At 60.2% G+C, this 56019-nt stretch carries 53 protein-coding genes, 2 tRNA genes and 1 pseudogene (2 of these 56 only partly in view); 19 read left to right on the forward strand and 37 right to left on the reverse strand.

The window, feature by feature from the left end:
- From tolQ to HBH25_RS04880, 10 genes are all read right to left on the reverse strand, one after another.
- Nucleotides 1–123, reverse strand: partial view of a protein TolQ gene (gene tolQ, locus HBH25_RS04835; RefSeq protein ID WP_168082076.1) — the 5' portion only. The gene continues 573 nt to the left of window position 1, outside the view; 123 of the gene's 696 nt are visible here — the first part of the coding sequence; its start codon is at nucleotides 121–123; its stop codon lies beyond the left edge, outside the window.
- Nucleotides 113–577, reverse strand: a complete 465-nt coding sequence (gene ybgC / locus HBH25_RS04840; protein ID WP_168082078.1) for a tol-pal system-associated acyl-CoA thioesterase — start codon at nucleotides 575–577, stop codon at nucleotides 113–115. Before ybgC ends, tolQ begins: the two co-directional genes overlap by 11 nt.
- 140 nt (nucleotides 578–717) lie before the next feature.
- Nucleotides 718–1755: a Holliday junction branch migration DNA helicase RuvB gene (ruvB, locus tag HBH25_RS04845; RefSeq protein ID WP_168082080.1), complete on the reverse strand. Its 1038-nt coding sequence runs from the start codon at nucleotides 1753–1755 to the stop codon at nucleotides 718–720.
- 1 nt (nucleotide 1756) lies between these two features.
- Nucleotides 1757–2368 carry a Holliday junction branch migration protein RuvA gene (gene ruvA, locus HBH25_RS04850; RefSeq protein ID WP_168082082.1) on the reverse strand — a complete coding sequence of 204 codons (612 nt, stop codon included), beginning with the start codon at nucleotides 2366–2368 and terminating at the stop codon, nucleotides 1757–1759.
- Between the two features lie 116 nt (nucleotides 2369–2484).
- On the reverse strand, nucleotides 2485–3015 hold the full coding sequence (ruvC, locus tag HBH25_RS04855) for a crossover junction endodeoxyribonuclease RuvC (RefSeq protein WP_168082084.1): 531 nt from the start codon (nucleotides 3013–3015) through the stop codon (nucleotides 2485–2487).
- Nucleotides 3012–3758, reverse strand: coding sequence for a YebC/PmpR family DNA-binding transcriptional regulator (locus HBH25_RS04860; protein WP_168082086.1), 747 nt, complete (start codon nucleotides 3756–3758; stop codon nucleotides 3012–3014). The genes ruvC and HBH25_RS04860 overlap by 4 nt, the downstream gene beginning before the upstream one ends.
- 94 nt (nucleotides 3759–3852) lie before the next feature.
- Nucleotides 3853–5628 (reverse strand): aspartate--tRNA ligase, encoded by a 1776-nt coding sequence (gene aspS / locus HBH25_RS04865; RefSeq protein WP_168082088.1) that lies wholly within the window; start codon nucleotides 5626–5628, stop codon nucleotides 3853–3855.
- Nucleotides 5629–5712: 84 nt separating this feature from the next.
- Nucleotides 5713–5934: an FmdB family zinc ribbon protein gene (locus tag HBH25_RS04870; RefSeq protein ID WP_168082090.1), complete on the reverse strand. Its 222-nt coding sequence runs from the start codon at nucleotides 5932–5934 to the stop codon at nucleotides 5713–5715.
- Nucleotides 5935–6060: 126 nt separating this feature from the next.
- Nucleotides 6061–6402: a ribbon-helix-helix domain-containing protein gene (locus HBH25_RS04875; RefSeq protein WP_168082092.1), complete on the reverse strand. Its 342-nt coding sequence runs from the start codon at nucleotides 6400–6402 to the stop codon at nucleotides 6061–6063.
- Between the two features lie 208 nt (nucleotides 6403–6610).
- Nucleotides 6611–7084, reverse strand: coding sequence for a Dps family protein (locus HBH25_RS04880; protein ID WP_168082094.1), 474 nt, complete (start codon nucleotides 7082–7084; stop codon nucleotides 6611–6613).
- A gap of 369 nt (nucleotides 7085–7453) precedes the next feature.
- On the opposite strand from HBH25_RS04880, the pseudogene HBH25_RS23500 reads away from it, so the two are divergent.
- Nucleotides 7454–7774, forward strand: a pseudogene (locus HBH25_RS23500) (cold shock domain-containing protein membrane protein); the annotation flags it as partial.
- 84 nt (nucleotides 7775–7858) lie between these two features.
- Nucleotides 7859–8056: a cold shock domain-containing protein gene (locus HBH25_RS23235; protein ID WP_225776263.1), complete on the forward strand. Its 198-nt coding sequence runs from the start codon at nucleotides 7859–7861 to the stop codon at nucleotides 8054–8056.
- 8 nt (nucleotides 8057–8064) lie between these two features.
- On the opposite strand, the gene HBH25_RS04890 is transcribed toward HBH25_RS23235, so the two are convergent.
- Nucleotides 8065–8274 carry a SlyX family protein gene (locus HBH25_RS04890; RefSeq protein WP_168082098.1) on the reverse strand — a complete coding sequence of 70 codons (210 nt, stop codon included), beginning with the start codon at nucleotides 8272–8274 and terminating at the stop codon, nucleotides 8065–8067.
- On the reverse strand, nucleotides 8264–8698 hold the full coding sequence (locus HBH25_RS04895) for an HIT domain-containing protein (RefSeq protein ID WP_168082100.1): 435 nt from the start codon (nucleotides 8696–8698) through the stop codon (nucleotides 8264–8266). Before HBH25_RS04895 ends, HBH25_RS04890 begins: the two co-directional genes overlap by 11 nt.
- A gap of 759 nt (nucleotides 8699–9457) precedes the next feature.
- Between HBH25_RS04895 and HBH25_RS04900 the strand changes: the two genes are divergently transcribed.
- The 3 genes from HBH25_RS04900 to HBH25_RS04910 all read left to right on the forward strand — a co-directional run bounded on the left by HBH25_RS04900 (nucleotide 9458) and on the right by HBH25_RS04910 (nucleotide 13558).
- Entirely contained in the window at nucleotides 9458–10765 is a 1308-nt protein-coding gene (locus tag HBH25_RS04900; RefSeq protein ID WP_168082102.1) for an OprD family porin, read from the forward strand.
- Nucleotides 10766–10885: 120 nt separating this feature from the next.
- Nucleotides 10886–12601: a proline--tRNA ligase gene (locus tag HBH25_RS04905; RefSeq protein ID WP_168082104.1), complete on the forward strand. Its 1716-nt coding sequence runs from the start codon at nucleotides 10886–10888 to the stop codon at nucleotides 12599–12601.
- 18 nt (nucleotides 12602–12619) lie between these two features.
- On the forward strand, nucleotides 12620–13558 hold the full coding sequence (locus HBH25_RS04910; RefSeq protein WP_168082106.1) for a hypothetical protein: 939 nt from the start codon (nucleotides 12620–12622) through the stop codon (nucleotides 13556–13558).
- A 24-nt stretch (nucleotides 13559–13582) separates the two neighbouring features.
- On the opposite strand, the gene dinB is transcribed toward HBH25_RS04910, so the two are convergent.
- Nucleotides 13583–14662, reverse strand: coding sequence for a DNA polymerase IV (gene dinB / locus HBH25_RS04915; protein ID WP_168082108.1), 1080 nt, complete (start codon nucleotides 14660–14662; stop codon nucleotides 13583–13585).
- A 173-nt stretch (nucleotides 14663–14835) separates the two neighbouring features.
- Between dinB and HBH25_RS04920 the strand changes: the two genes are divergently transcribed.
- The 4 genes from HBH25_RS04920 to HBH25_RS04935 all read left to right on the forward strand — a co-directional run bounded on the left by HBH25_RS04920 (nucleotide 14836) and on the right by HBH25_RS04935 (nucleotide 19293).
- Nucleotides 14836–14912 (forward strand) — tRNA-Met (locus HBH25_RS04920).
- Between the two features lie 168 nt (nucleotides 14913–15080).
- Nucleotides 15081–15157 (forward strand) — tRNA-Met (locus tag HBH25_RS04925).
- Between the two features lie 219 nt (nucleotides 15158–15376).
- Nucleotides 15377–18019 carry a bifunctional lysylphosphatidylglycerol flippase/synthetase MprF gene (gene mprF, locus HBH25_RS04930; RefSeq protein ID WP_168082110.1) on the forward strand — a complete coding sequence of 881 codons (2643 nt, stop codon included), beginning with the start codon at nucleotides 15377–15379 and terminating at the stop codon, nucleotides 18017–18019.
- A complete protein-coding gene (locus HBH25_RS04935) occupies nucleotides 18019–19293 on the forward strand; it encodes a virulence factor family protein (RefSeq protein WP_168082112.1) in 1275 nt (424 codons plus the stop codon). The genes mprF and HBH25_RS04935 overlap by 1 nt, the downstream gene beginning before the upstream one ends.
- Before the next feature lie 1060 nt (nucleotides 19294–20353).
- On the opposite strand, the gene HBH25_RS04940 is transcribed toward HBH25_RS04935, so the two are convergent.
- Nucleotides 20354–22252, reverse strand: coding sequence for a potassium transporter Kup (locus tag HBH25_RS04940; protein ID WP_168082114.1), 1899 nt, complete (start codon nucleotides 22250–22252; stop codon nucleotides 20354–20356).
- Between the two features lie 227 nt (nucleotides 22253–22479).
- Here HBH25_RS04940 and rimO point away from each other — a divergent pair, with 227 nt between their 5' ends.
- From rimO to tsaA, 3 genes are all read left to right on the forward strand, one after another.
- Nucleotides 22480–23817: a 30S ribosomal protein S12 methylthiotransferase RimO gene (gene rimO / locus HBH25_RS04945; protein WP_168082116.1), complete on the forward strand. Its 1338-nt coding sequence runs from the start codon at nucleotides 22480–22482 to the stop codon at nucleotides 23815–23817.
- Between the two features lie 86 nt (nucleotides 23818–23903).
- Nucleotides 23904–24365 carry a YehS family protein gene (locus tag HBH25_RS04950; protein WP_168082118.1) on the forward strand — a complete coding sequence of 154 codons (462 nt, stop codon included), beginning with the start codon at nucleotides 23904–23906 and terminating at the stop codon, nucleotides 24363–24365.
- Nucleotide 24366: 1 nt separating this feature from the next.
- On the forward strand, nucleotides 24367–25062 hold the full coding sequence (tsaA, locus tag HBH25_RS04955; RefSeq protein ID WP_168082120.1) for a tRNA (N6-threonylcarbamoyladenosine(37)-N6)-methyltransferase TrmO: 696 nt from the start codon (nucleotides 24367–24369) through the stop codon (nucleotides 25060–25062).
- 51 nt (nucleotides 25063–25113) lie between these two features.
- On the opposite strand, the gene HBH25_RS04960 is transcribed toward tsaA, so the two are convergent.
- On the reverse strand, nucleotides 25114–25893 hold the full coding sequence (locus HBH25_RS04960) for a ferredoxin--NADP reductase (RefSeq protein ID WP_168082122.1): 780 nt from the start codon (nucleotides 25891–25893) through the stop codon (nucleotides 25114–25116).
- 135 nt (nucleotides 25894–26028) lie between these two features.
- Between HBH25_RS04960 and HBH25_RS04965 the strand changes: the two genes are divergently transcribed.
- Nucleotides 26029–26955 carry a LysR family transcriptional regulator gene (locus tag HBH25_RS04965; protein ID WP_168082124.1) on the forward strand — a complete coding sequence of 309 codons (927 nt, stop codon included), beginning with the start codon at nucleotides 26029–26031 and terminating at the stop codon, nucleotides 26953–26955.
- A 139-nt stretch (nucleotides 26956–27094) separates the two neighbouring features.
- Here HBH25_RS04965 and HBH25_RS04970 read toward each other — a convergent pair whose 3' ends face one another.
- Together HBH25_RS04970 and erdR are read right to left on the reverse strand one after the other, a co-directional pair.
- A complete protein-coding gene (locus HBH25_RS04970) occupies nucleotides 27095–27463 on the reverse strand; it encodes a diacylglycerol kinase (RefSeq protein ID WP_195755873.1) in 369 nt (122 codons plus the stop codon).
- Nucleotides 27464–27516: 53 nt separating this feature from the next.
- Nucleotides 27517–28167, reverse strand: coding sequence for a response regulator transcription factor ErdR (erdR, locus tag HBH25_RS04975; RefSeq protein ID WP_168082674.1), 651 nt, complete (start codon nucleotides 28165–28167; stop codon nucleotides 27517–27519).
- Between the two features lie 167 nt (nucleotides 28168–28334).
- Between erdR and HBH25_RS04980 the strand changes: the two genes are divergently transcribed.
- A complete protein-coding gene (locus HBH25_RS04980; RefSeq protein WP_168082128.1) occupies nucleotides 28335–29219 on the forward strand; it encodes a DMT family transporter in 885 nt (294 codons plus the stop codon).
- Here the strand turns inward: HBH25_RS04980 and HBH25_RS04985 are convergent.
- Nucleotides 29180–29905, reverse strand: a complete 726-nt coding sequence (locus HBH25_RS04985; RefSeq protein WP_168082130.1) for a tRNA-uridine aminocarboxypropyltransferase — start codon at nucleotides 29903–29905, stop codon at nucleotides 29180–29182. The two genes, HBH25_RS04980 and HBH25_RS04985, sit on opposite strands and share 40 nt — an antisense overlap.
- A gap of 167 nt (nucleotides 29906–30072) precedes the next feature.
- On the opposite strand from HBH25_RS04985, the gene HBH25_RS04990 reads away from it, so the two are divergent.
- Nucleotides 30073–30483 (forward strand): quorum-sensing-regulated virulence factor family protein, encoded by a 411-nt coding sequence (locus tag HBH25_RS04990; protein WP_168082132.1) that lies wholly within the window; start codon nucleotides 30073–30075, stop codon nucleotides 30481–30483.
- Between the two features lie 61 nt (nucleotides 30484–30544).
- Complete coding sequence (locus HBH25_RS04995; protein ID WP_168082134.1) at nucleotides 30545–31621, forward strand: LOG family protein; 1077 nt, start codon at nucleotides 30545–30547, stop codon at nucleotides 31619–31621.
- Nucleotides 31622–31625: 4 nt separating this feature from the next.
- On the opposite strand, the gene recX is transcribed toward HBH25_RS04995, so the two are convergent.
- The 3 genes from recX to HBH25_RS05010 all read right to left on the reverse strand — a co-directional run bounded on the left by recX (nucleotide 31626) and on the right by HBH25_RS05010 (nucleotide 33838).
- Nucleotides 31626–32087 (reverse strand): recombination regulator RecX, encoded by a 462-nt coding sequence (gene recX, locus HBH25_RS05000; RefSeq protein WP_168082136.1) that lies wholly within the window; start codon nucleotides 32085–32087, stop codon nucleotides 31626–31628.
- Between the two features lie 37 nt (nucleotides 32088–32124).
- A complete protein-coding gene (gene recA, locus HBH25_RS05005; protein ID WP_168082138.1) occupies nucleotides 32125–33231 on the reverse strand; it encodes a recombinase RecA in 1107 nt (368 codons plus the stop codon).
- A gap of 106 nt (nucleotides 33232–33337) precedes the next feature.
- Nucleotides 33338–33838: a CinA family protein gene (locus HBH25_RS05010; protein WP_168082140.1), complete on the reverse strand. Its 501-nt coding sequence runs from the start codon at nucleotides 33836–33838 to the stop codon at nucleotides 33338–33340.
- 246 nt (nucleotides 33839–34084) lie between these two features.
- Here HBH25_RS05010 and mutS point away from each other — a divergent pair, with 246 nt between their 5' ends.
- Complete coding sequence (gene mutS / locus HBH25_RS05015; protein WP_168082142.1) at nucleotides 34085–36652, forward strand: DNA mismatch repair protein MutS; 2568 nt, start codon at nucleotides 34085–34087, stop codon at nucleotides 36650–36652.
- Between the two features lie 171 nt (nucleotides 36653–36823).
- Nucleotides 36824–37147 (forward strand): ferredoxin FdxA, encoded by a 324-nt coding sequence (fdxA, locus tag HBH25_RS05020; protein ID WP_168082144.1) that lies wholly within the window; start codon nucleotides 36824–36826, stop codon nucleotides 37145–37147.
- 425 nt (nucleotides 37148–37572) lie between these two features.
- Here the strand turns inward: fdxA and rpoS are convergent, their stop codons facing one another.
- The 8 genes from rpoS to HBH25_RS05060 all read right to left on the reverse strand — a co-directional run bounded on the left by rpoS (nucleotide 37573) and on the right by HBH25_RS05060 (nucleotide 44715).
- Nucleotides 37573–38577 (reverse strand): RNA polymerase sigma factor RpoS, encoded by a 1005-nt coding sequence (gene rpoS / locus HBH25_RS05025; RefSeq protein WP_168082146.1) that lies wholly within the window; start codon nucleotides 38575–38577, stop codon nucleotides 37573–37575.
- Between the two features lie 108 nt (nucleotides 38578–38685).
- Complete coding sequence (locus tag HBH25_RS05030) at nucleotides 38686–39567, reverse strand: peptidoglycan DD-metalloendopeptidase family protein (RefSeq protein WP_420708427.1); 882 nt, start codon at nucleotides 39565–39567, stop codon at nucleotides 38686–38688.
- Nucleotides 39568–39729: 162 nt separating this feature from the next.
- Nucleotides 39730–40365, reverse strand: coding sequence for a protein-L-isoaspartate(D-aspartate) O-methyltransferase (locus tag HBH25_RS05035; protein WP_168082678.1), 636 nt, complete (start codon nucleotides 40363–40365; stop codon nucleotides 39730–39732).
- Between the two features lie 38 nt (nucleotides 40366–40403).
- Nucleotides 40404–41153 carry a 5'/3'-nucleotidase SurE gene (surE, locus tag HBH25_RS05040; RefSeq protein WP_168082148.1) on the reverse strand — a complete coding sequence of 250 codons (750 nt, stop codon included), beginning with the start codon at nucleotides 41151–41153 and terminating at the stop codon, nucleotides 40404–40406.
- An 11-nt stretch (nucleotides 41154–41164) separates the two neighbouring features.
- Entirely contained in the window at nucleotides 41165–42199 is a 1035-nt protein-coding gene (gene truD / locus HBH25_RS05045; protein WP_168082150.1) for a tRNA pseudouridine(13) synthase TruD, read from the reverse strand.
- Nucleotides 42196–42669, reverse strand: a complete 474-nt coding sequence (gene ispF / locus HBH25_RS05050; protein WP_168082152.1) for a 2-C-methyl-D-erythritol 2,4-cyclodiphosphate synthase — start codon at nucleotides 42667–42669, stop codon at nucleotides 42196–42198. Before ispF ends, truD begins: the two co-directional genes overlap by 4 nt.
- A 74-nt stretch (nucleotides 42670–42743) precedes the next feature.
- Nucleotides 42744–43592 (reverse strand): S-formylglutathione hydrolase, encoded by an 849-nt coding sequence (fghA, locus tag HBH25_RS05055; RefSeq protein ID WP_168082154.1) that lies wholly within the window; start codon nucleotides 43590–43592, stop codon nucleotides 42744–42746.
- A gap of 10 nt (nucleotides 43593–43602) precedes the next feature.
- Entirely contained in the window at nucleotides 43603–44715 is a 1113-nt protein-coding gene (locus HBH25_RS05060) for an S-(hydroxymethyl)glutathione dehydrogenase/class III alcohol dehydrogenase (protein WP_168082156.1), read from the reverse strand.
- 99 nt (nucleotides 44716–44814) lie between these two features.
- Here HBH25_RS05060 and HBH25_RS05065 point away from each other — a divergent pair, with 99 nt between their 5' ends.
- On the forward strand, nucleotides 44815–45699 hold the full coding sequence (locus HBH25_RS05065) for a LysR substrate-binding domain-containing protein (RefSeq protein ID WP_168082158.1): 885 nt from the start codon (nucleotides 44815–44817) through the stop codon (nucleotides 45697–45699).
- Nucleotides 45700–45903: 204 nt separating this feature from the next.
- Here the strand turns inward: HBH25_RS05065 and ispD are convergent, their stop codons facing one another.
- The 8 genes from ispD to dnaE form a co-directional block, all read right to left on the reverse strand.
- Nucleotides 45904–46590, reverse strand: coding sequence for a 2-C-methyl-D-erythritol 4-phosphate cytidylyltransferase (gene ispD / locus HBH25_RS05070; RefSeq protein WP_168082160.1), 687 nt, complete (start codon nucleotides 46588–46590; stop codon nucleotides 45904–45906).
- Nucleotides 46587–46865: a septum formation initiator family protein gene (locus HBH25_RS05075; protein WP_168082162.1), complete on the reverse strand. Its 279-nt coding sequence runs from the start codon at nucleotides 46863–46865 to the stop codon at nucleotides 46587–46589. Before HBH25_RS05075 ends, ispD begins: the two co-directional genes overlap by 4 nt.
- 148 nt (nucleotides 46866–47013) lie before the next feature.
- Entirely contained in the window at nucleotides 47014–48303 is a 1290-nt protein-coding gene (gene eno / locus HBH25_RS05080; protein ID WP_168082164.1) for a phosphopyruvate hydratase, read from the reverse strand.
- A gap of 110 nt (nucleotides 48304–48413) precedes the next feature.
- A complete protein-coding gene (kdsA, locus tag HBH25_RS05085; RefSeq protein ID WP_168082166.1) occupies nucleotides 48414–49259 on the reverse strand; it encodes a 3-deoxy-8-phosphooctulonate synthase in 846 nt (281 codons plus the stop codon).
- A 3-nt stretch (nucleotides 49260–49262) separates the two neighbouring features.
- Complete coding sequence (gene pyrG, locus HBH25_RS05090) at nucleotides 49263–50891, reverse strand: CTP synthase (protein WP_168082168.1); 1629 nt, start codon at nucleotides 50889–50891, stop codon at nucleotides 49263–49265.
- Between the two features lie 273 nt (nucleotides 50892–51164).
- Nucleotides 51165–52484, reverse strand: a complete 1320-nt coding sequence (gene tilS / locus HBH25_RS05095) for a tRNA lysidine(34) synthetase TilS (RefSeq protein ID WP_168082170.1) — start codon at nucleotides 52482–52484, stop codon at nucleotides 51165–51167.
- 51 nt (nucleotides 52485–52535) lie between these two features.
- Nucleotides 52536–53483 (reverse strand): acetyl-CoA carboxylase carboxyltransferase subunit alpha, encoded by a 948-nt coding sequence (locus tag HBH25_RS05100; protein WP_168082172.1) that lies wholly within the window; start codon nucleotides 53481–53483, stop codon nucleotides 52536–52538.
- A gap of 152 nt (nucleotides 53484–53635) precedes the next feature.
- On the reverse strand, nucleotides 53636–56019 hold the 3' portion of the coding sequence (gene dnaE / locus HBH25_RS05105) for a DNA polymerase III subunit alpha (RefSeq protein ID WP_168082174.1). It continues 1138 nt past the right edge of the window; only the last 2384 of its 3522 coding nucleotides appear in the window; the start codon falls outside the window, past its right edge — the gene reads right to left on this strand; its stop codon occupies nucleotides 53636–53638.

Here is a 56019-nt window from a genome sequence, read left to right on the forward strand (position 1 = left end):
AAAAATGATGACCCATGAAGTGACCGAGGCGGCCACCAGGATCAGCATCACCAGCTGCACTACGATACTGGCGTTACTGACCAGGCTCCACATGGAGGTATGGTCGACGGCGTTAGCTTCCACGCTGGTTCTCCTGCTTGTTGGTTGTACCCAAGCCATCATCGGCGAAGGCCGCATGCATGGCGGGGGGAATGGCTCGGGGTTTGAAGGTGTCGGCACGTACGCAAGCCACCAGGAACTGGCCCTCGCATATCAGCCGTTGGTCCGACGCACGCCGTATGTGCTGCGAAAACCGCAGGCTTGCCCGGTTCAGTTCGGTGACTTGAGCGCTCACCAGCAGTTCATCGTCCAACCGCGCCGGTGCGTGGTAACGCGCCTCGCTGGAATGCACGACGAACAGCAGGTTTTCCTCGGCCAGCACGGACTGGACATAGCCCAGCTCGCGCAAACGCTCGGTGCGTGCCCGCTCCATGAACTTGAGGTAGTTAACGTAGTAGACGACGCCGCCAGCATCCGTGTCTTCGTAATAAACGCGACAGTGATGAACGAACGGCGCAAGCCTGTTTTGCGCGCCCATACTCTAGTGCGAACTCCGTGGGTTGCCAATCCGGCCAGGTAATTGTTTTTTCAATGACTTGGAGGCTTCTGGGAACGCAACCGTCACATCAGCCCCTATGACCATCAAAACGCGGATTTGATCGGCCAGCCTGAGGCAGATCATGGCAACTCCTCCGACGCACCTGGCTCGAAACGCTCTGGCCGATTGAGCCCGAAATGCAGGTAGGCATGGCGGGTGACCACCCTCCCCCGAGGCGTACGCATGATGTACCCCTGCTGGATCAGGTAAGGCTCCAGCACATCCTCGATGGTGTGGCGCTCTTCGCTGATGGCTGCGGCCAGGTTGTCCACACCTACCGGCCCACCATCGAACTTCTCGATCATGGTCAGCAGCAGGCGACGGTCCTGGTGGTCGAAGCCGCGCTCGTCCACGTCCAGCATGTTCAAGGCCAGGTCGGCCACAGCCTTGGTGATTTCGCCCTTGCCGCGCACCTGGGCATAGTCACGCACTCGTCGCAGCAAGCGGTTGGCGATACGAGGAGTACCGCGAGCACGGCGAGCGATTTCGTAGGCGCCTTCAGGGTCCACGTGCAGGTTCAGGATTCGCGCCGAGCGCGCCACGATGGTGGCCAGGTCTGCATCACTGTAGAACTCCAGCCGCTGCACGATACCGAAGCGGTCACGCAACGGATTGGTAAGCATCCCGGCACGGGTGGTAGCGCCTACCAGAGTGAACGGGGGCAGGTCGAGTTTAATGGAGCGGGCAGCAGGCCCCTCACCGATCATGATGTCCAGCTGGAAGTCTTCCATGGCTGGGTACAACACCTCTTCCACAATGGGCGAAAGGCGATGGATTTCGTCAATGAACAGCACGTCATGGGGTTCAAGGTTGGTCAGCATGGCTGCCAGGTCCCCTGGCCGCTCCAGCACCGGCCCGGAAGTACTCTTGATGGACACACCCATTTCCTGGGCAATGATATTGGCCAGGGTTGTCTTTCCCAGCCCTGGTGGGCCGAAAATGAGCGTGTGGTCCAGGGACTCGGCCCTGCCGCGCGCAGCCTGGATGAACAGCTCCATCTGCTCGCGCACCACAGGCTGGCCAATGTATTCGGCCAGGCTCAACGGACGAATGGCCCTGTCCTGCTGTTCCTCGCGGTCCTTGCCAGTGGCCGAGATCAGGCGGTCGGCTTCGATCACGTCAGTTCATCCCCTTCAATGCACGGCGGATGAGGTCTTCGCTGGACAAGCCTTTTTCGTTGACCGCCGAGACGGCCTTGCTGGCCTCCTGTGGCTTGTAGCCAAGGGAAACCAGTGCGCTGACGGCATCGGTTTCTGCCGTTGGCTGGGGCGCCCGAGGCGCAGCGCCGTTGTCTGGCACCAGTTCGAACATGGCGGGTACGGTTTCCCAAGCCTTGAAGCGGTCCTTCAATTCGACCAGCAAACGCTCGGCTGTTTTCTTGCCCACGCCCGGTACCTTCACAAGCGCACTGGTGTCCTGTGCCTGGACACAGCGCACCAGCTCGTCCACCTCCAGGCTGGACATGAGCGCCAATGCCAGTTTAGGCCCTACGCCATTGAGGCGGATAAGCTCGCGGAACAGCTCGCGCTCACGGCGCTCGTAGAAGCCGTACAGCAACTGTGCATCCTCACGCACCACCAAATGCGTATGGAGCGTAAGCGCCTGGCCGACCGGCGGCAGGCGATACAGTGTGGTCATGGGCACTTCCAGCTCATAGCCAAGCCCATTCACGTCAAGAATCAGGTGGGGCGGTTGTTTCTCCGCCAGGGTGCCGCGCAAGCGTCCGATCACGTAGAAGTCCTGTAATGCCGACGCCCATGGGAACCGGGCGCCGTTCACAAACCAGTGCGCATGATCGCAGCCTGGTGTGAATCGGCAAATAGAAAAGTTTTAGGGAATGATGCTATTTACAAGCGCAGCCGGCCGCCACGGCTACGGGCAGTGCTCAAGCCATGTGGCACCAGGCTGGAGCGGGTATGAGCATGACACAGGGCAATGGCCAGGGCGTCGGAGGCATCGATCTGGGGTTTGACCGTGAGCTTGAGCAGGTGCATGACCATCAGCTGGACCTGTTCCTTGCTGGCACCCCCTGTTCCCGTGATCGCCTGCTTGACCTGGGTAGCCGAATATTCCGCAATCTCCAGCCCCTCTTCGGCACCTGCCACGATGGCCGCTCCACGCGCCTGCCCCAATTTGAGGGCAGAGTCGGCGTTGCGCGCCATGAACACCCGTTCGATACCCATGGTGACGGGCCCATGGGCCTGGATGACTTCACGCACGCTGCGATACACCACCTGCAGGCGCTCATGTAACTCGCCAGTACCTGTGCGAATGCACCCTGAAGCCACGTATTCGCAACCGCGGCCCAGCCCGCGGTCGAGCACCACGCCGTAGCCTGTGATGCGCGAGCCGGGGTCAATCCCGAGTACAAGGGTCAACCTAGCTGTTCCATTACGTCATCGGCAATGGCCGCGTTGGAATACACGTTCTGCACGTCATCCAGGTCTTCGAGCATGTCGATCAACTTGAGCACTTTTTCCGCCCCCTCGCGGTCCAGGTCCACCTGGGTACTAGGTTCGAGAATGATTTCCGCATCGGCCGCCTTGAAACCCTGTGCCTCCAATGCCGTACGTACACCATAGAAGCTGGCGAATGAAGTGAACACGTCAACGCTGCCGTCTTCATGGCTGACCACATCGTCCGCTTCAGCCTCGATGGCCGCTTCGGTAAGTGCTTCTTCGTCTACGCCCGCTGCAAAACTGAGCTGCCCCTTGCGTTCGAACAGGTAGGCGACCGAACCATCCGTACCCAGGTTGCCACCGCACTTGCTGAAGGCATGGCGAACTGCTGCAGCCGTGCGGTTGCGGTTGTCGGTCATGGCCTCCACCATCACGGCCACACCGCCGGGGCCGTAGCCCTCGTAACCCAGTTCCTCGACGTTCTCGCCCTCGGTGGAACCGGCGCCGCGCGCGATGGCACGATCAATAATGTCACGGCTCATGTTGGCGCCCAGGGCCTTGTCCAGCGCCAGACGCAGGCGCGGGTTGGAACCCGGATCACCGCCACCCTGCTTGGCCGCAACCGTCAGCTCGCGAATCCACTTGGTGAAAATCTTGCCTCTCTTGGCATCTTGGCGTTCTTTGCGGTGCTTGATATTCGCCCACTTGGAATGACCGGCCATACAGACTCCGAACTCGTTCATGAAAAAACCGCCCCCGAACGCGAAACGCGGCGGGGGCAGCGGGGGTTACCAGGCCACGCGTACGCGCACCGGCTTACTCGGCCTTGGGTTGCTCGCGCAGGCGAATGTGCAGCTCGCGCAAAGCCTTGGCATCCACAACGCCCGGCGCCTGGGTCATCACGTCTGCCGCGCTCTGGGTTTTCGGGAAGGCGATCACTTCGCGAATCGATTGAGCGCCGGTCATCAGCATGACCAGGCGGTCCAGGCCGAAGGCCAAGCCACCGTGAGGCGGGGCACCGAATTTGAGCGCATCCAGCAGGAAGCCGAACTTCTCTTCCTGTTCCGCAGCCTCGATACCCAGCAGGCGGAATACCGACTGCTGCATTTCCTTGCGGTGAATACGGATGGAACCGCCACCCAGCTCGGTGCCGTTGAGCACCATGTCGTACGCGCGGGACAGCGCACCTGCAGGGTTGGCCTCCAGCTCTGCCGGGGTGCATTTGGGTGCGGTGAACGGATGGTGCAGCGCGCTGAAGCTGCCATCGTCGTTTTCTTCGAACATAGGGAAGTCAACGACCCACATTGGCGCCCATTCGCACGTGAGCAGGCTCAGGTCATGGCCGAGCTTGATACGCAGCGCACCCAGGGCCTCGCTCACGATCTTGGCCTTGTCTGCGCCGAAGAACACGATATCGCCGTCTACTGCACCCACGCGATCCAGGATCACGTTCAGGTTGGCCTCAGGAATGTTCTTGACGATCGGGGACTGCAGGCCATCGACGCCTTTGGCGCGCTCATTGACCTTGATGTAGGCCAGGCCCTTGGCGCCATAGATGCCTACGAACTTGGTGTAGTCGTCGATCTGCTTGCGCGGCATGCTCGCACCGCCAGGCACCCGCAAAGCGGCCACGCGGCACTTGGGATCGTTCGCCGGGCCACTGAAGACCTTGAATTCCACTTCCCGAAGCTGATCGGCCACATCTACCAGTTCCAGCGGGTTGCGCAGGTCTGGCTTGTCGGAGCCGTAGCGGCGCATGGCCTCTTCGAACGTCATGTGCGGGAAGTCACCGAACTCCAGGTCCAGCACTTCCTTGAACAGTTTACGGATCATGCCTTCGGTCAGGCCCATGATCTCGCTTTCGTCCAGGAAGCTGGTTTCAATGTCGATCTGGGTGAATTCAGGTTGGCGATCGGCACGCAGGTCTTCGTCGCGGAAGCACTTGGCGATCTGGTAGTAACGGTCGAAACCCGCCACCATCAGCAGTTGCTTGAACAACTGGGGCGACTGGGGCAAGGCAAAGAAGCTGCCGGGGTGGGTGCGGCTCGGCACCAGGTAGTCGCGTGCGCCTTCCGGCGTGGCCCGGGTGAGGATAGGGGTTTCCACATCCAGAAAGCCGTTTTCATCCAGGTAGCGGCGAATGCTGCTGGTAATACGCGAACGCAGGCGCAGCTTGTCGGCCATTTCCGGGCGGCGCAGGTCGATGAAACGGTAGCGCAGGCGCGTTTCCTCGCCTACGTCGGAGTATTCGTTGAGCGGGAACGGCGGGGTTTCGGCCTCGTTGAGCACTTCAAGCTCATAACCCAATACTTCGATGGCTCCGGATGCCATGTTGGGGTTCACCGCGCCAGCAGGGCGCAGGCGCACCTTGCCGGAAATGCGTACCACGTACTCGCTGCGCACCCGATCGGCTGCAGCGAAGGAGCCGGCACGATCCGGATCGAAGACCACTTGGGCCATGCCTTCACGGTCGCGGATATCCAGGAAGATGACCCCGCCATGGTCGCGGCGGCGGTGTACCCAGCCGCAAAGGGTGATTTCCTGGCCGTCCAGGCTCTCGTTCAATTGGCCGCAATAGTGGCTGCGCATCATGATGGTCGGTTCACTTATTAGTCAGTCGTGTTCGGCCAGGGCCGCATTACAGGAAGTGTGCAGCACCCAGCGAAGGGGTTCAACTCAGTCGGCCTTATCGCCGCCTGCCAGGTTTTTCTTGGCACCGGTCTTGAAATCGGTTTCGTACCAGCCGGTTCCACTAAGGCGGAAGCCTGCACGGGACACCGTCTTCTTCAATTCGGGCGCCGCACAGGCCGGGCAGTCGACCAGAGGCGCTTCACTGATTTTCTGGATAGCTTCCAACTGGTGATCACAGCGTTCGCATTGGTAATTATACAAAGGCATCTTACAGGTGCTCGGCTACAAACAGGGCGCAAAGGGCGCGGGTGGTCTCAAGCGCGGAATTATATCTGGTTAACCGCGCCCACCTGCAAGCGCCCCGCAGCCATGTTTATCGCCTCCTGCACTTATTCAGGCGTCTGCAGGCATGCCTGCATTGTGTTCTGACAGGGCATAAGCGACGCAAACGACCCTGACCAGCCCGCTGAAATTCTTCACCCCCCCATAACGCAGATGTACCTCACGGTCCAGATAGGACAACAACTGACTGACCGTACAACCGTTTCGATCGGCAAGGGACTGCAAGATATTCCAGTAGACCTGTTCCAGGCGCAGGCACGTTGCAAAGCCGTTGAGCCGCACAGACCGTGCGGTTGGCCGCGCCAGTGCCATGTTGAAATCCTTCTGGAACGGATCAAGCAACAGTTTAGCGGCGCTGCAACCGCGATCAAAACGCGAACACTCCATAGACATATCCACACCTTCCTTGGCTCTATTCCCATGCATGGGTGCATGGCAGAAGCTATGAAAGCTTTGGCGACGTGGTAAAGGTAGGGAGCGAAGCGATGGGGGCCGTAGGAAAAGGCGGCCTGAGATGCAAGCGGCAAGCGGAACGGCGTGGCCCGGGACCAGCCGTGAGACCAGACCCAGGCACATAAACTTGCCGCTTGAAGCTTGAAGCTTATTTCTCTTCCAGCATGGCCCGCAGCATCCAGGCGGTTTTTTCGTGAGTTTGCATACGCTGGGTCAGCAGGTCTGCAGTTGGCTCGTCGCTGACTTTATCCAGCAGCGGGAACAGGCTGCGGGCGGTGCGCACGACGGCTTCCTGGCCCGTGACCAACTGCTTGATCATGTCTTCAGCGGCAGGAACGCCCTCTTCTACCGTAATCGAGGACAAGCGTGCGTACGTGGCATAGGTGCCAGGGGCAGGAAAGCCCAAGGCGCGGATGCGTTCGGCGATAGAGTCCACGGCCAGGGCCAGTTCGTTGTATTGCTCCTCGAACATCAGGTGCAAGGTACGGAACATGGGGCCGCTGACGTTCCAATGGAAATTATGGGTCTGCAGGTACAGCACGTAGGTGTCCGCAAGCAGGCGGGACAAGCCTTCTACAATGGATTTGCGGTCTTCTTCACTGATACCGATATCGATTGCCATGGATATTCCCTTGTTGAGTGAAACGTTTCAAAAGATGCACACGCTACTGTAGCAAGACCGCCGTTTGGCTGCAGCGGTCACGGCAGAGCCGCTGGCGCCGCGTGTCTGCAAAAAGTCATTAGTCTGTGCGATCCGCGAGATGCAATTGAGCTAACGGGGCTATTTCCTGTTAAATAGCCAGGTGCCGAAGGCGCGTTGCCAATCCCTTTCGAGTCGCCGCTTCCTTTCTTGTTCCATGCGGTTGCCGTGCGGGGTTGGCACGCAGGTGCATAGGCCAATCCCTCCAGCTGTTTTTCGTTCAACATTGTTTACGTGCACTGCGAGGGATCAGCGCTTTATTGATCCTCTGGAAAAATGTGAGTCATACCCATGTTGAAAACCGTTCATCTGATGACAGGCGCAGGCGCATTGCTGCTGGCCGCCTTGCCTGGCTTGATGCCAGGCGCCATGCCTTACCTCTCGCAAACCGATGCCTTTCACCTGGCCTTCATCGGCCTGGGCAACCTGCTGTTCGCCCCCTTGATTCCGCAATGGAAACAAAACCCTCGGCAAACCTTGCAAACCTTTGTAAGCGCCCTACTGGTACTCGCCGCTGTGCTACAGGCGCTGGTGCTGTACGCACCTCTGCCACTGGTGGCAGGGGAACCTGCAGTATGGCTGGGCCTGCTGTCGATGCTGGCGGCCGTCGTGCTTCAACTGGCCGCCAGCCGGCCCAAGCAGTACGTAGCGCCCGCACCGGCGAACTTCAATGCGGCCAACCGTGATACCGGTACAGTGAAGTGGTTCAACACCTCCAAGGGTTTCGGGTTCATTTCTCGTGACTCAGGGGATGACATTTTCGTGCATTTCCGCGCCATCCGCGGCGAAGGTCATCGCGTGCTCGTGGAGGGCCAGCGTGTGGAATTCTCTGTCATGAACCGTGACAAAGGCCTCCAAGCCGAGGATGTGGTAGCAGCAGCCCCAGGGCGCTAACGCTACATCTAGTAGTGGGGGGGCGGCGCTTCATCACCACCCTCCCCATACTGCCCCCCTGCTATTTCCCTGTACCGTTCTATCAACTGGCCAAGTTGCGCCGCCATCAAGGTGAGCTGCCGCTGCTGCTCTACCAGCACCTCGTTCAGCTCATGAATCGTGTCGTCCTGGAAAGCCAGGCGTGTTTCCAGCTCTGTGACGCGGTCTTCAACGTTCATCCGTATCAGCCCATGCAAAGTCGCCTGTCAGGCTATGGCGTAGTTGTGCCTTGAACTGCTCAAGGCGCTCATGTTCATAACTGGCCGCAGCCACCCTTCCCCACACTGGCGCAGGCCAGGCCGCATCGCGGGTATAGCGAGCAATGACGTGTATGTGCAACTGGGCGACTACGTTACCCAGGGCAGCCACATTTATCTTGTCCGCCTCTACCGCCGCTTTTAACTGCTGCGCCACCAACGCCGTTTCACGGGCAAGCTGCGCCTGGTCAGCACTTTCCAGCTCGAACGCCTCGGTGATGCCTGACCGGCGTGGCACGAGAATCAGCCAAGGGTAATTGGCGTCCTTGCTCAGCAATAACCTGCACAGCGGGAAATCCCCTAGCACCCACGTATCCGCCTGCAAGCGGGGATCAAGCTCGAACATTGCTGTTTCCTCTATAGGGCAACCGCCTGGACTGGCGAAGGCCACAAGCATACCTGCCAAGGTGCTGATTGGGATGGATAGCCTGCGCCAAATCGGCCTGGCCTGTGTAAGCCCGCGCACCTTATCGGGGCACATAATAGGATGAGCATTGGGATAGAACCCATACCACCTAGGCGCTTCGTTAGGTGCTTAAGCCAAACGGTGCTAAGCGGAGGCTTGCTAAGCACGAACTTTAGGCTAGCCTGTGCTGCGCCAGTGCTACTTTTCGCACCATAACGGTTCAGGATGAGCCCATTAGGTGCGCGCTAGCCGTTATTCATCAATAAGTAACGGAGCATTGGTAACACTTTACTGAGGATTGACCGAGCACCATATTAAAGCGCAATGCCTGTCAAGGCTTGGTGGAAGCGCCCTAACCCCAATGACAGCAGGGTTTTACGCTGCCTGGGTAAAAAAAGTGAAAATTTTGTGAGCTACCCGCTGGATTGAGCACAGTTGTTGCAAATACTTCAGCAAGCCGGTCACAGCAGGGCAGTCGGCCCCGGCAAGGAGCCTTGGTAGGCACGAGGCAGCGGACACGACGCAAAGGATAAAACGTGGCACCCGAGATTTTACCTTCCTGCCCGGAAGGCCATCAGTGGTGCTGCAGAACAACCGTGAGCATGACACTGGTCATGCCACACCTGATAAAGAAAGAGCTGGCCAGATAAAAAACAGGCGGCTGGCGGCACTTCCTAAAAACCAAAGGAGCAAGTCACGATGAAAGTGATGAAGTGGAGCGCGATTGCACTGGCAGTAACTGCAGCGGCAGGCTCGCAATTGGTCATGGCCGAGGCATTCGTCAGCGACCAGGCAGACGCCAAGGGCTTCGTTGAAGACAGCACCCTGAACGTGTTGCTTCGCAGCTACTATTGGAACCAGGACAACAAGGACCGCAGTGACGACGGCAAAGGCTGGTATGGCGGTGTTCACGGCGTGTACAGCTCCGGCTTCACCACCGGCACCGTTGGGGTAGGTGTCGATGCATTCGGCTATTTCGCCGCCAAACTCGATGACAACAGCCATGGCACAGGCAACCTTCCTGTGGGTTCCGATGGCCGTACGGATGATACGTTTGGCAAGGCGGGTGCTGCCGCCAAGTTCCGTATCTCCAAAACCATGCTCAAAATCGGCGACATGCAGCCCTCCACCTCTCCAGTCTTTGCAGTGGGCGGCTCACGCATCACGCCTCAGACCGCTAGCGGCATCAGCCTGATGACCAGCGAGATCAAAGGCCTGGACCTGGAAGCAGGCCATTTCTACTCCTCCAGCTCTGCCTCCAACAGTAACCGCGACGGCGAACTGTGGGCTACCTATGGCAGCGTTACTGCAAGCTCTGTAGATTTTGGCGGTGGCCGCTATCAGATCAATGACAACTTGAGCGTGGGTGCTTATGCATCCGAGTTCAAAGATGTGTGGAACCAGTACTACGGTAACGTGAACTACGTGTTGCCATTGGCCGACAGTCAATCCCTGACTTTCGACGCCAACTATTACAACACTCAGGATCAAGGTAGCGCCAAGGCCGGTGATATCAACAACAATACGTACTCGCTCTCCGCGGCGTATTCGTTCCTGACTGCTCACACCGTTACCTTAGCCTTCCAGAAAGTGAACGGCAGCACGGCGTTCGATTACCTGGGCGTAGGCCGTAACGGTTCAGGGGAAGGCGGCGATTCTATCTTCCTCGCCAACTCCATCCAGATCTCGGACTTCAACGGCGCTGGCGAAAAATCCTGGAAGCTGCAATACGAACTCAACATGGCTTCCTACGGCGTGCCTGGCCTTACCTTCATGGGCCGCTATGTCAAGGGTGATGACATCAAGGGCTATTACGGTAGCCGCTTCGCCAGCGATGCTGACCACCATGAGACCAACGTTGAAGCCAAATACGTCGTTCAGGAAGGCCCGGCCAAAAACCTGTCCTTCCGTACGCGCCTTGCCTGGCACCGCGCCAGTACCGAGCAGATCGACGGCAACTCCAACAACTTCCGCTTGATCGTGGACTACCCGATCTCGATTCTGTAACCGAATCGCGGCGAGCCAGCTCCACCGAACAGCCCGGCCTAGCGCCGGGCTTTTCATTGGCGCTGCTTGCTCCGTACAATGACCCGCTAAATCCGAATTCAGCAACCGACACGGCCTACCATGCGCACTAGTCAATTCCTGCTCGCCACACTCAAAGAAACCCCGTCCGACGCGGTGGTTATCAGCCATCAGCTGATGCTCCGTGCGGGGATGATCCGCAAGCTCGCTTCCGGCCTGTACACCTGGCTGCCGATGGGCTTGCGAGTGATGCGCAAGGTTGAAGCCATTGTGCGTGAAGAAATGAACGCCGCCGGCGCCCTGGAAGTGCTGATGCCTGGCATCCAGCCTGCCGAGCTGTGGCAGGAGTCTGGCCGCTGGGAACAATATGGGCCTGAGCTGCTGCGCCTGAAGGACCGCCATGCGCGGGAATTCTGCGCAGGCCCTACCCATGAAGAAGTGATCACGGACATTGCACGCAACGAGCTGAATAGCTACAAGCAGTTGCCGATCAACCTGTACCAGATCCAGACCAAATTCCGTGACGAAATCCGCCCACGCTTTGGCTTGATGCGTGGCCGCGAGTTCATCATGAAGGACGCCTACTCCTTCCATGCCGACCAGGCTTCCCTGCAGGCAACCTACGACCGCATGCACCAGGCGTACTGCAATATCTTCACCCGCCTGGGCCTGAACTTCCGCCCTGTGGAAGCCGACAACGGCTCCATCGGTGGTGCCGGCTCCCACGAATTCCACGTGCTGGCCTCTTCGGGCGAAGACGACATCGTATTCAGCAATGGCTCCGATTACGCCGCCAACATTGAAAAGGCCGAGGCCCTGCCACGCGAGACCGCTCGCGGCGCTGCAACCGAAGCCCTGCGCCTGGTAAACACACCGGATACCAAGACCATTGCCGCGTTGGTAGAAGGCTTCAACCTGCCCATCGAAAAAACCGTGAAGACGCTGGTGGTGCACGCCGCTGAAGAAGGCAAGCTGATCGCCCTGGTGATCCGCGGGGATCACGAGCTGAATGAAATCAAGGCCGGTAACCACCCTTTGGTGGCGAGCCCCCTGGTCATGGCAGGCGAAGCCGAACTGCGCGAGGCTATCGGCGCAGGTGCCGGGTCCCTGGGCCCGCTGAATCTGCCCCTGCCCTGCATCATCGACCGCTCGGTGGCCTTGATGAGCGATTTTGCCGTCGGTGCCAACATCGACGATAAGCACTACTTTGGCGTGAACTGGGAGCGTGACCTGCCGGTGCCGGAAGTAGCAGACCTGCGCAACGTGGTGGAAGGCGACCCAAGCCCTTGTGGCAATGGCACCCTGGAAATCAAGCGCGGTATCGAAGTGGGCCATATCTTCCAGCTGGGCACCAAGTACAGCGAAGCCATGAAAGCACAGGTGCTGGGCGAGAACGGCAAGCCTGTGACCATGACCATGGGTTGCTACGGCATTGGTGTTTCCCGCGTAGTGGCCGCAGCCATTGAGCAGAATCACGACGCCAACGGCATTATCTGGAGCGACACCCTGGCACCGTTCCAGGTGGCGCTGGTGCCATTGCGCTACGAAACCGAACAGGTGCGTGAAGCCACGGATACCCTGTACTGCGAATTGACCGCAGCAGGTATCGATGTGCTGCTGGATGACCGCGACAAGAAAACCAGCCCTGGCATCAAGTTCGCCGACATGGAGCTGATTGGTATTCCGCACCGGATCGTCATCAGCGACCGGTCCCTGGCCGAAGGCAAGCTGGAATACAAGCAGCGCACGCAAAGCGATGCACAGAGCATGGATGTGGCGGACGTTCTGCCCTTCCTGCGCGCACGCCTGGGCCGCTGATCAATACATAGGGCGTTCATGTTTACCACACGTTTTTCGCTGTCTGGAACGGCCGCCATGTGCGGCCTGTGCCTGCTGGCCGGCTGCGCCAACCACATGTCTCAACGAAGCGAGCAGGAGGCACGCACCGAGCGCAAACCCGTTGAGCATCACTTGTCGCTGGAGGTGGGGGACCCTTTGATGGAACAGCCACAGCGACGGGTGCGTGTTACAGAGCAGTCCACGTTCGAGGTGACAGACTTCGAAGTGACCCGCCGCTATGACCGCTACACGCCTTACCAACCCTGGCGCGAGTTCTACGAAGTCCCCTTGGGGGCCGTGGCCGTGGTAGCGGGTGTGGCCGCCAACGCGTTGAATGTTGTGCTGTTAGGGCGCCTGCCGGAAAACGTGACACATGGGTGGATCAATTACGGCTTTGCCGGGGTGAATCCTTTCATGAACACCCAATCCAACGGCCGTGCGGAACAGAACCTGGCAGGCATTGAAGAGGTACAGCGCGACAAGCGCCAGGAGGTGCTTGCCGAGCCGTGGGTAGAAAAGCCCGTAGAGGTGACAGCGGGTTCTGAGGTGTATGCGCTCAATACCGACAGCAAGGGCTACCTGCGCTTGAACCTGCTGGATGCGCCTTTTGCCGACCAGGACCTGCGCCGTGTGAACCGCCTTGTGTTGATGGCAAAGGATGATGACGGTACGTCCCGCGCCGACGCAACGCTGCAGCTTGCTGCCACCCTGCGAACACGCGTAGCCGAAGCCCGTGGGCTGATCTATGACGACTTGGAGGACGACGAGGTGAGCCAGTGGGTATACCGAGTCAAACGCCTGTCACAGCTAGGGTTTGAAGACGAAGCCAATGGGCTGCAGCAAAGCCTGCTGGAGCTGACCCGCAATGATCCGGAACTTCACCAGGACTTTATCAAGGCACTGGCACGGGATGCAGGGCGCGTTGTGGATCAGTAATACGTGTGGGGCCTGTGCCTGGGCCTAGGCCCTGTCGCTGGCCGCTTCCCCAAACAGCTCCAACTGGGTAAGCGCACCTTTCATGTCATGTAACCGCACACCTATCCCAAGCAACCGTACAGGCTTGTTCCCTCGGGCATAAGCCTGGCCGAGCAGCGTTCGGTAGCTCTGCAAGTCTCTGGAAGCATTGGCCTGCTCCAGCGTGGTTTGTGTGAAGTCATGAAACTTGACCTTTACGAACGGCTTGCCAAGGCGATAACTGTCATCCAGCCGGGCCAGCCGCCCCGCCAGTGTCTCTATCAGATCGGGCAGCTTGGCCAGGCAGGCGTCAAGGTCTGGCAAATCCTGGTCGTAGGTATTTTCCACACTGGCAGATTGCCGCCGACTGTCCACGTGTACCGGCCGATCATCAATACCTCGGGCGAGCTGGTACAACCGCTCACCAAACCCCCCGAACTCTCGAATAAGGTTCAGCCGTGGCCACTCCAGGAGGTCGGCACAGTGCTCGATGCCTAGGCGTATTAATTTATCGGCTGTGACCTTGCCTACACCGTGCAGCTTGGCCACCGGCAGTGCCGCCACAAAGGCTTCCACCTCGGCTGGGGTGATCACGAACAGCCCGTTGGGCTTGCGCCAGTCGCTGGCAATTTTGGCCAGGAACTTGTTCGGTGCCACGCCAGCAGACACTGTAATGTGCAATCGCCTTGAAACATCCTGGCGAATGGCTTCTGCAATGCGGGTTGCACTGCCATGAAAATGGGGAGATTGCGTCACATCCAGGTACGCCTCGTCCAGAGACAGCGGCTCGATCAGGTCCGTGTATTGCTGGAAGACAAGATGGATTTCGCGGGAGGCTTCCTTATAGGCATCGAACCGGGGGCGAACGATGGTCAGGTCCGGGCACAGCTTCAAGGCATGACGCGATGACATGGCCGAGCGCACACCATAGGCGCGCGCCTCGTAGTTGCAGGTGGCTATAACGCCCCGCCGCTCCGCCGAGCCGCCTACCGCCAGCGGTTTACCCGCCAGCCTCGGGTCGTCACGCATTTCGATGGCCGCATAGAAGCAGTCGCAATCGATATGAAGGATTTTTCGCTGCACCATCGCTGAACGACACCTGTTGATACAGGTGAATGAATATACAGTACTTGAAGCCAAATCGCTCAAGTCACGGCGTTAGAGCCTTTTGCCCCAGTGCTAAATGTATGACTGGAAAGCATTTTTTCCGTCGTAAAGGTTGACAAGCCCAGCGATGCGCGTAGAATCCGCCCCACAGACGCGGGATGGAGCAGTCTGGTAGCTCGTCGGGCTCATAACCCGAAGGTCGTCGGTTCAAATCCGGCTCCCGCAACCAAACAGAGAAAGGCCACTTGAAAAAGTGGCCTTTTTTTTGTCACTGCTTTTTCATCGCTGTTTTTGATAGCTGCCATGAACTGAGCGTGACCTGCTACAGCACCGGAATAAATAAATACGGCTTAGTGTTGACACGGCACAAAACTTCCCTATAATGCGCAACCACAGACGCGGGATGGAGCAGTCTGGTAGCTCGTCGGGCTCATAACCCGAAGGTCGTCGGTTCAAATCCGGCTCCCGCAACCAAACAAAGAAAGGCCACTTGAAAAAGTGGCCTTTTTTTTTGCCTGTGCCAATCTTGAGCTTGTATGGCAGCATTGGCGCCAGTACGAAACTTCCCCTCGGGCAGAGGGGTCTGGTCGAAGAGCGCGCAGGAATCCCAGTTTCGCAAAAATTTCATTTTCCAGGGATTGGTAAGTTGCCCAGATACCGCCATCCTGTCGCGCTCAATAGGCGAGGTCATTGATGCGCCCCGAAATGTCTGAAGTAAACGACACTGCAACCCCTCCTGAACCTCTACCCTCCCGCCGCCTGCGCTGGCTGGAGCTGCTAAGCCGGTACCGTCAGCCATTGGGTATCGGGCTAACCTTGGTGATGTTTGCCATTGCCCTTATTGCCTGCCGCCGCATGCTCAGGGATCTGGACCTCTACGCGCTGCACGATTCGGTCGCGGCCACGCCCTCCTCCGCGTTGCTGGCAGCGCTGGGCTTTACCGTTGCAGGTTTTGCAGTGCTACTGGGCTATGAATGGTCAGCAGCACGCTATGCCAACGCTCCGTTGCCCCCGCGCACCCTTGCGTTGGGTGGGTTCACCGCCTTTGCTATCGGTAATGCGGTAGGCCTCTCCCTGCTGTCCGGCGGCTCAGTGCGTTACCGCCTGTACTCGCGCCAAGGCGTCGGCCCTGCAGAAGTGGCCCGCATGACGCTCTTTGCCAGCCTGTCTCTAGGGTGCGCCTTGCCCCCGCTGGCAGCGCTGGCATGCCTGAGCGACCTGGGCGCGGCCTCCACGGCGCTGCGGCTGCCGCCTACCGTGCTGGCAGCCATTGCTGTGGGCGTACTGCTACTGGCCGGTGGTTTGGCGGTGGGCGTGTATCGTCGCCGCACACCCGCGCAGCCATTCCCTCACAACCTCATTGTACGGGCAGGCCGTAGCACCCTGCGCCTGCCTGCGCTGCGCCTGTGCCTGCTGCAATTGGCAATCACTGCGCTGGATGTAGCCGTGGCGGCTGCCGTGCTGTATAGCCTGTTACCAGAAGCTCCGCCGTTCGGGGCCTTCCTTCTGGTCTACCTGCTAGCCTTGGCGGCCGGGGTACTCAGCCATGTGCCAGGCGGCGTAGGGGTATTCGAGGCCATTCTGCTGGCGGCTTTTGCCAATCAGCTGGGGGCTGCACCCCTGGCCGCGGCCTTGTTGCTGTACCGGTTGATCTACGTGATGCTGCCCTTCCTGGTGGCCTGCCTGGTGCTGCTGGCCAACGAAGCACGGCGGCTATTGTTTGCCCGGCAGGCCATTCGGGTGGCCTCAGGCCTGGCGGCGCCCATTCTGGCGGTGCTGGTGTTCCTGTCAGGCATGGTGCTGCTGTTCTCGGGCGCTACCCCGGAAATTGACACCCGCCTGCGGCATATGGGCTTTTTGATTCCCCATCGCTTGATCGACGCGTCGCACTTCGCCGCCAGCCTGATCGGTGTGCTCTGCCTGCTGCTTGCCCAAGGCCTGCGACGTCGTCTGTCGGCTGCCTGGATGCTGACCATGATCCTGCTGCTGACCGGCTCGGTGCTCTCGTTGCTCAAAGGCTTTGATTGGGAAGAGGCCAGCATCCTCACCCTTACCGCCTGCCTGCTAGCCGTGTTCCGCCGCTCGTTCTATCGGCCAAGCCGCCTGATGGAGCTTCCGCTGTCGCCGTTCTACCTCATGGCAGCGGCTTGCGTGGTGGGCGCATCGATCTGGCTGCTGTTCTTCGCTTATCAAGACGTGCCCTACAACAACCGCCTGTGGTGGCAGTTCGCGCTTGATGCCGATGCACCGCGGGCGCTGCGGTCGGCACTGGGCAGCGCTGTGCTGCTGATCATTGTTTCGCTGACGTGGCTGCTGCGCACGGCTCGGCCGGTGATTCACTTGCCCGCCAAGGATGAGCTGGACCGGGCACACAAGATCCTGATGGCCTCGCATCAGCCCGATGGCGGCCTGGCGTTGACCGGCGACAAGGCGCTGCTCTTCCACCCGGATGACAAAGCCTTCCTGATGTATGCGCGCCGCGGCCGCAGCTTAGTTGCCCTGTACGACCCTATCGGGCCTACCCAGCCGCGTGCAGAAATGATCTGGCAGTTCCGGGACCTGTGCGACTTCCATCATGCACGCCCTGTGTTTTATCAGGTACGTGCCGAGAACCTGCCGTTCTACATGGACATTGGCCTGACCGCGATAAAGCTGGGAGAAGAGGCGCGCGTGGACCTCCGCCGCTTCCACTTGGACGCCAAGGGCAAGGAAATGAAAGACCTGCGCTATACCTGGAACCGGGGTACGCGAGATGGCCTGAGCATGGAAATCTATGAGCCGGGCACAGCCCCGCTCGATGAACTGAAAGTTATCTCAGACGCCTGGCTGTCCGGTAAGAATGTGCGCGAGAAAGGGTTCTCCCTCGGGCGTTTCAGCCCGGACTACCTCAAGCACTTCCGTATCGTGATCATTCATTTCCAGGGTCGCCCCGTGGCGTTTGCCAACTTGCTGGAAACCCATAGCCATGAGCTGGCCAGCCTGGACCTGATGCGTTCGCACCCCGAAGCGCCGAAGTTGACCATGGAGTTCATGATGGTAGGGCTGATCCAGCACTACAAACAGCTGGGCTATGGGCGCTTTAGCCTGGGGATGGTGCCGTTGTCTGGGTTGCAACCGCGGCGCGGCGCCCCGCTTACCCAACGTTTGGGGTCGATGGTGTTCCGGCGTGGAGAGCAACTGTACAACTTCCAGGGCTTGCGCCGGTTCAAGGACAAGTTCCAGCCGGACTGGGAGCCTCGTTACATGGCCGTGCCCGCGGGCCTTGACCCGCTGGTGGCATTGGCTGACACCGCTGCCCTGATCGCAGGCGGCCTGACTGGATTGGTGAAACGCTGATGATTCGACGTTACTGGCGCCAAGCGCTGATTGTGCTGTTGATCGTGATCGCCTTGGCTGCGGCGGCTTTCTGGTGGGCCCACCGGCCCATTCCGCCTGCTACGGCCGAGCCGGTAAAGCTCAGTGATGGCAGCGAGGCTACGCTGGTGACACCAGGCCAGCGTACCAAGGTAGTCATAGCGGTCGCTGTGCCGGCAGACCAACAGATGACTGAACGCCAGCTCACCGACCTTAGCCGCACAGGTGCAGCGAAGATCCTTCAAGTGGTGCTGCCCAAGGACGACTGTGTTGCCCAGCAACAGGCCTTCCAAGCTGCGCTTAAGCAACTGCCGTCTGCCCCAGACGTGGTCGGCGGCATCGGCCCTGGTGCTTCCCTGGCATGGGCTTGGCTGGCCGGGCAAAACAATGACAAGGCCCGCGCCGTGTCCGTGGACCTTACGTTGGAGCAGCCTAACTGCAAGCTTGACGTGCCCAAGAAAGCCAACCATGGCAAGTGGTCCGTAGCGTGGAACGATTGGCCCGATGATGTGAGTGCCACCTTCGTGCGCGGCCAGGCCAATGCCCAGAACATCATCAGTGACTACGATGTGAAGCTGCCACAATTGCTCAAGACGCAACTGACCCAGGCCTTGGTGGGCGAAAACGATACCGGCCTGAAAATGCCAGTGGTGGAAGTGCCTTCCAGCAAACCAAACGACACGGTTACGCTGTTCCTGTCCGGTGACGGCGGCTGGCGCGACCTGGACAAGGACGTGGCCGAAGACATGGCCAAGACCGGCTACCCGGTGGTGGGCATCGATACCCTGCGTTACTACTGGCAGCACAAGTCCCCGGAAGAAAGTGCCGAGGACCTGGTGGAAGTGATGCAGTACTACCGCCAGAAGTGGGGCGCCAAGCGCTTTGTGTTGGCAGGGTATTCGTTCGGGGCTGATGTACTGCCGGCCATCTATAACCGTATGCCGGCTGAGGAACAGGCCCGGGTAGACAGCATGATCCTTCTAGCCTTTGCCCGCAGCGGCAGCTTCGAAATCGCCGTAGAAGGCTGGCTGGGTGCCGAGGGCAAGGAGGCGCCTACCGGTCCTGAATTGGCCAAGGTGCCGGGTGCCAAGGTGTTGTGCGTGTATGGTGTGGAAGAAGTGGACGAGAGCGGCTGCACCGAAGCCACAGACCTGGGCGAAAAGCTTCAGCTGCCCGGCGGCCATCACTTCGACGAGAACTACCCCGCCTTGGCGCAGAAGCTGATTCAGCAGATAGACAAACGCAAAGCACAGTAGGTTTTGTGCTCATGGCTCCTACAGAAACCGCGCGATGCACGGCCCTGTAGGAGCGGTCCTAGGCCGCGAACAATACACATAGGCTCTGAGGCTCCTTCGCCCGCTGCGCGGGCTCCTACAGAAACCGCGCCAGGCACGGGCCTGTAGGAGCGGTCGTAGGCCGCGAACAATACACATAGGCTCTGAGGCTCCTTCGCCCGCTGCGCGGGCTCCTACAGAAACCGCGCCAGGCACGGGCCCTGTAGGAGCGGTCGTAGACCGCGAACAATACACATAGGCTCTGAGGCCCATTCGCCCGCTGCGCCCGCGCTTCGCAGGCTCCTACACAAACCGCGCCAGGCACGGGCCGTGTAGGAGCGGTCGTAGACCGCGAACAATGCGCATAGGCTCTGAGGCCCATTCGCCTGCTTTCGCAGGCTCCTACAGAAACTGCGCCAGGCACGGGCCCTGTAGGAGCGGTCGTAGGCCGCGAACAATGCGCATAGGCTCCAAGGCCCATTCGCCCGCTTTCGCAGGCTCCTACAGAAACCGCGCCAGGCACGGGCCTTGTAGGAGCGGTCGTAGACCGCGAACTGTACACATAGGCTCTGAGGCCCATTCGCCCGCTTTCGCAGGCTCCTACACAAACCGCGCCAGGCACGGGCCTTGTAGGAGCGGTCGTAGACCGCGAACAATGCGCATAGGCTCTGAGGCCCATTCGCCTGCTTTCGCAGGCTCCTACAGAAACTGCGCCAGGCACGGCCCTGTAGGAGCGGTCGTAGACCGCGAACAATGCGCATAGGCTCTGAGGCCCATTCGCCCGCTTTCGCAGGCTCCTACACAAACCGCGCCAGGCACGGCCTTGTAGGAGCGGTCGTAGACCGCGAACTGTACACATAGGCTTTGAGGCCCATTCGCCCGCTTTCGCAGGCTCCTACACAAACCGCGCCAGGCACGGGCTCTGTAGGAGCGGTCGTAGGCCGCGAACAATACGCATAGGCTCTGAGGCCCATTCGCCCGCTTTCGCAGGCTCTTACACAAACCGCGTGGAGCACGCGCCCTGTAGCGAACAGGCCGCGAACTACATCTCCACCTGAGTCCCCAACTCGATCACCCGGTTCAACGGCAGGCGGAAGAACCGTAGGTTGCCATTGGCGTTTTTGAGCATGAACGCGAACAGCCCTTCCCTCCAGCGAGCCATGCCTGGCAGGCGGGACGGGATCACCGTTTCCCGGCTAAGGAAGTAAGTGGTACGCATGGGGGTGAAGTCCAGGTCTTCGAGCTGACATAGGCCCAGTGCAGCTGGCACGTCCGGCTCGTCCATGAAACCGTAATGCAGAATCACCCGGTAGAAGCCTTCGCCAAACGCCTCCACTTCTACCCGTCGCTCTGCCGGCACACGTGGCTGGTCTTCGCTCAATACCGTCAGCAGTACCACCTGCTCATGCAGCACCTGGTTGTGCAGCATGTTATGCAGCAAGGCATGGGGCACAGCATCCTGGCGCGCGGTCAGGAACACCGCCGTACCCTGGGCACGGTACGGCGGCTGCACACGAATACTGCCAATGAAGATGGGCAACGGCAGGCTGCCTTCGTCCAGGCGCTCCACCAGCAATTGCTTGCCGCGCTTCCAGGTGGTCATGAGGATGAACAGGGCCCCACCAGCCAGCACTGGGAACGCGCCGCCCTGCACGACCTTCGGCACGTTGGCGGCGAAGAACAGCAGGTCCACCAGCAGAAAGCTGACCATCAGCGGAACGGCCAGCCAAGGCGACCAGTTCCAGAGGCGTATCACCACTACGGATAGCAGCACGGTGGTGCACAACATCGTGCCCGTTACTGCCACGCCGTAGGCCGAAGCCAAGGCGCTGGAGGATTCGAACCCCAGCACCAGCAGAATCACGCCCACCATCAGCATCCAGTTCACGGCACTGATGTAGATCTGGCCCTGCTCACTGCTGGACGTATGCTGAATATGCATACGCGGAATGTAGCCCAGCTGGATAGCTTGATGTGTCAGTGAGAAGGCACCGGAAATCACCGCCTGGGAAGCGATCACTGTGGCCAGGGTCGATAGCCCTACCAGAGGAATCAGCGCCCAGCCCGGTGCCAACAGGAAGAAGGGGTTGCGTGCCGCTTCGGGGTTTTCCAGCAACAGCCCGCCTTGGCCAAAATAGTTAAGTACCAATGCGGGCAGCACCAATGCAAACCAGGCGCGAGCGATGGGCTTGCGGCCGAAGTGCCCCATGTCGGCATACAACGCTTCGGCACCGGTGAGCGCCAGTACCACGGCGCCCAGCACGGCGACGCTCATACCAGGGTGGCTGGCGAAAAAGCGCAGCATCCACACCGGATTGATGGCGTGCAGCACCTCCGGATGATGGGAAATGCCCAGCGCACCCAAGGCGCCCAGCACCAGGAACCAGCACACCATGATGGGCCCGAACAACTTCCCGATGCTGGCTGTGCCGTGCTTCTGCAGTACGAACAGCCCGATGAGAATTACCAAGGCAATGGGAATGACCCATCGGTCCACGCCGTCGAAGGCCAGCTCCAGCCCTTCTACTGCAGACAGCACCGACACCGCAGGGGTGATCATGCTGTCTCCATAGAACAGTGCTGCGCCTACCAGGCCGAAGATCACCATGACCGCACCCAACCGCGGGTAACCGGCCACAGCCCTGCGCGCCAAGGACAGCAGGGCCATGGTACCGCCCTCCCCCTGGTTGTCGGCACGGAGCACGAACAGCACATACTTGATTGACACTACCCAGACTAGCGCCCAGAAGATCAACGACAGCACGCCCAACACGCCTTCATGGGTGACGGTCACGCCATAACCCCCCATGAACACTTCCTTGAGGGTGTACAAAGGGCTGGTACCGATGTCGCCATACACCACGCCCACGGCTGCCACCAGCACACCCAGCGGTTTTGCGGCGGCGTGACCGCCCTGTGCCTCACTGCTTGCCTGACCCATCCACCTCTCCTGCTACCCTTGATACCGGCCTGGTTCGTTCGCGTTGAAGTCTGGCGCGTTGCCACCTTCGCACGGAGGGCGCGAAGCATAGCGCAGCGCCGGTCGTATTTCCCTGCTAAACACTGGAAATGAAGCGCGCGCATCGCTAGAATTGCGCACTTTTTGATCAGGCGCGTTGAACGCGCACACGGGCAAGGCCGTGCCCCTGCCCCATATCGAGGTTAGTCATGTCTACTGTCACTGCGCCTGCCGTCGCCCCAAAGGTCGGCTTCGTCTCACTGGGCTGCCCTAAAGCGCTGGTCGATTCGGAGCGGATCCTGACCCAATTGCGCATGGAAGGCTACGAGGTTGTACCCACCTACCAGGACGCAGACGTGGTGGTAGTCAACACGTGTGGCTTTATTGACAGTGCCAAGGCCGAATCGCTCGAAGTGATTGGCGAAGCCATCGCTGAAAATGGCCGGGTAATCGTGACCGGTTGCATGGGCGTGGAAGAGAACGCCATTCGCAACGTGCACCCCAGCGTGTTGTCTGTCACTGGGCCACAGCAGTACGAGCAGGTGGTCAACGCTGTTCACGAAGTGGTGCCACCCCGCCAGGACCACAACCCGCTCATCGACCTGGTTCCTCCACAAGGCATCAAGCTCACCCCACGCCACTACGCCTACCTGAAGATTTCCGAAGGCTGCAACCACAGCTGCAGCTTCTGCATCATCCCTTCCATGCGCGGCAAGCTGGTCAGCCGGCCAGTGGGCGACGTACTGGACGAAGCCCAGCGCTTGGTCAAGGCAGGCGTCAAGGAGCTGCTGGTCATTTCTCAAGACACCAGCGCCTACGGTGTGGACGTGAAATACCGTACCGGCTTCTGGAACGGCCAGCCGGTGAAAACCCGCATGACCGAACTGTGCCAGGCACTCAGCACGTTGGGTGTGTGGGTACGCCTGCACTATGTGTACCCGTACCCACACGTGGATGAACTGATCCCGCTGATGGCCGCTGGGAAAATCCTCCCGTACCTGGACATCCCTTTCCAGCACGCCAGCCCCAAGGTGCTGAAGTTGATGAAGCGCCCGGCGTTCGAAGACAGAACCCTGGCCCGTATCAAGCAATGGCGTGAACTCTGCCCTGAGCTGGTGATTCGTTCCACGTTCATCGTGGGCTTCCCGGGTGAAACCGAAGAAGACTTCCAGTACCTGCTGGACTGGCTGACCGAAGCGCAACTGGACCGCGTAGGCTGCTTCCAGTATTCGCCTGTGGAAGGCGCACCGGCCAATGCATTGGCCGATATCGTGCCAGACGAGGTGAAGCAGGACCGCTGGGACCGCTTCATGGCGCATCAGCAGGCTATCAGCGCCGCGCGCCTGCAAAGCCGTGTGGGTCGCGAAATCGAGGTATTGATCGACGAGGTGGACGAGCAAGGCGCCATTGGCCGTTGCTTCTACGACGCGCCGGAAATCGACGGTAATGTTTACGTGGAGGCCGACCGCCCCCTGCACCCTGGCGACAAGGTAATGTGCCGCGTGACCGAAGCAGACGAATACGACCTCTGGGCTACAGCTATCTGACCCGCCCTCGGCGCGGCCTGGCAGGGTGCCATGGTCGCGCTGGACGTGCATTTCCTGCTTTCCCGCTCAAAGGCGTGTAACCACTTATGATTCACAACGACGTACTGCGCAGCCTGCGCTATGCCCTGGCCATCAGCGATGGCGCACTGGTGGACATGATCAAGCTGGGTGGCCAAACCGTGACCATCGAGGCTGTACGCACCTACCTCAAGAAAGAGGACGAAGACGGGTTTGTTCGTTGCCCGGATGCGGTCATGGGCCACTTCCTGGATGGGCTGGTGTTCCATCGCCGGGGCAAGGACGAAAGCCGGCCGCAACTGCCGCTTCAATTGCCCGTGTCCAACAATGACATTCTCAAGAAGCTGCGTGTGGCCTTCGAGCTGCGCGAAGACGACATCCGGCAGATCCTGGCCACTGTCGACTTCCCGGTATCCAAGCCGGAACTGAGCGCCCTTTTTCGCAAGGTCGGCCATGATAACTACCGCGCCTGTGGCGATCAGTTGCTGCGCAACTTCCTTAAAGGCCTGACCCTGCGACTGCGACCCTGACATGGCCTACAGCATGGTGCCGGTGGGCTATGTTCGGTCCTGCTTCAAAGAGAAATTCGCTATTCCTCGCCAGCCTGCACTGGCCAGTGCTGCGCGTGGCTGCCTGGAGTTGATCGCCCCCTATGATCGGCCCGAGGCCGTTCAAGGGCTAGAGGCCGTCAGCCACGTGTGGCTGCTATTCGTGTTCCATCAGGCACTTGAAGCACAACCTAGGCTGAAGGTCCGGCCGCCTCGCCTGGGCGGCAACCGCAGCATTGGCGTATTTGCCAGCCGCGCGACCCACCGGCCCAATGGCATGGGCCAGTCTGTGGTGCGGCTGGACCGGGTTGAGCCGGGCAAGCTGTGGCTGTCCGGCATCGACCTGCTCGATGGCACACCCGTGCTCGACATCAAGCCCTATGTACCCTATGCCGATCAGGTGCCAGGGGCATTCAATGGCTTGGCAGACACTGCCCCACCCCTGATTCAGGTGCAGTGGACCGAAACGGCACTGCAGAAGGCTCAGCAGCACGCTGGGCGCCTTGGTGAGCCACTGGTAGCCCTGATCGAACAATGCCTGGCCCAAGACCCTCGCCCGGCCTATCAGGCACCGCCCCCCGAGCGGCAGTACGGGGTGAAGCTATGGGACGTGGAGGTGCGCTGGCATTACCCAGATGCCCATGGCATTCGCGTGCTGGAAGTGGTCCCGCAGGCATGAAAAAGCCGCCGGGCGTCTAGCGCGCGGCGGCTTCGCAGTCAGCAACCTGGCTTACTTCTCGACGAAGGCACGCTCGATCAGGTAATCCCCTGGCTCACGCATGCGTGGCGACACGGTAAGGCCGAAGCTGTTGAGCACTTCACTGGTTTCATCCAGCATGCTTGGGCTACCACACAGCATGGCGCGGTCGTGTTCCGGGTTGATCGGGGGCAGGCCAATGTCAGCGAACAGCTTGCCACTGCGCATCAGGTCAGTCAGCCGGCCCTGATTGCGGAACGGATCGCGGGTCACCGTGGGGTAGTAAATCAGCTTTTCCCGTACGCCTTCACCGAAGAACTCGTTCTGCGGCAAATGCTCGGTGATGAACTCGTGATACGCCACTTCGTTGGCATAACGCACACCGTGTACCAGAATCACCTTTTCGAAACGCTCGTAGGTTTCCGGGTCCTGGATGACACTCATGAACGGTGCCAGACCCGTACCCGTGCTGAGCAGGTACAGGTGTTTACCGGGTTTGAGGTCATCGAGTACCAGTGTGCCGGTAGGCTTCTTGCTGATGATGATCTCGTCGCCTTCGTTCAGATGCTGCAACTGCGAGGTAAGCGGGCCGTCTTGCACCTTGATGCTGAAGAACTCCAGATGCTCTTCCCAATTGGGGCTGGCGATGGAGTAGGCGCGCATCAGAGGGCGGCCATTGGGCTGCTGCAGGCCGATCATCACGAATTGGCCGTTCTCGAAGCGCAGCCCAGGGTCCCGGGTGCACTTGAAGCTGAACAGGGTATCGTTCCAGTGATGAACACTGAGCACGCGCTCGTGGTTGAAGTTGCTCATTGAAAGAAAGCTCCTGAAAACGCTGTACCCTGCCAGGCAGGTGCCGACAGTGCGGCATGATTGCGCGGTATTCTAGAGCCCGTAATAATATCTGTTAAATGAATTATCAAGATATACCTAATCGGTTATATAGATATGCGATTTACCTTACGCCAGTTACAGGTTTTTGTGGCCGTGGCCCAGCAGGAAAGCGTCTCTCGCGCTGCGTCCCAATTGGCGCTGTCGCAGTCGGCCGCCAGTACCTCCATCACAGAGCTGGAGCGGCAATCAAGCTGCCAGTTGTTCGATCGGGCGGGCAAACGCCTGAGCCTTAATGCGCTGGGGCACCAGCTATTACCCAAGGCCGTCGCCCTGCTGGACCAGGCCAAGGAAATTGAAGACCTGCTCAATGGCAAGTCTGGCTTTGGGTCATTGGCGGTAGGGGCCACGCTTACCATTGGCAATTACCTGGCCACCTTGCTCATTGGCAGCTTTATGCAGCGCCACCCGGAAAGCCAGGTGAAGCTGCATGTGCACAACACGGCCCATATCGTGCAGCAAGTGGCGCAGCATGAGCTGGACCTGGGCTTGATCGAGGGGGATTGCTACCACAGCGATATTGAAGTTCACCCTTGGGTGGAAGACGAGCTGGCCGTGTTCTGCTCCCCCGCTCACCCGTTGGCTGCCAAAGGCAGTGCCAGCCTTGAAGACTTGGTGGGGGAAGCCTGGATTCTTCGAGAACAAGGATCTGGCACGCGCCTGACCTTCGACCAAGCCATGCGCCACCACCGCTCCACGTTGAACGTGCGGTTGGAGCTGGAACATACCGAAGCCATCAAGCGCGCCGTGGAGTCTGGGCTGGGCATTGGCTGCGTGTCTCGCCTGGCCCTGCGCGACGCCGTGCGCCGGGGGAGCCTGGTCTACATTGCCACGCCGGAGCTGGACCTGGCGCGGCAGTTTTTCTTCATCTGGCACAAACAGAAATACCAGACCTGCGCCATGCGCGAGTTTCTAGAGCTGTGCCGTACGTTTACGGCCGGTGTGAAGCGCAGCGATGAAATCGTGCTGCGGCCTTTCGCATAGGGTTTGTACGAAAAGTCGGCGAGCGAAGGCCAGGCAAGGAAAAAGCCAGCGAGGAAGCGGAGTTTACTGGTTGTAAATGAGCATTCCGAGCTGGCTTTTGACACAGCATGGGCGAGCGCAGCCAGTTTCCGTACAAAGCCTAAAGAAGAATCACCGCCCATACCAAACCAATCAACGAAAGTGCAATCAATTGAGCCGCGCTGCCCATGTCCTTGGCATTCTTGGACAACGGGTGGCGCTCCAGGGAGATGCGGTCCACCGTGGCCTCGATGGCCGAATTGAGCAATTCCACGATCAACGCCACCAAGCACACGGCAATCAGCACTGCACGCTCTAGCCGGCTCACCGGCAGGCAGAATGCCACGGGAATGAGTACGGCATTGAGCAGTACGAGCTGGCGGAAGGCCGCCTCGCCCGTAAAGGCTGCACGCAAACCGTCAAATGAATAGCCAGCGGCGTTGAAGATACGTTTGAGGCCGCTCTGGCCTTTGAAAGGAGACATGGACACACCCTGTTAGTGGGGGTTGCACATTACCTGATCGGCCCACGGGATGCAGCAGGTCAACCGGCGCCGAGGGACGCCAGTTGCTGCAGCAATAACGCGGCCTGGGTGCGTGTGCGTACCCCCAACTTGCGAAAAATAGCCGTTACATGGGCCTTGACCGTTGCTTCAGACACATTGAGTTCGAAACCGATCTGCTTGTTGAGCAGCCCTTCACACACCATGGTCAGCACGCGAAACTGCTGGGGCGTCAGGCTGGCAAGCCCTTCTCCGGCCGCCTTGGCCTGGGCACTGACCTCAATCGGCTCGAAGGCCTGCGCCGGCCACCAGTCATCCCCTTGCAGCACGGCTTGCACAGCAGCCTGAATGGTCTCCAATGGGCTGGATTTGGGAATGAACCCGCTGGCACCGAACTCACGGGCGCGTACCACCACCGCCGGTTCGTCCTGGGCAGAAATCATCACCACCGGCACCTGAGGGTATTGCCCGCGCAACAGCACCAGGCCCGAGAAGCCATAGGCGCCAGGCATGTTCAGGTCCAGCAATACCAGGTCCCAGCTGGCTTCTCCGGCCAAGCGGCTTTCCAGCTCCGCGATGCTCTCGGCTTCTGCTAGCCGTGCCGCGTCACCTAGCCCGAGGACCAACGCCTGGCGCAGGGCGCTGCGAAACAACGGGTGGTCATCGGCGATGAGGATGTCGTAGCTGGCCATCAGGCGGGCGTCCTGTTCAAACAAGCAAGGTCCAATTGAAAAAGCCACATGCGTGGCAAACTGCCGCAGCTGGGACGGCGCCAAGCATGCCGAGGCTGGCAGGGGTGGTCAAGCTGCCTGCATTGAGGCACAGTTTCGCCCCCCGGAAATAATTCATGGAGCGAATGATGCAACGCCACGCCCTGCGCGCCGACCTGCTGATGCTGTTGACCGCAATGATCTGGGGGTCTGGCTTTGTTGCACAAACCGCCGGCATGAACCATATCGGGCCGTTCCTCTATTCAGGGCTGCGCTTTGCCTTGGGCTCGGTCTGCCTGCTGCCCTTGCTGTACTGGCGCAGCCGCACCGCCCCGCAGCCTGCCACGCGAGGCCAATGGTACGCCGGCGCCGCCATGGGCCTGGCGTTGGCAGTAGGCATCAACCTGCAACAGTTCGGGTTGCAGTTCACCAGCGTTACCAATGCTGGGTTCATCACCGGCCTGTATGTGATTGTGGTGCCAGTGGTGGGGCTGCTGTTGGGGCATGCCACGGGCACAGGCACCTGGCTGGGCGCGTGCCTGGCGGTGGTAGGCATGTACCTGTTGAGCGTGAACGAACACTTCCAGGTAGCCCCTGGCGACTGGCTGCAATTGGCCGGTGCTTTCGTCTGGGCAGGCCATGTCTTGCTGGTAGGGCATTTTGCGAGCCGCCACGACGTGATACGCCTGGCCTTCATTCAGTTCGTGGTATGCGCGGTGGCCAGCCTGATGCTCGCCCTGGTGTTCGAGCACTTCGACATCGCCGCAATCATGGCCGCTGCGCCTGCGGTGGCCTACGGGGGCATGGTGGCAGCGGCGCTAGGGTATACGTTGCAAGTGATCGCTCAGAAGGACGCGATTACCTCCCACGCCGCCATCATTTTTTCGCTCGAAGCGGTATTTGCGGCCATCGCTGCCACGCTGTTCTTGGGCGAGGTGCTCACGCCACGGGGCTATGTGGGTTGCGCCGTGATGCTCACAGGCATGTTAGTGGCTCAACTATGGCCGTCGCGCGCTACCCCTGCGCTGGCCTGAGGCACTCCAGGCTGCGGCCTGGGCAAGCCGCGTTTTGCCGCCATATAGTGTGCGCTGAACAAGTCGAGCCAGTTGTCCAGGGTGTCTGCCGCCTGTTCGTGCCCTGCCAGGCTCAGGCACAGGGCAGCCACTTCAGCGGTACAGAAATGGTCATCCCGGCGAGAGCGGCGAAGCCGGTAACGGGAGATGGCTTCAGGTGCCAGGCTCAGCACCGGCAATCCGTCCAGGTAGGGGCTTTTGCGGAACATCTTGCGCGCTTCACTCCAGGTGGCATCGAGCAGCACGAACAAGGGGCGCTTACCCGATAACGGCGGTACATCACTCACCACACGCGAAGGCGGCTGTACGAACTCACCTGGGAATACCAGGAACGGGCTGAAGCGCGTGTCCTGAAGCAATGCCAGCAGTTGAGGGGCTACGTGGGTTCGGCTCCACTCAAAGGCATAGGTGTCCTGAATCACGTCTGCAATCAGCCAGCCCGTATTGGTCGGCTTCAGGGCTTCTACATCGTGCATCAACAGGCATATCGCTGGGCCGCTGTGTTTCTGGGGTGCCTCAGCGCACAGGCAATGGCTGGGAATCACCCGGCAGTGTGGGCAGCGGGGGCTTTTCGAGCCGCGGGCCACAAAAGGCCGGGTACTGCGCGCCAGGCGCTCGGCGCGTAGGCGAAAAACGGCGTGGGGCATGGTGCAGCCAGGCAGAAAGAAGGAAGGGAGGCAGTCTACCACTGGCTGCAGCACAGGGCGTGCGAGCTGCGGTATATACTGCGCCTCATTCCCTACCCTGGAACACAGGGAGGCGTTGCCGGTCCAACGGGCTTGCGCTAAGGGCGCCATTAGATCGAGGAGGTTTCATGCCACGCTTCACCATCGCTGTTTCCCTGCTGCTGGCTTTGCCGCTGGGCATTGCTCAGGCTGCATCGCTACAGGACTTCGAGCTGACCAAAGCGCTCGAACAGGTAGCCAAGGACAGCAGTGTGGGTACGCCCAGGGCCATCAACGAAGACATCCTTGACCAAGGCTACACTGTCAAAGGCAACGAACTTATCGACCACCTGGCTGTACAGCCTGGCCATGCCGCACAAATGCGAGAGAACCCCCAGGAAGTCTATTTGCAGCTCGGAGCCAGCGTGTGTCGCAACCCCGGCTACCAGAAGCTGATGGCCCGTGGCGCGGTGATGCGTTATGAATTTACCGAGTACAAGACCAAAAAGCCGGTGGCGACTCACCGGTATACGGCCGCAGACTGTGGCTTGAAGCACTGACCTTCACTTGCCTGGGATTGGCCACTTGCTGATCCCCAGGCAAGCACTAAGGAGAGGTTGCATGGCGTACCAGCCTGACAGAACACTGGACGAACACTTTGCGGCGCATGACAGCGCCCTGGTAACGCAGGTAGACGCGCAACTGGCGCGCCTTGCCCCGGGCAGCGCCAACCTCCCCTTGTACCGGGACATGGTGTTGACGGTGTTGCGCATGGCGCAAGAAGACCGCAGCCGCTGGGACGCCAAGATCACGCTACAAACCCTGCGTGAGCTGGACCATGCCTTTCGGGTGTTGCAGGCCCACAAAGGGCAGCGCAAAGTGACGGTATTCGGGTCTGCACGTACCCCGCGTGAACACCCGGTTTATGCTATTGCCCAAGAACTGGGGGCGGCACTTGCCCGTTCAGGCCTGATGGTGATCACAGGGGGCGGCGGAGGCATCATGGCGGCGGCCCACGAGGGTGCCGGCCGGGCCAACAGTTTGGGGTTCAACATTGCCCTGCCCTTCGAGCAGCGTGCCAATGCCACTATCGATGGTTCTGATCACCTGCTGTCGTTCCACTTCTTTTTCGTGCGCAAACTGTTCTTTGTCAAAGAGGCGGATGCACTGGTGCTATGCCCTGGCGGCTTCGGCACGCTGGATGAAGCACTGGAAGTACTGACTTTGATCCAGACGGGTAAGAGCCCTTTAGTGCCTGTGGTGTTGCTGGATGCACCAGGGCATAGCTTCTGGGAAGAAGCACTGGGCTTCATGCGCCGTGAACTGGAAGCCAACCACTACATTCTGCCCAGCGACCTGAAACTGATGCGGCTGGTGCACAGTGCCGAAGATGCTGTGGCTGAAATCAACCGCTTCTACGCCAATTTCCACTCCACACGCTGGCTCAAGAACATTTTTATCGTGCGCATGCGCCATCCGCTGAACGAGCCTGCGCTCGCCAGGTTGGATGCCTTATTCGGGGATTTGAAGCTCAGCGGCGAATTCGAGCAGCATGAGGTGATACCTGAAGCGGCTGATGAGCCAGAGCTGGCACACCTGGCTCGGCTGGCCTTCACCTTTACTGGCCGAAACCAAGGGCGACTGCGGGAGTTGGTGGACTATATCAACCAGCCAGAGCATTGGGTTCAAGCTGGCTGATCGCTTAATCTCGCCCGCTCAGTAACCGCCCAACCAAATCCATGGGGTAACCGCGGTACAGCAGAAAACGCGTTTGCCGTGCACGTTCCTTTTGGTCTATAGGCAACTCGCCTGAGAATTTGCGCTCCCAAACATCGCGCAGGAGCGCAGACCAATCAAAGCCGCATTCCCGCAAGGCCTGGTCGATGTCAGCGCGCAATAGGCCGCGTTGCGCCAGGTCCTCACGAATACGTGCAGGCCCATACCCAGAGCGGGCACGGTAGTTGATGAAGCTTTCGAGGTAGCGGGCTTCGGACAGAAGCCCGTCCTCTGTAAGGCGGTCCAGTGCTGAGCTGATGAGTTCGGGGGGAGCGCCCCGCTGGCGCAGCTTACGCTCCAGCTCGACCCGGCCGTGTTCCCGCCGGGCCAACAGGTCCATTGCCACGCGCCGTACGGCAACCGCTGTATCTAGGGCTACCGCAGGCATGGGCAGCCCTCTTCATGAGCCACGCAACACTTCACGCTTACAGGTCGTTTTCGGCGTCGGCCATTTCATCAGCCGCTGCTGCTGCAGGCGCAGCACCTTTACGGCCAGGCTTCTCGTCCTTCACCTCTTTAGCGTCCTTCGCTTCAGGCGCTGGGCCTGCGCTAAGCAACTTGTCACGGATCTGCTTTTCCAGTGCAGCCTTGACCTCAGGGTTCTCCTCAAGGTACTTGGCGGCATTGGCCTTGCCTTGGCCGATTTTGTTGCCCTGGTAGGCATACCAAGCGCCCGACTTGTCTACGAAACCATTGGCGACACCCAGGTCGATGATTTCGCCATTCAGGTAGATGCCCTTGCCGTAGAGGATCTGGAACTCAGCCTGGCGGAACGGTGGCGATACCTTGTTCTTCACCACTTTCACGCGGGTTTCGCTGCCCACCACGTCGTCGCCTTCCTTCACCGAACCGGTGCGGCGGATATCGAGGCGTACGGAAGCGTAGAACTTGAGGGCATTACCCCCTGTGGTGGTTTCGGGGCTACCGAACATCACACCGATTTTCATACGGATCTGGTTGATGAAGATGACCAGGCAATTGGCAGTTTTGATGTTGCCTGTGATCTTACGCAGCGCCTGGGACATGAGGCGCGCCTGAAGGCCCACGTGCATGTCACCCATTTCACCTTCGATTTCTGCCTTGGGCACCAACGCAGCCACGGAGTCAACGATGATCACGTCTACGGCGTTGGAGCGCACCAGCATGTCGGTGATTTCCAGCGCCTGCTCACCTGTGTCTGGCTGCGAGACCAGCAGGTCATCGACGTTTACCCCTAGCTTGCCGGCGTATTCAGGGTCCAGGGCGTGTTCGGCGTCGACGAAGGCGCAGGTAGCACCCGCGCGTTGTGCCTGAGCGATGACCGACAGCGTAAGGGTGGTTTTACCCGAAGATTCCGGGCCGTAGATTTCGACGATACGGCCTTTTGGCAGCCCGCCAATGCCCAGTGCGATGTCCAGGCCGAGGGAGCCGGTAGAGATAGCAGGGATGGCTGTGCGTTCATGGTCGCCCATGCGCATGACAGCACCCTTACCGAATTGACGCTCGATTTGACCCAGGGCCGCAGCCAAGGCACGCTTCTTGTTGTCGTCCATTGATGTCCTCACGATTTCGATAGGGCCGCCATTACGCTGTTCGCGCCCTGTACTGGCCAATAACTGTATAAGTGAACAGTATTATTCCACACCTTCAACGGATCGACTACCCCTGCCCTGGTATTTCTCCATTGGCCAAGGCAAGCAATCCATGAAGCGCGGCGGCAACGGTTTGTTGCCGTACAGCATGTCGATCACCTGCGAATTGCTGGCGTTCGGTAAAAATGCGTGAGCCGTCTGCCCACGCCAGCCACACAGTGCCTACAGGCTTGTCTGGCGACCCGCCGCCGGGCCCTGCAACACCGCTCACAGCCACTGAAAACCTGGCCTGTGCCCTCTGCGCCGCGCCAGTGGCCATGGCGCGGACAACTTCCTCGCTTACGGCGCCTACCTGCTCGAATAGCGTGCCGGGTACGCCCAATTGCGCTGTTTTCTGGGTGTTTGAGTAGGTCACGTAGCCGGCTTCAAACCAGGCCGAGCTCCCGGCCACCCGTGTGATAGCCTCGGCAATGCCACCGCCTGTACAGGATTCAGCTGTGGTCACGTGGGCGCCTATCGCCTGGAGGCGGTTGCCCAAGGCAGTGGCCAGGTGGGTGATGTCATCCATGGAAACTCCTTATTCGGGTCAACCCGCCTGGCAGCAGGCGGGCCGGGCAGACTTTCCCCCGGCTGGCGAGGTCTGTCCATGGCCGATACGCAACCATTCGTTGCGGCGCTACACGCAGGGGTGCAGGAGGATGAGCTTCCAGGCGCGCCAAAGTTCATTCGCCCGCTTTAGCGACGTGGAAAAAATCCCTGTACCATTGGCCGCTTTCGCCCTTTGTTACTGCCGACAGCCGAGCCCAGCCCCTGAATGTCTGACCTGTCCAACCATACCCCGATGATGCAGCAATACTGGAAGCTGAAGAACCAGCATCCTGACCAGCTCATGTTTTACCGCATGGGCGACTTCTACGAGATCTTCTACGAAGACGCGAAGAGGGCCGCCAAGCTGCTCGACATCACCCTGACCGCGCGGGGGCAGTCAGCAGGCCAGTCGATACCCATGTGCGGCATCCCCTACCACGCTGCCGAAGGCTACCTGGCCAAGCTGGTCAAGCTGGGCGAGTCCGTGGTGATCTGCGAGCAGATCGGCGACCCGGCAACCAGCAAGGGGCCGGTTGAGCGCCAGGTGGTGCGCATCATCACACCAGGCACCGTCAGCGACGAAGCCTTGCTGGACGAGCGCCGAGACAACCTCATCGCCGCCCTGCTCGGTGACGAGCGCCTGTTCGGGCTGGCCGTGCTGGACATCACCAGCGGCCAGTTCATCGTTCAGGAGGTCAAGGGCTGGGAGCACCTGCTGGCCGAACTCGAGCGCATCAACCCGGTAGAGCTGTTGATCCCGGATGACTGGCCCCAGGGCCTGCCAGCAGAAAAACGCCGAGGCGCACGGCGCCGCGCGCCCTGGGAGTTCGAACGCGATACCGCGCGCAAACTGCTGTGCCAGCAGTTCGGCACCCAGGACCTGAAAGGCTTCGGGTGCGAACAGTTAACCTTGGCCATCAGTGCCGCGGGCTGCCTGCTGGCCTACGCACGGGAAACACAGCGTACGGCCCTGCCACACTTGCGCAGCCTGCGGCACGAGCGGCTGGATGACACCGTGGTGCTGGATGCGGCCACGCGGCGCAACCTGGAACTGGACATCAACCTGGCAGGGGGGCGCGACAACACCCTGCAGTCTGTGCTGGACCGTTGCCAGACCGCCATGGGCAGCCGCTTGCTGACCCGCTGGCTCAATCGCCCGTTGCGTGACCTGAAAGTATTGTCGGCGCGCCAGCACTCCATCCGTTGCCTGTTGGAAGGGTATCGGTTCGAGGGGCTGCAGCCACAGCTCAAGGACATTGGCGACCTGGAGCGCATCCTGGCCCGTATCGGGCTGCGCAATGCGCGCCCACGAGACCTGGCACGGTTGCGCGATGCCCTGGCGGCATTGCCGGAACTGCAAAACCACCTGACCGACCTGGAAGCGCCGCACCTGGCGCAGTTGGCCACCATCGCTGGTACCTACCCCGAGCTGGCTGCTTTGCTGGCGCGCGCTATCATCGATAACCCACCTGCCGTTATCCGTGACGGCGGCGTGCTCAAGACAGGTTACGACGCCGAACTGGATGAGCTGCTGGCCCTGAGCGAGAATGCCGGCCAGTTCCTGATCGACCTGGAAGCCCGCGAAAAGGCGCGCACTGGGCTGGCCAACCTCAAGGTGGGCTACAACCGCGTTCACGGTTACTTCATCGAGTTGCCCAGCAAGCAGGCCGAGCAAGCCCCTGGCGACTATATTCGCCGCCAGACCCTCAAAGGCGCCGAGCGCTTTATCACACCCGAGCTCAAGGCCTTCGAGGATAAGGCGCTGTCCGCCAAGAGCCGCGCACTGGCACGTGAAAAGATGCTGTACGAGGCCCTGCTGGAAACCCTCATAGGGCACCTGGCGCCCCTGCAGGACACGGCAGCGGCGCTGGCCGAGCTGGACGTGCTCGGCAACCTGGCCGAGCGCTCGCTCACTTTGGACCTGAACTGCCCCACATTTGTGAGCGAGCCGTCCATTCGTATCGAACAAGGCCGGCACCCTGTAGTGGAACAGGTGCTGAGCACGCCGTTTGTGGCCAATGACCTGTCACTCGATGACCAGACCCGCATGCTGGTAATCACCGGCCCCAACATGGGGGGTAAATCCACCTACATGCGGCAGACGGCCCTGATCGTACTGTTGGCTCACATCGGCGCCTTTGTACCAGCCGCCCGGTGCGAACTGTCGCTGGTGGACCGTATCTTCACACGCATCGGCTCCAGCGATGACCTGGCAGGGGGGCGCTCTACCTTCATGGTGGAAATGAGCGAAACCGCCAACATTCTGCACAATGCGACCCACGCTAGCCTCGTACTGATGGACGAAGTAGGCCGTGGCACCAGTACGTTCGATGGCCTGTCGCTGGCCTGGGCAGCTGCGGAGCGGTTGGCGCGCTTGAAAGCCTTTACCTTGTTCGCCACCCATTATTTCGAGCTGACCGTGCTACCGGAAAACGAACCGGTGGTGGCGAACGTTCACCTGAACGCAACCGAGCACAAGGAACGCATCGTCTTCCTTCACCACGTGCTGCCGGGCCCAGCCAGCCAAAGCTACGGCCTGGCCGTAGCGCAACTGGCTGGCGTACCGGAGGCCGTTATCCAGCGCGCACGGGAACACCTTGGCCGCCTCGAAACAGCCAGCCTGCCAAAAGAGCCTGCCATGGCAAAGCCTGGAACCCCTCAGCCACCACACCAGAGTGACCTGTTCGCGCAACTCCCGCACCCGGTACTGGACGACCTGGCCAAGGTCGACCTGGATAACATGACGCCTCGGGCTGCGCTGGAACTGCTGTACACATTGAAACAGCGGGTCTAACACCTAAAGGCGCAAGCTGATAGAATCCCGCGCGGTTTGGGAAGTCCACTTCTTAGAGGCTCGGACCAGGGTCCGGACACCCGTGATCATCAGCTGGCTGCAAGCCAGCTCCGAAACCTGCAGGGCCCTTGCCGTGGGGTCCGCGACAGCCGCCTGAGGAGAACATCAGCAATGACCTTCGTCGTCACCGACAACTGCATCAAGTGCAAATACACCGATTGCGTAGAAGTATGCCCGGTGGACTGCTTTTACGAAGGCCCGAATTTCCTGGTCATTCACCCGGACGAGTGCATCGATTGCGCATTGTGCGAACCTGAATGCCCGGCGCAGGCCATCTTCTCCGAAGATGAAGTACCGGCCGACATGCAGGAGTTCATTGCGCTGAACGCGGAGTTGGCCGAAGTATGGCCCAACATTACCGAACGAAAGGATGCCCTGCCCGACGCTGAAGAATGGGATGGCAAACCGGGCAAGATTGCCGACTTGGCTCGCTGACCCTAGCAGGCCTTTCGGGCGCGCACGAAAAAGGGGGGCATCAAGCCCCCCTGTATCATCTTCCGTGGTCCTTGTATTTCCTTCTCATCGTCCTGATGAATCGCGTCGTGCGATGTCCTGGCTGCCGTCCATGGAAGCCTGTGTCTGTCCCTGGACACAGTTCAGATAATAGACTTTTGGTTGTGCGGAGCAAGGCGAAGGGTTTTTCAAAAAAAGTCATTGCAGTGCCATGACACTTTTAAAATTCTTATATTTCAGTAACTTATATTTTTACCTACTGAGTTTTCGGTATTTTCTACACTACTTTATGACTAAGGCTTACGCGTACTGTAAGTGTTTTCCTACAGCAGCTTAAGCACACACGTCGTCTTTCCAATGGTCCAAAAAAAGCCCCGCTATGTCGGGGCTTGTGGTGCAGCTATACGCTACTGAAACAAGGACTCACTGGACAAGCCGTTGCGCTCCAGAATCTCACGCAGGCGCTTGAGGCCTTCTACCTGAATCTGCCTGACACGCTCGCGGGTCAGGCCTATTTCCAAGCCTACATCTTCGAGCGTGCTGCTTTCATGGCCGCGCAAGCCGAAGCGCCGTACAACCACTTCCCGCTGCTTGTCAGTGAGCTCGGACAGCCATTGATCGATGCTCTGGGACAGGTCATCGTCCTGAAGCAGTTCACATGGGTCCGTAGGGCGATCGTCCGTCAGGGTATCCAGCAGGGTCTTGTCGGAATCCGGCCCTAGCGACACGTCTACCGAGGACATGCGCTCGTTCAAGCCCAACATGCGCTTGACCTCGCCTACCGGCTTTTCAAGCAGTGCAGCGATTTCTTCAGGCGAAGGCTCATGGTCAAGCTTCTGAGTCAGTTCACGCGCTGCCCGCAGGTAAACGTTCAGCTCCTTGACCACATGAATGGGCAGACGGATGGTGCGCGTCTGGTTCATGATGGCCCGTTCTATGGTCTGCCGGATCCACCAGGTTGCATACGTGGAGAAGCGGAACCCGCGTTCGGGGTCGAATTTCTCGACGGCACGGATAAGGCCCAGATTGCCCTCTTCGATCAGGTCCAGTAGCGATAACCCGCGGTTTACATAACGCCGCGCGATCTTGACGACCAGGCGCAGGTTGCTTTCGATCATGCGTTTGCGACCCGCTGGGTCGCCTTTTTGCGACAGCCGTGCGTAATGCACTTCTTCGGCAGGGGAAAGCAGGGGAGAAAAGCCGATTTCGTTGAGGTACAGCTGGGTGGCATCAAGCGCACGGGTGTAGTCAATGTATTTGTGCTGCTTGAGCGAAGAGGTTTGCCTGGCCTTTGACCGTACCGCTGCTACCGGAGCGTCCTCGTCGGACGCCATGTCAAGGACGATACCGGTTTCAACCAGCAGCACCTCATCGTCAATGTCAAACTCCGGCGCTTCTCTGTTAAGAGCCATTGTTGTAGTCCCTTTCTGAGTTCGACCTCAAGCCCAAGCGTGCCTGGTTTCCATGGCTACGCAGGAGCCTGTCCCCCCTACGTGATTAGCGACAGGCTGCAGCGGTGTTCAACGTCGTGGCAGGAACTGCATCGGGTCTACTGGCTTGCCTTGGCGGCGAATTTCAAAGTGAAGTTTCACCCGGTCGGTACCTGTAGAGCCCATTTCGGCAATTGCCTGCCCGGCCTTGACCTGCTGCCCCTCCCGAACCAACAGCCTACGGTTATGGCCATAGGCACTCACATAGGTATCGCTATGCTTGATGATTATCAGCTCGCCGTAGCCCCGCAACCCACTCCCGGCGTACACCACGGATCCATCAGACGCAGCGAAAACAGGCTGTCCCAAATCCCCGGCGATATCAATTCCTTTATTCAAACTACCGTTTGAAGCGAATTTCCCTATCAAAACGCCATTGGACGGCCACGTCCAACCGCCTGCCATGGTTTCGCCAGCAGCTGCGGGCACCGGGGTTGGCGTGGTTATCGAAGCGGTTGAGGACTCGGAAACACCCGGCGCTACCGCTACGGAAGGTGCCGCTGGGCGACGCGTGATCGTGGTGGTGCTCGACGATGATGTGGAGTTGCTACGGGTTACAACGGTGGACGGCGCCTTTGCCGCTACCGTGGCAGTACCGTTCTGACCGTCGAACCGCAGGGTCTGGCCCAGACGAATGGTATAGGGCGGCGGAATATTGTTACGGGCAGCCAATGCCTTGTAGTCCCAGCCATAGCGGAAGGCGATGGAGTACAACGTATCGCCCCGCCTCACGACGTATTGGCCTGTAGTGACCTGTGGCCGTTGAGGCTTCTGCGCTGCGCGATCCACAACACGTACACTGCTGCTGGGCGTGCTTGAGCACCCTGCCAGCAAAACAGCAGCCGCCAGTGCCGCGAGCACGCTTTTCTGGAGCCGCATGCCCGCACACTGACCAATAACTGTCGGACTCACCCGCTACTCCCTTTGGATGATGATTGAAACAAGGCTGGCAGTATAACCGAGCTGGTCAATGGCCATGCCGTGGAAGGCGTTGTTGCATGCCAAGGGATGAGAAGATGTTCGAACCCCGCGTATGACCGGCCCCAGGCAGCAGAATTCCAGGTGGATAGCGTGTCATGCCAGGGGGCCATTGAGCAGGGGCACAAATCGAACCGACCCAAGCAGGTGCCGGGTGAAACCCGCGTCTTCGCGTACGATCAGCATCAGTTGCTGCACGTCGCCAGCCCCTACCGGTATGACCATTCGGCCTCCCGGCGCCAGCTGGTCCAGCAACGCCTGAGGTACATCGGCCGCTACGGCTGTGACAATGATTCCGTTATAGGGCGCCAGCGCCGGCCACCCTTCCCAACCATCTCCCCATCGGAACACCACATTGCGCACATTCAGGCTTTGCATGCGCTCTTTGGCACGGTCTTGCAGGCCCTTGATGCGCTCCACGGAAAACACTCGTTCCACAAGCTGGGAGAGAATCGCGGTCTGGTAACCCGAGCCTGTACCGATTTCCATCACCTTGTCCAACGGCCCCGCTGCCAGCAGCAGTTCGCTCATGCGCGCCACGATGTAGGGCTGGGAAATGGTCTGGTTGTTGCCAATGGGCAAGGCTGTGTCTTCGTAGGCGCGGTGGGCCAGCGCTTCATCGACGAACAGATGCCGTGGGGTCTTGCGAATTACGTCAAGCACATTCGGGTTGCTGATCCCCTCTTCGTGCAGGCGCTGAATAAGACGTTCACGGGTTCGCTGGGAGGTCATCCCAATGCCCCGGTGAAGCAGGTCGTTCTGCCCACGCATCAGTTCAGCCCCTCCAACCAGGCACCCAGTGTTTCGAAAGCCGGGTAGAAGGTACGGTCCAGCTGCAGAGGCGTCACGGACACATAGCCTTGCATCAGCGCATGGAAGTCTGTGCCAGGCCCGCCATCCTCCGCGTCCCCTGCTGCGGCTATCCAGTAGCCTGGCTTGCCTCGCGGGTCTACCACCAGGCTAGGACGGGCCGCGCGTGCGCGGTGGCCCAGCCGGGTGAGGCGGATGCCACGAATGGCACTTAAGGGAAGATTGGGCACGTTCACATTGATCAGGGTACGTGGAGGTAGCGCCAGCTCGGCCTGTGCCTGTATCAACGTGCGGGCATACCAGGCTGCCGAAGGCAGGTTGTCCAACTGCCGGGAGGCCAATGAAAAAGCGAATGAGGTACTGCCATTGAACCGGCCTTCCAGGGCCGCAGCCACGGTACCTGAATAAATCACGTCATCCCCCAGGTTAGCCCCCAGGTTGATACCGGAGACAACCAGGTCTGGTGCTTCTTCCAGCAAGGCGTTCAACCCGAGATGAACGCAATCGACCGGGGTACCGTTCACGCTGATAAAGCCATTGTCGAGCGTTACCGGGTGCAACGGCCGGTCGATGGTCAATGCACTGCTGCAGCCACTGCGGTCCTGGTCTGGCGCTATCACCGTACAGTGGGCGAATTCCGCCAGCGCCGCATGGAGCGCGGCGATGCCTGGGGCGGTGACCCCGTCGTCATTGGAGATCAAGATACGCATGGGCTTTCCATCTACCCTGCCTGCACCAATTCGAACAGCTCTCTAACCACGACCGTGGCGAAGCATCCGGTGGGCAGGATGAAGTCCAGTTGCAGAATGTCAGGCTGGGGATAATGCCACGTCAACTCCCGGATGGGCAGCCGAAGAATGCGCCGTTCGTGATCCAGGCCCGCCTCTGCCAACCACGTGCACAATGCCGCTTCGCCTGCTTCGATGCGCTGCTCCACGGCCAGTGTGCTACCCATCGCAGGCGATACCCCCCGGCCGCTCAAAGGCCCTGTGGGGTGCAGGTCCAATGCCGCCAGGCGTGGGTCTGCGCACTCGGCCTCACCGGCACTGAAGAAACTGCGGCTATCGGTAAACGCCAACACATCCCCTACCTGGGCCTGGTTCCAGCTGCCTTGGCCCACGCGTTCGGCCAACACCTGGTTGAACAGGTAGCTTCGTGCGGCGGACAGAATGCGTGAGCGCACGTTGCGCTGTTCGGGCAACCGCTGGTTAGCAGCATAATGCCTCGCTTGTGCCAGGTTGCCGCCCTCATGGCCAAAGCGCTGTGGGCCATAGTAATTGGGCACGCCTTGTTGCCTGATCCACTGCAACCGTTGCTCTATGGCAGCAGTGTCGGCTGCCAGGGACGTAAGGCGCAGAGAAAAACCATTGGCCGAGTGAGCGCCGCGCTGCAATTTGCGACGGTGCCGGGTGGCTTGGAGCACGCGCAGGTTGGCGTCCTGTGCGGCCTCCAGGTTGGGCTCGCCCTTGCCGGGCAGGTGCAGGCTGAACCACTGGCGCGTCAATGCCTGGCGGTCCTTGAGCCCTGCATAGCTGATGGCCTTGACCGGTACACCTGCAGCCTTCGCCAAACGGCGGGCGGCTTCCTCGGTGTTCAGCTCCCGCTTTTCCACCCACAACCACAGGTGCTCGCCTTCGCCCTCCAGGGGAATGTCCAGCACCTCATTGACTTGGAAATCTTCGGCAGTGGCCTTGAGCACAGCGGTACCCAGGGCATCGCCACAGGCACGCGGGCCTAGCAGGTAAGCTTCGTTCATGCCGTCAGCAACAAGGCGACCGCATGAACGGCGATGCCCTCCTCACGCCCGGTAAAGCCCAGCTTCTCGGTTGTGGTGGCCTTGACATTCACTTGGTCCAGTTCAACCTGCAGGTCTTGGGCAATTGCAGTACGCATGGCGTCGATATGAGGGGCCATTTTCGGGGCTTGAGCCACGATCGTAGCGTCCACGTTACCCACTCGCCAGCCTTTGGCCTGCACCAGGGCTACCACATGGCGCAACAATGCGCGGCTGTCAGCGCCCTTGAAGCGGGGGTCTGTGTCGGGAAAATGCTTGCCGATGTCACCCAGGGCAGCCGCCCCGAGCAAGGCATCACTGAGTGCATGCAGCACTACGTCACCATCGGAATGGGCCACCAGCCCGGCGGTGTGGGCAATGCGCACCCCTCCCAAGGTAATGAAGTCGCCATCACCGAAACGGTGCACATCGTAGCCATGGCCGATACGCATAGAAAAACGCCCTGTTTGAGTCAGGGCGCGATTCTACCTTGCCAGGGCGGTATTGGGCACCGTTGTAGTGGAACCTAGCCTAGGCCCAGAGCGGCCGCATGGTGTTTCAAGTGGTCATCGATAAAGCTGGCGATGAAATAATAGCTATGGTCGTAGCCCGGCTGATGGCGCAATACCAGGGGGTAACCTACACCCTTGGCAGCCTTTTGCAGGGCCTCGGGCTTGAGCTGGTTGGCCAGAAAATCGTCCCTGTCCCCTTGGTCGACCAGCAGTGGCAACTGCTCCTCGGCCTGGCTCATGAGCACGCTGCTGTCCCATTCACGCCACCGGCTGCGGTCTTCGCCCAGGTAGTGGTTGAAGGCTTTCTCCCCCCATGGGCAATCCATGGGGTTGCAGATGGGCGAGAACGCCGATATCGACCGGTAGCGACCAGGGTTGCGCAATGCACACACCATGGCACCGTGCCCTCCCATGGAGTGGCCAGCGATGGACCGCGCATCGCTAGCCGGGAAGTTGGCTTCAATCAGGCCCGGGAGTTCAGTGACCACGTAGTCATGCATCTGGTAATGCTGGGCATAGGGCGCCTGGGTGGCATTGAGGTAGAACCCGGCTCCCAGGCCAAAGTCCCAGGCGCCTTGCGGGTCGCCCGGGACGTCTGGGCCACGCGGGCTGGTGTCGGGCGCCACCAGTATCAGGCCCAGCTCGGCGGCCAGGCGATGAGCGCCGGCTTTCTGCATGAAATTCTCGTCCGTGCAGGTAAGCCCGGACAACCAATACACCACCGGCAGCTTCTGGCCGGATTCCGCCTGGGGCGGGAGGTACACGGCGAACACCATGTCACAGCCCAGGGTGCTCGAACGGTGCTTGTAGCGCTTGTGCCAGCCACCAAAGCTTTTCTGGCACGACAGGTTTTCAAGGCTCATGGCGTGCACCTCAGAAGTGGACAACGCTGCGAATGCTCTTGCCCTCATGCATCAGGTCAAAGGCTTTGTTGATGTCTTCCAGTGGCATGGTATGGGTGATGAAGGTATCCAGCGGGATCTCACCCTGCTCGGCCATTTCAACATAGCTGGGCAACTCGCTACGGCCGCGTACACCACCGAACGCGCTGCCCCGCCAGACACGGCCGGTTACCAGTTGGAAGGGGCGCGTAGCGATTTCCTGGCCTGCGCCGGCCACGCCGATGATCACCGACTCCCCCCACCCTTTGTGGCAGCATTCCAGTGCGGCACGCATCAGTTGTACGTTGCCGATGCACTCGAAGGAAAAGTCCACGCCGCCGTCGGTCATATCAACGATGACTTCCTGGATGGGCTTGTCAAAGTCCTTAGGGTTCACGCATTCAGTAGCGCCCAGTTGGCGAGCGATCTCGAACTTAGCGGGGTTGATGTCGATGGCAATGATGCGGCTGGCTTTGGCCTTCACGGCGCCTAGAATGGCTGACAGCCCGATGCCGCCCAGGCCGAAGATGGCCACCGTATCACCTGGCTTGACCTTGGCCGTGTTCAGCACCGCGCCGATACCGGTGGTTACGCCACACCCTAGCAGGCACACCTTTTCCAGCGGCGCCTCTTTGGGAATGCGTGCCACGGAAATCTCCGGCAGCACGGTGTACTCGGAGAACGTAGAGGTGCCCATGTAATGAAACAGCGGCTTGCCCTGGTAGGAGAAACGCGTGGTGCCATCGGGCATCAGGCCCTTGCCTTGGGTCACGCGAATGGCTTGGCACAGGTTGGTTTTGCCAGACAGGCAGAATTTGCACTGGCGGCATTCAGGGGTATAGAGCGGGATCACGTGATCACCCACAGCCACCGAAGTGACGCCCTCGCCCACGGCTTCAACAATCGCGCCGCCTTCATGGCCCAGGATGCTAGGGAAAATGCCCTCTGGGTCAGCCCCTGACAGGGTGTAGGCGTCGGTATGGCACACGCCGCTGGCTATCACGCGCAGCAGCACCTCGCCCGCCTTGGGCATGGCAACCTCTACCTCTACGATTTCCAGCGGCTTCTTGGCTTCGAAGGCGACGGCGGCCCGGGACTTGATCATGGGAAATTCCTTGGTAGAAACAAAGCAGACAGTGTAATTCACCACACTCCAGTGGATAATCGGCCAGCAAGGGAAACATTATTGCTGCTGAGGGACAATATGGCCGTTTTACGCTGGGAGGGTATGGATGAATTCGTGGCAGTTGCTGAATTAGGGCAGTTCAACGCTGCAGCTGTTCAACTGGGCGTGTCTTCATCGCATATCAGCCGCCAGGTGTCCCAATTGGAAGAGCGCCTGCAAACGCGCCTGTTCTATCGCAGTACTCGCCGGGTCAGCCTGACCGAGGCGGGGCATACGTTCCTTCAGCATTGCCAACGCCTGCAAGATGGGCGCGAAGAAGCGCTGCGAGCCGTACAGGACCTGGGAAGCTCACCCAAGGGTCTGTTGCGCATGACCTGTGCGGTTGCTTATGGCGAGCGTTTCGTAGTGCCCTTGGTTACTGACTTCCAGGCCAGGCACCCGCAACTGCAGGTGGATATCGAGCTGACGAACCGGCCGCTGGACCTGCTCGATGAAGGCCTTGACCTGGCCATTCGGCTGGGCCGGCTGCAGGATTCCCGCCTAGTGGCCAGCCGCCTGGCGCCCCGGCGCATGTACCTCTGCGCTGCACCCGCCTACCTGGAGCAGTATGGCCGGCCCCATAGTTTGTCCGAACTGAGCCGACACAACTGCCTGATTGGCAGTACCGACCAGTGGCTGCTGTTGCAGGACACGCGGGAAATAACGGTACGGGTCGAGGGCAACTGGCGCTGCAACAGCGGCCAGGCGGTACTGGATGCCGCCCTTAAGGGCCTCGGGCTGTGTCAATTGCCGGATTACTATGTGCAGGAGCACTTGCGCAGTGGCGCGTTGGTCGCCCTGCTTGAAGCCCATCAGCCTCCAAACACAGCGGTATGGGCGCTTTATCCGCAACAGCGGCACTTGTCGCCCAAAGTGCGCGGGTTGATCGAGCATTTGCGTGAAGGGCTTGGGAGGATTACCTAGCTTTCTGGCTGGGGGCAGACACCCCGTAGGTTCCCGGTCTCCGCCTTCGGCTACGCCCGGTCCTACAGCAGGGATTCAGGCCGTAGTTTGCGTGAAGGGCTTGGGAGGATTACCTAGTTTTCTGGCAGGGGACAGACACCCCGTAGGTTCCCGGTCTCCGCCTTCGGCTACGGCCGGTCCTACAACAGGAATTCAGGCCGTAGGTTAGCGCTTCAACCAGGCCAGGTCTTCGGGCCGTGTGACCTTGATGTTGTCGGCGCGCCCTTCGATCAGCCTGGGTGCATGGCCAGCCCATTCCATGGCCGAGGCTTCGTCGGTCACGTTTACCCCTGCCACCAAGGCATCTGCCAGTGCGCGTTGCAAAGGGCCCAGGCGGAACATCTGGGGCGTGAACGCCTGCCAGACCACGCTGCGGTCGAGGGTCTCGGCCACGCGGCCATCGGGGCCTGCGCGCTTGAGGGTATCCTTGGCGGGGACAGCCAGCAGGCCGCCTACGTCGTCGTGCCCCAACTCCGTCAGCAAACGTTCCAGATCGCTGGCCGCCAGGTTAGGCCGGGCAGCATCATGAACCAGTACCCAATCTCGGCTGCCGGCGCCCAGCTCATTAAGCTTGAGCAAGGCGTTCAGTACTGAATCACAGCGCTGGCTTCCACCGATGGCGCTGTGCAGGGTGCGATCCTGCGCGCACGCCAGCGCAGGCCACCAGGTGTCCCCAGGCGCCAGGCTCACCACCAGGCCGCGCAGGTCTGGGTGCCCGAGAAAGCACGCCAATGTGTGCTCCAGCAGGGTTTTGCCCGCGTAACTAAGGTATTGCTTCGGGCGGTCGGCTCCCATGCGCGTGCCAATGCCGGCAGCAGGGATAACCACCCAGAAAGAAACAGGAGGGGTCATTGGGTAATCTGATAAAGGGTTTCGCCGTCTTTAACCATGCCCAGCTCATGGCGGGCACGCTCTTCAACGGTTTCCATGCCTTTCTTGAGTTCGAGCACTTCAGCATCAAGCACACGGTTACGCTCGAACAGGCGTTCGTTCTCGGCTTTCTGATCCGCGATCTGCTGCCTGAGGTCAGCAGCCTGGGCAAAGCTACCCGTGCCTACCCACAGCCGATGCTGCAACCCTGCCAGCAACAGGCCAAGCACCAGAAATAACCAATAAGGACTGCGCATCGAAAGATCCAGGAAAAAATTCAGTCGCTTGCCGGATAGCATAAAGCCTGGCGAGCGCCAGGCTTCAGCATTTCAGCATCGCCGGGAAGCGATCAAGGTGACATCGGCCGGGCTACCCCTTCCCTGCCGCCTTTTTACCACTTCCTGATCAGCCGCGAAACTCGGCACGGCCACGGTAAGGGGCTTTCTCGCCCAATTGCTCTTCAATACGCAGCAGCTGGTTGTACTTGGAGACGCGGTCCGAGCGGCACAGCGAGCCGGTCTTGATCTGGCCTGCCGCAGTACCCACGGCCAGGTCAGCAATGGTGGAGTCTTCCGTTTCGCCCGAGCGGTGGGAGATCACGGCGGTATAGCCAGCCGCCTTGGCCATTTGAATGGCTTCCAGGGTCTCGGTAAGGCTGCCGATCTGGTTGAACTTGATCAGGATGGAGTTACCGATCTTCTTGTCGATCCCTTCCTTGAGGATCTTGGTATTGGTCACGAACAGGTCGTCACCTACCAATTGCACCTTGTCGCCGATCTTGTCGGTCAGGACCTTCCAACCCGCCCAATCGGATTCATCCAGGCCGTCTTCGATGGAGATGATCGGGTAGCGTTCGGTCAGCCCTTTCAAGTACTCGGCAAAGCCTTCAGCATCGAAGCTGTGGCCTTCACCGGACAGGCTGTACTTGCCACCCTCGTAGAACTCGCTGGCTGCGCAATCCAGGGCCAGGGTCACGTCAGTGCCCAGTTTATAACCGGCTGCCTCTACCGCTTCGGCAATCGCTTTCAAGGCATCTTCGTTGGAGGTCAGGTTCGGCGCAAAGCCGCCTTCATCACCGACAGCAGTGTTCAGGCCACGCTTTTTCAGCACCGCCTTGAGGTGATGGAAAATCTCGGTACCCATGCGCAGGCCATCGGCAAACGTCTTGGCGCCGACCGGCTGCACCATGAACTCCTGGATGTCGACATTGTTGTCGGCATGTTCCCCACCATTGATGATGTTCATCATGGGTACAGGCATGGAATACACACCCGGGGTGCCGTTCAGGTTGGCAATGTGCGCGTACAGCGGTAGGTCCTGGTCTTCAGCTGCAGCCTTGGCCGCCGCCAGGGAGACGGCGAGAATGGCGTTGGCGCCCAGGTTGGCCTTGTTCTCGGTACCGTCCAGGTCGATCATGGTGCGATCGAGTGCTTTCTGGTCGGCAGGGTCCTTGCCCATCAGCGCATCACGGATAGGGCCGTTGATGTTGCCAACGGCCTTGAGCACGCCCTTGCCCAGGTAACGGCTTTTATCGCCGTCACGCAGTTCCAGTGCTTCGCGCGAGCCGGTGGAAGCGCCGGAGGGCGCGCAGGCGCGGCCGATGATACCGTTGTCCAGAAGCACGTCAGCTTCTACGGTCGGGTTACCACGGGAATCCAGAATCTCACGACCTTTGATGTCGACGATTTTTGCCATTGTTGTAAACACTCCAGATTGGACGAGAACGACGCAACGGGTTTGGCGCTGCAAGCGGCCTAAGCCACCACAACACCAGAGAAAGCCGGTACTGACCCTCTGAACGACGGTCAGGCGGTCTCTATGATCGGGAAATGCTTGACCAGTTCATCGAGCGCCTTGAGCTGAGCCAAAAACGGCTCCAGCTTGCTCAAGCGCAATGCACAAGGGCCATCGCAACGGGCATTGTCCGGGTCCGGGTGGGCCTCCAGGAACAAGCCGGCCAACCCCTGGCTGATGCCGGCCTTGGCCAGGTCGGTCACCTGAGCACGCCGCCCCCCGGCGGAATCCGAACGCCCACCCGGCATTTGCAGCGAGTGGGTCACATCGAAGAACACCGGGTATTCGAACTGCTTCATGATGCCAAAGCCCAGCATGTCCACGACCAGGTTGTTGTAGCCAAAGCTCGACCCTCGCTCGCACAACACAAGCTGGTCATTGCCGGCCTCTTCACACTTGGTGAGGATGTGCTTCATTTCCTGGGGTGCCAGGAACTGGGCCTTCTTGATATTGATCACGGCATTGGTGCGGGCCATGGCCACAACCAGGTCCGTCTGCCGGGACAGGAAGGCCGGCAGCTGGATGATGTCGCACACCTCGGCCACCGGCGCCGCCTGGTGCGGCTCATGCACGTCGGTGATCACAGGCACGTTGAAGGTTTTCTTGATCTCTTCGAAGATTTTCAGGCCTTCGTCCAGGCCCGGGCCGCGGTAGGACGTCACCGAGGAACGGTTGGCCTTGTCGAAGCTGGCCTTGAACACGTAGGGAATGCCGAGCTTCTCGGTGACCCGTACGTACTCTTCGCAGATCTGCATGGCCAGGTCACGGGACTCCAGCACGTTCATGCCGCCGAACAGTGCCATGGGCTTGTCGTTGGCCAGCTCGATGTTGCCAACGCGGATAGTCTTCTGTGCCATGGTTCAGCCCTTGTTCCGTTGTGCCAATGCCGCTTTGACGAAGCCGCTGAACAGCGGGTGACCATCACGTGGGGTCGACGTGAATTCCGGGTGGAACTGACAGGCGACGAACCAGGGGTGGTCATTGCCTTCCACCACTTCCACCAGCGCACCGTCGCCAGAGCGGCCGGAGATCACCAGCCCGGCGTCTACCAATTGAGGCAGCAGGTTGTTGTTCACTTCGTAACGGTGGCGGTGACGCTCCACGATCACGTCTTTCTGATAGCAGGCGTGTACCTTGGAACCGGCTTCAAGCAGGCAGTCCTGAGCACCCAGGCGCATGGTGCCACCCAGGTCGGACGTTTCAGTACGGGTTTCGACCGCGCCAGTGGCGTCTTCCCACTCGGTAATCAGGCCCACGACCGGGTGGCCGCTGTTGCGCTCGAACTCGGTGGAGTTGGCATCGGCCCAGCCCAGCACATTACGGGCGAACTCGATGACAGCCACCTGCATGCCCAGGCAGATCCCCAGGTAAGGCACCTTGTTTTCACGGGCGAACTGTACTGCGCGAATCTTGCCTTCCACGCCCCGCAGGCCAAACCCGCCGGGTACCAGAATGGCGTCGACGCCCTCCAGCAGGCCGGTGCCCTGGTTCTCGATGTCTTCGGAGTCGATATAGCGCAGGTTTACACGGGTACGGTTCTGGATACCGGCGTGGCTCATCGCTTCGATCAGCGACTTGTAGGCATCCAGCAATTCCATGTACTTGCCGACCATGGCGATGGTCACTTCATGCTCGGGGTTGAGCTTGGCATCGATGACCTTGTCCCATTCGGCCAGGTCTGCGCTGCCGCACTGCAAGCCGAAGCGCTCCACTACGAAGTCGTCCAGGCCCTGGGCATGCAGTACGCCTGGAATCTTGTAGATGGTGTCCACGTCTTCCAAGGAAATGACGGCGCGCTCTTCCACGTTGGTGAACAAGGCGATCTTGCGACGCGATGACGCGTCCACCGGGTGGTCGGAACGGCAGATAAGTACATCAGGCTGAAGGCCGATGGAGCGCAGTTCCTTCACGGAATGCTGGGTTGGCTTGGTCTTGGTTTCGCCCGCCGTAGCGATGTAGGGCACCAGGGTAAGGTGCATGAGCATGGCACGGCGTGCGCCGACTTCAACGCGCAACTGGCGGATGGCTTCCAGGAACGGCTGGGATTCGATGTCCCCGACCGTGCCGCCGATTTCCACCAGGGCCACGTCCGCGTCACCGGCACCCTTGATGATGCGGCGCTTGATTTCGTCGGTGATGTGGGGGATCACCTGGATGGTGGCGCCCAGGTAATCACCACGGCGCTCCTTGCGCAGTACGTGCTCGTACACACGGCCGGTGGTGAAGTTGTTGTTCTGGGTCATGGTGGTGCGGATGAACCGCTCGTAGTGACCCAGGTCCAGGTCGGTTTCAGCGCCGTCGTGGGTGACGAACACTTCACCATGCTGGAAGGGGCTCATGGTGCCAGGATCGACGTTGATGTACGGATCCAGCTTGAGCATGGTGACCTTCAGCCCCCGCGCTTCCAGGATGGCCGCCAAGGATGCCGAAGCGATGCCTTTCCCCAATGAAGAAACAACACCGCCCGTGACGAAGATGTAACGCGTCATGAAAAACCCTAGAAGTCTGCGTTAAAGCGGTCGGAGCCGCCGGGGAAAGCAAGGAAAGCTCAACGTGGGGGCCGTGCCCGCCAGCGTGAACCCCGACACCCGCGACGTTACTGTGCAAGGCCCGATGAATGCCACAGCCGGGCTCGCCGGCTAAAAGCCGCCGACAAGCGCGTGTTGCAGGTTCGAACAGTGCACGGCAAAGACTGCCGGGTAATCGGCCAGCGCCCGCGGTTACATGAACGCGCAGAAGCTGTATCAAGAAGGGAGGGTAGTCTACCGGAAAGCGCCTTTCATCTCAAACACCCGGTCAACCGTCGGTGGCTGCCAGCGCAACTGGCCCGGCACGGACGACAACGCTGGCAGGTTCGCTACAGCAACCAAGTGCCCGCCTGCAAACAGCAGCGGCAGGCGGCCCCGAACAAAACCAGGGACCCTTGCCTCATTGAGCAAGCGCTTGAGGTCACGGCGCCGATGCGCCAACGCCAGGCGTTCACCCCCCTGGCGGTAGCGCACCTGAAGGTCGCCAGAAAGGGCTGGGCCGTCCCAGAACAGGCTGCCATTGCCGGGGAGCGCCAAGGGCGCCGCTGTATCTACCCAGGCGGGGGGCGCCGCTGGTACGTGCTGCCATGCACCCGCTAGCCACCAGACACGGTCGCCTGCCCGGCACAGGGTGCCATCGGCCAATGCCCAGAGCGGCTGGGCATCGCCCCCCGCATCTCGCACCGCTGACCACCCAGCCCAATGGGCGGTGTCTGGCAGCCGCGTCAACGGCGCCAGCCAGGTTTGCAAGGCATTACGCTGGCGGGCCTCGCTCAGGGCCCGCAAGGGCGCCAGCGCCAACGATGGCAGCGGCAGCCAGGGAAAAGGCGGGGTGTCGCATGCGGGCGCAAGGTCGTCCAGCGCCACGGCTTCAAGCAGGTCCAGGGCCTGGGCGAAATGCCCAGCACTACGGGCAAGGTTTTGCGAAGCCGCTGGCCAGCATGAGGTTAGGCGGGGGATGACATCATGCCGCAGGTAATTGCGCTGATGGCGATGGTCCTTGTTGGACGGATCGTCTATCCAGCTCAAGCCTTGGCCTTTGGCGTAGCCTTCCAGCACCGTTCGGCTGACATCGAGCAGAGGGCGGTACAGCGTGCCACGCCCCAATAGGCGATGGCTGGGCATGGCGGCGGCGCCCCGTACCCCTGCCCCACGCAGCAGCCGTAACAGCAGGGTTTCTGCCTGGTCGTCCTGGTGTTGCCCGGTCAGCAGCACCTCACGTTCGCCCAGCGCAGCACCCAAGGCAGCATAGCGCGCCTGCCGGGCGGCCTGTTCCAGGCTGGCGTCAGGCGCAACCTGTACCGCCAGGGTTTGGAAAGGGATGCCTAAGGTTTCGCACAGCCTGGCGCAGTGGGCAGGCCAACCCTGCGCGACCGCTTGCAAGCCGTGGTGAACGTGGATGGCCCGGATAGGGGGCAAGGCATGCTCGCGAGAAAGCGTGGCAAGGGCATGCAGCAAGACCGTGGAGTCCAGGCCACCCGACAGCGCGACGACCCAACCGGGGGCATCACGCCAAGGGTGAAGGCAAGCGAGTACGTGCTCGGCAAGGTTCACAGGAACGCCACCAGGCCAGCCGTACCCTTAAAGAGCACGGCAGGCAGGGGGTTACAGGCCGTAGCTCATCAGCCGCTGGTAACGGCGGTCGAGCAGGGCTTTGCTGTCCATTCCCTTGAGCATGTCCAACTGCTCGATAAGCGAAGCCTGCAGGGTCTGGGAGACCTTGTTCAGGTCGCGGTGCGCACCACCCAGGGGCTCATCGATCACTTTGTCCACGATACCCAGGCCCTTGAGGCGCTCAGCCGTGATGCCCATGGCTTCGGCAGCGTCGGGCGCCTTGTCAGCGGTTTTCCACAGGATGGACGCGCAGCCCTCAGGCGAGATCACCGAATAGGTAGAGTACTGCAGCATGTTGAGCTGGTCGCACACGCCGATGGCCAACGCACCACCAGACCCGCCTTCGCCAATCACGGTCGCGATAATAGGCGTTTTAAGGCGGGCCATCACGCGCAGGTTCCAGGCAATGGCCTCGCTCTGGTTACGCTCTTCGGCATCGATACCTGGGTAGGCACCTGGAGTGTCGATGAAGGTCAGGATGGGCATCTTGAAGCGCTCGGCCATTTCCATCAGGCGGCAGGCCTTGCGATAACCTTCAGGCCGCGGCATGCCGAAGTTGCGGCGTACCTTCTCGCGAACCTCACGGCCCTTCTGATGGCCGATCACCATGACAGGCTGACCATCGAGCCGCGCCGTACCGCCAACGATGGCCGCGTCGTCGGAGAAGTGACGGTCACCGTGCAGTTCTTCGAATTCGGTGAAGAGCTGCGGGATGTAATCCAGGGTGTAGGGCCGGCGCGGGTGACGCGCCAGGCGAGCGATCTGCCAGCTGGTCAGGTTGCCGAAAATGCTCTCGGTCAGCGTACTGCTCTTTTCCTGAAGGCGAGAGATCTCATCGCTGATGTTGAGCGAGTTGTCGTTGCCGACAAGGCGCAGCTCTTCGATCTTGGCTTGCAGGTCAGCGATTGGCTGTTCGAAATCCAGGAAATTCGGGTTCATAGGCTTCCGTCTAGGGTCGACGGCCAGTTGGCCGGTTGATCCGTTTGGCGCCATACCATACGGAAGTGGCGCCTTGAGGTCGAGATGTAAAAAAATAATGCGCGTGCTGATCTGGCCAGAGCGCAGGCTGAGGCAGGGTCACTCGCCCTGGTTCAACGATAATTCAAAAAGACGTTCTCCCGCCCAAACTGGTCACGCAGGGCCTGGATAAGGCTGTCTGCCGGGTCGATACGCCATTGCTCGCCAAACTGAAGCAGCGCCCGGGCCTCGCTGGAGGTGTAATCCAAGGTGATCGGGCAGGCACCCCGGTGCTTGTTGATCAGGGTGCCCAGCCAGTTGATACGGTCACCGGCCAGCGCCTTGATGTCCACTTTCAGGCGCAGGCTTTCGGCCAGCTGGGTACGGGCATCTTCCATGCTTAGCACACGTTTTACCCGAAGGCGCAGGCCGCCGGAAAAATCGTCATTGCTCACCTCGCCCTCAACCACCACCACCGTGTCGGTTTGCAGCAGGGCTTGTGCGCCATGGAAGGCATCGGCAAACAAGGAGGCCTCGATGCGCCCGGAGCGGTCGTCCAGGGTGATGAACCCCATCTTGTCGCCCTTTTTGTTTTTCATGACCCGTAGCGCGACCACCATGCCTGCAACGGTCTGTGTATCCCGTGCTGGCTTCAAGTCGATGATGCGCTGGCGGGCAAAGCGGCGGATTTCGGTTTCATATTCATCGATCGGGTGCCCGGTCAGGTACAGCCCGAGGGTGTCCTTCTCGCCTTTGAGGCGTTCCTTGAGCGACAAGGCGCGCGCTTTCCCGTAGTTGGCGTACACGTCGGCCTCGGTATCGGCAAACACGCCACCAAACAGGTCCACATGGCCGCTGTCCTGGGTACGGGCCGTTTGTTCGGCCGACTTGATAGCCTCTTCCATGGCCGCCAGCAGCACTGCACGGTTACGGTCGATAGTGGCTTGGTAAGCTTTGGGCTCGTCATGGAAGTGCGGCCCAAGGCGATCCAGAGCGCCGCTACGAACCAGGGCGTCCAGCGTGCGCTTGTTGATACGCTTGAGGTCTACCCGTGCACAGAAGTCGAACAGGTCCTTGAACGGCCCACCGGCACGCGATTCCACGATGGCTTCTACCGGCCCCTCCCCTACACCCTTGATCGCGCCCAGGCCATACAGGATGCGGCCGTCATCATTCACGGTGAACTTGAAGTCCGAGGTGTTCACGTCCGGGGCGTCCAGGCGCAGCTTCATGCTGCGCACTTCCTCGATCAGCGTGACCACCTTGTCCGTGTTGTGCATATCTGCTGACAGCACTGCCGCCATGAAGGGCGCGGGGTAGTGGGTCTTGAGCCAGGCGGTCTGGTACGACACAAGGCCGTAGGCTGCCGAGTGAGACTTGTTGAAGCCGTAGCCGGCGAACTTTTCCACCAGGTCGAAGATGTTGCCAGCCAGGTCTGCATCGATGTTGTTGTTGGCACAGCCCTCGATGAAACCACCGCGCTGCTTGGCCATTTCTTCGGGTTTTTTCTTACCCATGGCCCGGCGCAGCATGTCGGCACCACCAAGGGTGTAGCCTGCCATCACCTGGGCGATCTGCATCACCTGTTCCTGGTACAGGATAATGCCGTAGGTGGGGGCCAACACGGGCTTGAGCCCTTCGTACTGGTAGTCCGGGTGTGGGTACGCCAGTTCGGCGCGGCCGTGCTTGCGGTTGATGAAGTCGTCCACCATGCCCGACTGCAGCGGGCCTGGGCGGAACAGTGCCACCAAAGCGATCAGGTCTTCCAGGCAGTCTGGCTTAAGCTTTTTGATCAGCTCTTTCATGCCACGGGATTCAAGCTGGAAAACCGCCGTGGTTTCGGCCTTCTGCAGCAGGCTGTAGGTCGGCTTGTCGTCCAGCGGAATGAACGCGATGTCCAGCGGCGGCTCGTTTACCTTGGCGCGGTCGCGGTTAATGGTGCGCAGCGCCCAGTCGATGATGGTCAGGGTTCGCAGCCCCAGGAAGTCGAACTTCACCAGGCCGGCGGCTTCCACATCGTCCTTGTCGAACTGGGTTACCAGGCCATCGCCGGCCTCGTCGCAGTAGATGGGCGAGAAATCCGTCAGCTTGGTCGGCGCGATCACCACGCCACCGGCGTGCTTGCCCACGTTACGAGTAATGCCTTCAAGCTTGAGGGCCATGGCCCAGATTTCGGCGGCCTCCTCGTCGGTGGCCAGGAAGTCCCGAAGCATTTCTTCCTGCTCGAAGGCCTTTTGCAGGGTCATCCCCACTTCGAACGGGATCATCTTGGACAGGCGGTCGGCCAGCCCGTAGCTTTTGCCCTGTACCCGCGCCACGTCCCGCACCACGGCCTTGGCGGCCATGGAACCGAAGGTAATGATCTGGCTGACCGCGTTGCGGCCGTACTTGTCAGCCACATAGTCGATTACGCGGTCGCGGCCGTCCATGCAGAAGTCCACGTCGAAGTCGGGCATGGACACCCGTTCCGGGTTCAGGAAGCGTTCGAACAGCAGGTCATATTCGAGCGGGTCCAGGT

The organism is Pseudomonas quercus, assembly GCF_012033695.1.
Lineage (GTDB): Bacteria > Pseudomonadota > Gammaproteobacteria > Pseudomonadales > Pseudomonadaceae > Aquipseudomonas > Aquipseudomonas quercus.

What these genes read in the sequence shown, in the direction of transcription:
- HBH25_RS04940 (WP_168082114.1), bottom strand. Translation starts at nt 22,252, where the DNA reads ATGGGTCAGGCAAGCAGTGAGGCACAGGGCGGTCACGCCGCCGCAAAA.
- ispD (WP_168082160.1), bottom strand. Translation starts at nt 46,590, where the DNA reads ATGACCCCTCCTGTTTCTTTCTGGGTGGTTATCCCTGCTGCCGGCATT.
- HBH25_RS05060 (WP_168082156.1), bottom strand. Translation starts at nt 44,715, where the DNA reads ATGATCAAGTCCCGGGCCGCCGTCGCCTTCGAAGCCAAGAAGCCGCTG.
- kdsA (WP_168082166.1), bottom strand. Translation starts at nt 49,259, where the DNA reads ATGGCACAGAAGACTATCCGCGTTGGCAACATCGAGCTGGCCAACGAC.
- HBH25_RS04980 (WP_168082128.1), top strand. Translation starts at nt 28,335, where the DNA reads ATGCAACGCCACGCCCTGCGCGCCGACCTGCTGATGCTGTTGACCGCA.
- pyrG (WP_168082168.1), bottom strand. Translation starts at nt 50,891, where the DNA reads ATGACGCGTTACATCTTCGTCACGGGCGGTGTTGTTTCTTCATTGGGG.
- HBH25_RS04860 (WP_168082086.1), bottom strand. Translation starts at nt 3,758, where the DNA reads ATGGCCGGTCATTCCAAGTGGGCGAATATCAAGCACCGCAAAGAACGC.
- recX (WP_168082136.1), bottom strand. Translation starts at nt 32,087, where the DNA reads ATGCCTGCGGTAGCCCTAGATACAGCGGTTGCCGTACGGCGCGTGGCA.
- HBH25_RS04960 (WP_168082122.1), bottom strand. Translation starts at nt 25,893, where the DNA reads ATGAGCAACTTCAACCACGAGCGCGTGCTCAGTGTTCATCACTGGAAC.
- aspS (WP_168082088.1), bottom strand. Translation starts at nt 5,628, where the DNA reads ATGATGCGCAGCCACTATTGCGGCCAATTGAACGAGAGCCTGGACGGC.
- HBH25_RS04910 (WP_168082106.1), top strand. Translation starts at nt 12,620, where the DNA reads ATGTTTACCACACGTTTTTCGCTGTCTGGAACGGCCGCCATGTGCGGC.
- HBH25_RS04950 (WP_168082118.1), top strand. Translation starts at nt 23,904, where the DNA reads ATGATTCACAACGACGTACTGCGCAGCCTGCGCTATGCCCTGGCCATC.
- ispF (WP_168082152.1), bottom strand. Translation starts at nt 42,669, where the DNA reads ATGCGTATCGGCCATGGCTACGATGTGCACCGTTTCGGTGATGGCGAC.
- truD (WP_168082150.1), bottom strand. Translation starts at nt 42,199, where the DNA reads ATGAACGAAGCTTACCTGCTAGGCCCGCGTGCCTGTGGCGATGCCCTG.
- dinB (WP_168082108.1), bottom strand. Translation starts at nt 14,662, where the DNA reads ATGGTGCAGCGAAAAATCCTTCATATCGATTGCGACTGCTTCTATGCG.
- HBH25_RS05075 (WP_168082162.1), bottom strand. Translation starts at nt 46,865, where the DNA reads ATGCGCAGTCCTTATTGGTTATTTCTGGTGCTTGGCCTGTTGCTGGCA.
- HBH25_RS04935 (WP_168082112.1), top strand. Translation starts at nt 18,019, where the DNA reads ATGATTCGACGTTACTGGCGCCAAGCGCTGATTGTGCTGTTGATCGTG.
- recA (WP_168082138.1), bottom strand. Translation starts at nt 33,231, where the DNA reads ATGGACGACAACAAGAAGCGTGCCTTGGCTGCGGCCCTGGGTCAAATC.
- mprF (WP_168082110.1), top strand. Translation starts at nt 15,377, where the DNA reads ATGCGCCCCGAAATGTCTGAAGTAAACGACACTGCAACCCCTCCTGAA.
- HBH25_RS04890 (WP_168082098.1), bottom strand. Translation starts at nt 8,274, where the DNA reads ATGAACGTTGAAGACCGCGTCACAGAGCTGGAAACACGCCTGGCTTTC.
- rimO (WP_168082116.1), top strand. Translation starts at nt 22,480, where the DNA reads ATGTCTACTGTCACTGCGCCTGCCGTCGCCCCAAAGGTCGGCTTCGTC.
- HBH25_RS04880 (WP_168082094.1), bottom strand. Translation starts at nt 7,084, where the DNA reads ATGGCAATCGATATCGGTATCAGTGAAGAAGACCGCAAATCCATTGTA.
- HBH25_RS04870 (WP_168082090.1), bottom strand. Translation starts at nt 5,934, where the DNA reads ATGCCTTTGTATAATTACCAATGCGAACGCTGTGATCACCAGTTGGAA.
- HBH25_RS04965 (WP_168082124.1), top strand. Translation starts at nt 26,029, where the DNA reads ATGCGATTTACCTTACGCCAGTTACAGGTTTTTGTGGCCGTGGCCCAG.
- mutS (WP_168082142.1), top strand. Translation starts at nt 34,085, where the DNA reads ATGTCTGACCTGTCCAACCATACCCCGATGATGCAGCAATACTGGAAG.
- HBH25_RS04990 (WP_168082132.1), top strand. Translation starts at nt 30,073, where the DNA reads ATGCCACGCTTCACCATCGCTGTTTCCCTGCTGCTGGCTTTGCCGCTG.
- rpoS (WP_168082146.1), bottom strand. Translation starts at nt 38,577, where the DNA reads ATGGCTCTTAACAGAGAAGCGCCGGAGTTTGACATTGACGATGAGGTG.
- HBH25_RS04900 (WP_168082102.1), top strand. Translation starts at nt 9,458, where the DNA reads ATGAAAGTGATGAAGTGGAGCGCGATTGCACTGGCAGTAACTGCAGCG.
- fdxA (WP_168082144.1), top strand. Translation starts at nt 36,824, where the DNA reads ATGACCTTCGTCGTCACCGACAACTGCATCAAGTGCAAATACACCGAT.
- HBH25_RS05100 (WP_168082172.1), bottom strand. Translation starts at nt 53,483, where the DNA reads ATGAACCCGAATTTCCTGGATTTCGAACAGCCAATCGCTGACCTGCAA.
- HBH25_RS05065 (WP_168082158.1), top strand. Translation starts at nt 44,815, where the DNA reads ATGGCCGTTTTACGCTGGGAGGGTATGGATGAATTCGTGGCAGTTGCT.
- HBH25_RS05010 (WP_168082140.1), bottom strand. Translation starts at nt 33,838, where the DNA reads ATGGATGACATCACCCACCTGGCCACTGCCTTGGGCAACCGCCTCCAG.
- HBH25_RS04995 (WP_168082134.1), top strand. Translation starts at nt 30,545, where the DNA reads ATGGCGTACCAGCCTGACAGAACACTGGACGAACACTTTGCGGCGCAT.
- erdR (WP_168082674.1), bottom strand. Translation starts at nt 28,167, where the DNA reads ATGGCCAGCTACGACATCCTCATCGCCGATGACCACCCGTTGTTTCGC.
- eno (WP_168082164.1), bottom strand. Translation starts at nt 48,303, where the DNA reads ATGGCAAAAATCGTCGACATCAAAGGTCGTGAGATTCTGGATTCCCGT.
- fghA (WP_168082154.1), bottom strand. Translation starts at nt 43,592, where the DNA reads ATGAGCCTTGAAAACCTGTCGTGCCAGAAAAGCTTTGGTGGCTGGCAC.
- ybgC (WP_168082078.1), bottom strand. Translation starts at nt 577, where the DNA reads ATGGGCGCGCAAAACAGGCTTGCGCCGTTCGTTCATCACTGTCGCGTT.
- tsaA (WP_168082120.1), top strand. Translation starts at nt 24,367, where the DNA reads ATGGCCTACAGCATGGTGCCGGTGGGCTATGTTCGGTCCTGCTTCAAA.
- surE (WP_168082148.1), bottom strand. Translation starts at nt 41,153, where the DNA reads ATGCGTATCTTGATCTCCAATGACGACGGGGTCACCGCCCCAGGCATC.
- HBH25_RS04985 (WP_168082130.1), bottom strand. Translation starts at nt 29,905, where the DNA reads ATGCCCCACGCCGTTTTTCGCCTACGCGCCGAGCGCCTGGCGCGCAGT.
- HBH25_RS04875 (WP_168082092.1), bottom strand. Translation starts at nt 6,402, where the DNA reads ATGTCTATGGAGTGTTCGCGTTTTGATCGCGGTTGCAGCGCCGCTAAA.
- HBH25_RS05035 (WP_168082678.1), bottom strand. Translation starts at nt 40,365, where the DNA reads ATGACCTCCCAGCGAACCCGTGAACGTCTTATTCAGCGCCTGCACGAA.
- HBH25_RS04905 (WP_168082104.1), top strand. Translation starts at nt 10,886, where the DNA reads ATGCGCACTAGTCAATTCCTGCTCGCCACACTCAAAGAAACCCCGTCC.
- HBH25_RS04895 (WP_168082100.1), bottom strand. Translation starts at nt 8,698, where the DNA reads ATGTTCGAGCTTGATCCCCGCTTGCAGGCGGATACGTGGGTGCTAGGG.